Raw genomic sequence first — 56583 nt, forward strand, 5'->3', positions numbered from 1 at the left:
AAGAACTCAGGGCCACCACGTTTATCCAGAATGAGCGCGGTGCCTGGGGGTTTTTCGCGAGCAAGCTCGCTCCTACATCAGGGCAAGCCGCTGCACCTCAGCTAGGCGCGCAATCAAGGCTTTGGCGCTTTACGCAGCGGAAACGGAAAGTAGAAAAACCGCAGGAATGCCACCCGCTTGATCACTTCCCCGATCAGCAACGGCACCACCACCGCCACCACGAAACCCACGCACGCGGCCATGAACGGATGCAAACCCAAGCGCTCCATCAGGTCGAAGGTCTTGTGCTGGATCTCGCCGTGGAAGATCAACAGGATCAAGGTGGATTGGCCGATGTAGGTCATCGCCCGCGTCAGCAGGGGCGACACCATCAACACCCGCGCCAGCGCCCAGCACAGGTACACACCGATCACCGCCAGCAGGCTGGTCCACAACCAGTGGTCGTAGCGACGTTGCGCCAGGTCCATGGTGTCGTGGCTGTAGAGGAACACGGCGGCGAACAGCACCAGCGAAATCAGCAGGGTCAGCAGCGAGCCTTCATGCCGGCGCAGCCAATCACGCAGCAGGTAGCCGTAGATGAAGTAGGTGCTGCTGATCAGGGTCACATCGAGGCTGAAGGGCAGGCCGGGCAACGTCCATGTTTGTTCGCCGAGGGTGACCGGCACTTGCCAGAACCACTTCAACATCCAGATGCCGAGCAACAGTTGCGCGCCGATCAGCAGGCAAGCGGCCAGCAATGGCAGCTTCAGGCGCTGAATCAGCCGCAGCATCAACCAACTGAACAGGATCGCCACCCAGAAGTGCGGCAAGAACCACAACGCCTGCCACGGGATGGTGTCCACGGAGGCATACAGCACGCCGCCGATATCCCCCAGCAACGGTTGCCCGCGCAGCACATCGCGCACGATCACATACACCAGCATGGTGAAGAAGAACGGCTTGAGCAGGCCGTCGGCCTTGCGCACCGCCATCTCCACGAAGGGCTGCTCGGGCTTGAAGAACACCCCGGACAAAAAGAAGAACAACGGCAGCACGAACGACGCCAGGATCGGGTACAGCAAATCCAGCGAGTTGGCGACAAACCAACTGTGGCCGTACACGATAATCAGAATACCGACGCCTTTGGCGATATCCATTTGAATCCAACGATGCTTCATGTGAGTCTTCCCGAACGATCATTCACGCCTTGCGCCACGGCGTCAGCCACAGCCCCATACCCAGCAACACCACGGCGCCTGCCAGGGTGCTCAGCCCCACTTGCAGCCACACGTCTTCGATTCGAAACAACACCAGCGCCGCCAGCCCCATCAGCACCGTACTGAGCAGCCATTGCCGCGCCCAGGGCAGGGCGCCGAGCAACGCCTGGCGCTGCATCAGCAGCAGCGCGGTGCAGATCACGCCCGCCAGCGCCGCCAGTGGAATGCCGGCCAGGCCAAACGCAAACGGCAATACGCCCAGCAGCAGCATATTGACCAGGCTGCCGAGCAGTTCGCAGCGCAGCGGCTGGCGCGTGTCGCCGGCGGCGTAGGCGTAGCGCGCGAGCAGGGCGTTCCAGGCACCGAATACCAGGGGCACGGCAAACCAGGCGAGCAACAGCGGCAGCGGCGAGTCTGCCGATTGTGCGGGCAGCAGCAGCGCGACCAGGCTCGGCGCCGCCGCCACCAGGCCGACGCCGGCCGGCAAGGTCAGCACGCTAGCGGTTTCCAGGCCGCGCTTGAGCAGGGCCAGGCGTTCATCGCCCTGGCGTCGGCTCATCATGCCCAGCAGCACTTGATTGAGGCTCATCAGCGCAATCAAGGGCAGGTTCATCAGCTTGCGTGCCAGGTTGACCCAGGTCACCGCGCCTTCCCCCAGCAGCGACGCCACCAGGCGCTCGATCAACGCCAGGCCCTGGCTGGCGCCATTGCTGAGTAACAAGGGGCCGATACGTTGGCCCAACTCCCGCAAAGGCGCGAAGGACAGTTGCACGCGCCAGGGTCGCCAGCCCAGGCGCCAGAGCGACGGCAGCAGCGCCAACGGCATCAAGCCACTGCCGACCAAGCACGCCAGCGCGAGACTGTGCGGCTGGCTGGCGGTGCCTGCCAAGGCGAGGTACGCCACCGGCGGCAGGTTGAACAGCAGCGAGCCCAACCCCGCCAGCACAAAGCGCTCGCTGGCCTGCAAGGGCACACTGAACAGCGCATGCAGCAGCAGGCCCGGCACGCACCACGCCACGATCTGCAGATTGCCGCCGGCCAGGGCCGTGGCGCTGGCCGCCAACCCCGGGCCGAGCAGTTGCACCAGCCACGGCGCCAACAGCATCAGCAGCAGGCTGGTGACCAGCGCAATCAACAGCAACGCCGGGAACAATACGGCCAGCCAGTCCAGGCGTTCGCTGTCCTTTCTTTGCAGATACAGCGGCAACGCGGCGGCGCTCAACACGCCGCCGGCCAGCGACATGCGCAGCGCCTCGGGCAGGAACAGCGCGATCAGGAACGCATCACTGCGCTCCCCCGCGCCCCAGGCCGCCACCAGCAACCATTCGCGCGCAAACCCCAGGCACAGGCCCAGCAGGGTCGCCACGGTCAGCCATACGGCAGAACCCAGCATCAGGGCCGCGCGCCATCAAGCATCGGCTTGCGAAACGCCAACGCCTTGACCTGGGGCAGGCGCGCCGGGAACAAGCGCCGCGCCTCCAGCACGTTAATCCCCACCATCAGCCAGAACAGCGCGACCATCACCACGGCAAAGCTGAAGTAGTGGTCAAACAAACCGCTGACCAGCGCCGACAGAATCCCGGCGGTGCTGCCCAGCCACAGCGCATTGTCCTTGGTCAGGCGGATCGGGCCCTTTTCCGGCCGGGCTTCACGCCACCAGCGCACGGTGACTGCAATAAACAACAGCATGCCGACAACGCCGGTCTTGTAGATGAAGTTCAGCCACAGGTTGGAGATCCCCAGCAAGTGCGTGCCCGGTACCGGCGGGTCGACCTTGAAACCGATGCCGAACGGGTACGCTGCCACAGCCTGCGGGAACATGCGGTACTCGTCGAAACGCACTTCGGTACTGGCGTTGCTCGTGGAGAAGATGGTCGCCAGGCGTTCCTGCAGCGGCGGATAAGCCATCACCAACGCCACGGTCAACGCCGCGCCGATCATCAATAAACGTCCGGTGTAAGGCACACGTCGCGTGGCCAGCCACATCAGCACCAGCGCCAGGCTGACCATCGCCCCGCGGCTGCTGGCCAGCAGCAACGCCGCCGCGCCCAGGCAGGCTACGCTCAGGCCCAACGCGCGTTTCCAACCTTGTTCGGTCATGCCGTAGCAGAACGCCAAAGGCAGCAGCAGCGCCATGATTCCGCCAATGGCATTCGGGTGCATCCACGGCGAGCCCATGCGTGACGACATGGCTTCCAGGCCGAATTTCAATGTGTCGAAGTTGCCGTAGTTGAGCAGCGCCAGGATCGGCGCAATCCCCGCCCCGGAGCGTGTGCGCACGAACACCGCAATCGACATCACCAGCATCGCCAGGGTGCCCAGCAGCAGGGCGATCACCAGGCTTTCGCGGTGTTTGTAGTCCACCAGCAGCTTGGCCGTGAGAAATACTCCCGAGAGGTTCAGCAACCAGCGCAGCCAGTTGGCCACGCCGCTGCTTTCGGCGTGGATGCTGACCTGGCCGACGATAAACGGGAACACGCTGAACAGCATCAGCCACAGCAGCATCTGGTCGGTGGGGCGAAGCGCCAGGCGCGGCGCGTCCGGCAGGCGCGACAGAAAGCCGTGCCACAGCACCGCGCCCCAGGTCAGCGCAAGAATGGCTTCGCTCACCGTACTGCGGATGCCCAGATTAAGCGTGGAGTAGGGCATGAAGGTCGCGACCAGGGCGAACAGCAGCAAGCCCCAGAACGGAAAGCGCAGGATGGTCACGGCCGCCGCCAGGCCGATCACGGCGAGAAACGCCTTGGCCGGTGACAGCGCCAGCGCGACCACACCAAACAGCACGCCGAAGAGGATCGCGACGAGGCTTGCCAGGGAGAGTCTCATTTCAGTTCCTCGATCAGTTCGGCCAGGCGCCGGCGATAGGCGTGTTGGTTAAAGCGTTCGGCCCATCGGCGGTGGTGTTCGGGCGTGGCTTCATCGGCGCGCTCACCCAGGTTCAGCATCAACTGGACCAACGCGGGGCCATCGGTGGGTGAAAAGCGCGGCGCCGACGGCGGGGTGATTTCGTCCAGCGAGGTGCCGCTGGCCACGGCGACCGGGGTGCCGACGCTCAGCGCTTCAATCACCGGCAAACCAAAACCTTCCGCGTAGGACGGTTGCCACACGCGTGACGCCTGGCGGTACAGCGCCTGCAACTCGGCGTCGGAGACGCCACTCAACGCATGAATCCCCGGCAGTTGGCGCTGGGCTTCGGGCAAATGCTCGAGGCTGCCCACCAGGACCAGTTCCGGCACGCTGGGGGAGTCGCGCCGCGCCCGTTGCCAGGCATCCACCAGGAACGGCACGTTCTTGCGCAGTTCGCGGGTACCGACCAGCAGCCAGAAACCCGTGGGCAATTGGCGCGCGGACAAATCCGCTGGCGGTTCGTTGAAACCTTCCACTTGGTTGGGCAGGACGCGAACCTTGCCCGCCGCCTGGGGAAACAGGCGTACTGTTTCGTCGGCGCTGTATTGGGAAGGCGTCCACACCCGGTCGGCGCTGCGCACCGCGTAGGCAATCGACAGGCGATCGGTGGTTCTGTACACCAGCGCCTTCAGGCGGCTGGCGTGGTAGTTGTCCAGGGTGATCTGAAACAGGTCGTGCAGCAGCACCACGGTGCGCAACCCTTCAGGCTTGGGCGGTAGCGGCAGGCCCATATTGAAGGTGCTGATGTACAGATCGATGTGCTGTTCGCGCAGGGCGCGGGGTAAAAAACCGGCTTCGAAGCGCAGGCGATTCTGTGGCTGGTGCATCGCCGTTTTCGCGCAGCCCCAGGCCGGGCAGTGCGCCTGCAACCGGGTTTGATCGCCCAGGGGCGCGACGGTAAATCGCTCCAGTTCGATGTCCGGCAGGCTGCGCAGGGCGCTTTCCAGCGCATACACCTGGCGGCTGATGCCCGATTGCGGTGAGGTGCCGACGGTGCGGTAATCCAGGCCTACACGCATGCGGGCTCCTTTTGATTGAGCGGCGAAAGGGTGGCGTACACCTGCTCCAGTTGGCTGGCGGCAACGCTCCAGTCATGGGCTCGCCGCGCATAGGCGCGGCCGGCTTCACCCATGGGCGCGGCGGCTTCGGGAGCGTGCAGCAGGCGCACCACGGCGTCGGCCAGGCCGACGGCAGTTTGCCCGCCCAGATAATCCAGGCCCTCGACCAGGTCCAGGCCCGACACGCCCTGTTCGGTACTGGCCAGCGGCAGGCCGGCGGCCAACGCTTCGAGCACTTTGAGCTTGGAACCGCCGCCATGGCGCAACGGCGCCAGAAACACCGAACAGCTCGATTGCAGACTCAACAGGTTTGGCACAAAGCCCTGCCACTCGATGCGCGGGTCCGGCCAGCGTTCGCGCCAACCGTCGGGCATGCCGAAGCCGCACACGCTCATGCGCGCCTCGGGGCAGCGCTCCCAGACTTTCGGCAGGATTTCATCCAGGGCCCATTCGATGGCATCCACATTGGGGGCGTATTCATAGTTGCCGAGGAACAGCACGCGACGGGTCGAGGGGTCAGGACGGGCGCCGGCGAAGTGATCGCAGTCAACGCCGTTGACCACCACCGGCACCGGTTTACCGGCGATTTTTTCCAGCACCCGCGCATCGCTGTCGGTGACGGCCACCACTTGGCTGGCCTGGCGCATCACGCGACGCTCCCAGCGCGTGTAGCGCCATTGGTCATAGCGAATGAACGGCAGCGCCCAACGCGGCAAACGGTCGTACGTCGCCGCGCCGAGCGCCGACTCAACGTTATGTTCAGTCAACACGAAGGGTTGGGATTTGCGCGCCAGGGCATCTTCGTAAGGTTGGAAGGTATAGGTGTGCTCAATCTGCACCACGTCCCAATGTTCGTTGAGCAGTTGGTTGAACCGGTCCTCCAATTGCCCCGACAGGCCATTCACGCTGGCCAGCAACGGGTAAGGTGCAAACAGCCCGGCCAGCAGGGTTTTCAGGCTGCGCAGTGGCCGACGCGGCAGGATGATCAGCTGCTCGAGAAAGCCTTCCAGCACTTGGCGATCGCTCAGCGACACCGGGTGCTTGTCATGCAAAAGCAACGTGATCCGGTGCCCACGCGCCGCCAGGCTGCGCAGCAGGTGGAACTGGCGCGTCTTGCCGCCGCTGGTGGCGGGCCAGGGCGAATAGGGCAGGATCCATAAAATGCGCATGGCGGGCTTCAATCCCATAACAGAATTTGCAGGTTCGACTTGACCGGGACAGTCAACCCGTTAGTGCCGCTCAGCGGTGTCTGTGTGCCGCGCAACGGGTCATACAGCGTCGCGCTGGCAAGGCCCGGCAAGTGCGCGTTACCGCCACGGGCCGACCAGAAAAACCACAGTTTGCGCCCGTCGGCGCGGGTCCAGCCGATGCTGAACAGGCCATCGGGCAACTGGTCGGCGGTGGGCGGGTCGGCGGGGGTCAGCTGCGGCCCACTGACGTCGAGGAAGTTCTTCAACGCGGTGTAGACCGGCTTGGGCTTGGCGTCGATATCGAGCAGGCCGTAGGCACGGTCGCGCACGCTGGCGCGCTGGTCGAGGTCGCTCAGGGTAAACAGGAAAATCTTGTCGAAATCCAGCGCGCTCATCAGCGCCAGGCGGCGTATCACATAATCGGCCTGGCCCTGCTGGGTGATGATGTCCTGGGCTTCTTTGGGGCCGGCGTAGTTCGACCAGCCCCACTCGGTGCTCCATAGGGTTTTCACGCCACTGGCGCGCAGCTTCTGGTTGAGCGCGGTGGTCTTGGCCACGAAGTCGAGGTTGGCCGGGTCGTTGCCCTCGGGCAGTTGCGTGTAAGGGTGGTAGGACATCACGGTGTTCAGCTTGGGCACACCGAGGGCGTCGAGGGCGTCGAGCATGGTCTGACCGTTGGGCATTTCGCTGAAAAACGCCATGCCGGCGGCCACCACCGGTTTGTTCGGGGCGACGGCGCGCAGTGCGGCGGCGGTGGTGCGCAGCAACCTGGCATAACCGGCCGGGTCCGCCGCCGGGCGCCAGAAGCCCAGCAGGTTAGGTTCGTTCCATACCTGCCAGGCGTCGACGCTGGGGTAGCGTTGGGCCAACAGGGCCATGCGGATCGCAAATACATTCGGGTCCTGTGGCGGGTACTGGTCCTGATAGGGCGCGCCCACCGGCGCGGTGGTAATAAAGGGCGCCGAGCCGACCAGGTAAAACACCGACTTGAGCTGGTTGTCCTTGAGCTTGGTCACCAGCTCATCCAGGGTCGCCACCTGGTACTGGTCGGCGGCTGGCTCCAGCCGGTCCCAATGCAAATCCAGGCGCACCCATTCCAGGCCCAGGTCCTTGAGGCGGTCGATCTGCAGCTGGTAGCGCTCGGGGCTGAACCACAGGAACTGCGCGTTCACCCCGAGGAAATCCTTCCACACCACCACCTTGTTGCCCTTGAGCACATGGTTCTCGGCGTCGGCCGGGCGCCCCCAGATAAAGGCGACCAGGCCCAGGGCCGCGACCAGCGCAAGGGTGGCGAAGTAGGTCCGTTTACGCGCCATACGGGGCCTCTGTGATTGCCTGTTCGAAGAGCTGCTTGAAGCGCTGCGCCGTCAGCGGCCACAAGCGTTCGCGGCCGATTGCGCCGGCGCGTTCGGCCCAGTCCCGGGCCAATGTGGGTGTACGGGCCAGGCGCAACAATTGCTCGCCCAGCGCGGCCACATCGCCTTCGGGGTAGATCGCGCCGTTACCGCTGGCGACTTCCTCGGCAAACGCCCGGGCATCCGAGGTAATCGCCCCACGCCCGCACGCGGCGGCCCAGGACAGCGCGCCACTGGTGCCGCGCTGACGGCCGAGCAGGCCGAGTTTTTTCGATTCGCGATACGGCAGCACCATCACATGGTGGGCTTGGATCGTTTGCGCAATCTCGTCGGCCGGCAGGTTCAGCCGCCAGTCGATGACGCTCGCCAGGCCGAGGTCGGCAATCTGGCGGTTCAACTGCTCCAGGTAATTACCGCCCGCGCCAAACGCCATTTCGGCGGCAGTGCCACCGGCCAGGGTCAGGCGCACACGGTCACGCAATTCGGGGGCTTGCTTGAAAACGGCGGCCAGGGCGTGCAACAGGTCTTCAATGCCTTTGCCACGGTAGATAAAACCGAAATACAGCAGGTGCAGCGTGTCCAGCGGCGGCAGCGCCACCGCTGCAATCGCTAGGTTGGCGTGGTGGATCACCGCCACTTTGCCGGCGGGCAATTGCATCCGCTGGCTGAGGCAATCAGCGCCCAGGCGGGTCAGGGTGATCAGCCTTGTCAGGCCACGGGCGACATGGCGTTCTTCGCGCAGGGTCAACGGGTCTGCCAGCACCACCGCCGCCTGCGGCAATGGGCTGGGCAGGCGCTGCAGCAGGTTGAGCGGGAAGGGCAGGTGCTCGCGCCGCCATACGATGCGCTCGGGGTCATGCACGGTGGCCGTCAGCGGCAGGTTCGGGTAGGCGCTGCGCAACGTGCGCAACGCCAGAAACTCCCCCAGGCGCCCGCCGCCCAGCTCGGCGTGGACCAGGTCCACGCTGCGCCAGTCGAACGCGGCGACGGCCTGCTTGATCGCCGCGCTCGTGCCTTCCACGCCGCTCAACGGTGTCAGCACCGTCACGCCCAGCTGCTCCAATGCCGTCTTGAAATGGTTCGCGTAGTCGGCGATCCCATTCTTTTCCGGTGGCAAAGGCGCGAGCAGGGCAATGCGCATCAGAACGCCCCCCGGTATTTGGCGATGCTGTGCAGCACCTTGGCCGGCACTTCGAATTTACGCCGGTTGATGATGATGCCATCGACTTTGCCGAACGCGGTATTGAGGATCGACAGCGCGTGTTCCACCACCGGCACCGTGCTTTTCTGCGCTTCCACCACCAGCGCGATCAGGTCGGCGCGCCGCAGGTTGACGAACGCATCGCGGTTGTCCAGCAGCGCCGAGGCATCCAGCAACACCACTTCGCCCGGTGCTGCAGGCGCCGCCCCGCCGACGCGCACGGTAATGCCATTTTCCTGGAGCAGTTGGCGCAGTTGCTCCACCACGAAGGTCACGCCTTCACCGTGGCGCGCCGATGTCAGCCCGAGGGTCAGCCCGCGTTCGGCGACGCGGTCCAACTGCAGCAGACCGTACAGCCGGTAGATGCTCGCATTGAACGCATTGGTGCCTTGCGCGGTGCTGGTGTCCAGCTCCGGCAGGGTGGTCCACAGCGGCAGGCCGAACTTGCGTTCCACCAGGCCGCCATCGTGAATGCGCTGGTCGAGCAGGTAGCACAGGTAGATCACCAGCAGGCCGACGACGATGGCAAACGGGATCGCCAGCAACAGCATCAGCAGGGTTTTGGGGAAGATGCGACCTGGGTTCAGGGTCGCTTCCTCGATCACTGCGATGTTGCTGATCTGGCTGTTGTCCAGTTCACGGTCGATGCGTGATTTTTCCAGGTTGTCCACGTACAGCGCGTAGTTACGCTCGGTGGCACTCAGCTCGCGGGACAGGCGCGCCAGCTCCGGTTCAATCTCCAGGGCTTCCTTGCGTTGCGCTTCGAGGTTGACCAGTTGCTTTTGCTGCTGCACCAGTTGGGTGCGCAACGCCAGGTTGTTGCTGGACTCATCGAGCAGCACGCGCTGCAAGTGGATTTCCAGGGTATTCGGCGCGCGGTTTTCCGAGCTTTGTACAGTGTTGCTTTCACCGGCGACCTGGGCCTGCATTGCCCGAATCGACGCATCCAGGGCTTTGACCGGCGGCGCGTTATCGGTGTAGGTGCGCATCATGTCGGCTTTTTCCAGCAGCTTCTGGTTAAGCAAGCGACGCAAGTCCTGCTGCTGCGGGTTCAGCGCAATCTGGCGAACCGTGGTCACCTCCTTGGGCTGAGTCTTGAGCTGGGTGCGTGTGCTCTCGAGGGCGCTGTCTGAAGACGCGATCAAGCGCGTGGTGTTGAAGGTTTCGCCGCGCAGCACGTTGATGCGCTCGGACAAATCTTCCAGGCGATCGGTGATGCTCGCCGCGCCAATCTGGTTCAAGTGGGTCAGGATCTGCTGCTTGTAGCTCTTGATCTCGGTGGCGCTGTTGGACACCTGGCCTTCATAGAAGGCATATAGGCTCTTGCGCCCCAGGGCCTGGGTGCGTTCGTTGATGTAGGTTTCGACCCAACTCTTGACCACCGCTTGGGCGATCTCGGGGTCGCTCCACTTGAAGCTGATGTCCATCACCGTGGACCCGGCCGCATGGCTGACTTCGAAGTTCTTTTCCAGGCTCGCGGCGAGGCGTTCCACCGGCGTGGTCTGTTCAATCACGCCCACGGTTTCCAGCACCACGCGCACGCCGTCGAACACCGCGCCGATAGCGTTTTTGACGTAGTACTTGGTGCGCTTCCAGACACCTTCCGGCGGCGGCATTTTGTCGATGACTTCCAGGTAATGCTCGGCCACCGCACGCACGATCGGGCGGCCGGTCAGCAGGCGCTCCTCATCGACAATCGGGTCGCGCTGGGTGCTGGGCATGACCAGCGCCTGGCGGTTGCTGATCTCGATCGGCAGTGTCGAATCACGCCCCGGCTTGACCAGCAGGCGCGCGGTGGATTCGAACTTGGCGGGCAGCAGGAAGGCGCCCAGCAAAATGATCACCAGCGCCGCGATGGCCGCCAGCTTGAACTCATGCCGGAAGATGAAGAACAGGCGCAGAAGATCGCGAAAAGAACGGATCTCGATCATGGGATGTCGCTCCTTTAGTTACTGCCGCCGCTGGTTCGGGTGTAGTTGTAGCCAACCCCGATCGACTTGGTGAATGGGATCAGCTGGTTCAGGTAGGTATCCACGCCCTGGATGCGCTCGCCCACATTGGATTTGGGCACGAACACCACATCACCGCGTTGCAGGGGCACTTGTTTGCGCCCGTTGGGCCCGGTCTTGAGGTATTGGCTGAAGTCCAGGAAGTAGGCGCGATAGACGCCTTGGGTATCTTCGCGCAGCAGCGCAACCATGCTGGCATTGCCTGCCGGGTTGACCCCGCCGGCGCCGACAATGGCTTGCTCCAGGGTGTTGGCCGAGGCGATCGGCACCGTGGTCGGGTTGTTGACCGCGCCGCCGACGATGATCGAATTGCCCGGCGCCTGGTTGATGTTCACCGTCACCCGTGGCTCGCGATACACCGGCGCAAGCTTGCTGCTCAGCTCATTCGCCACCTCGGACGGGGTGCGCCGGGCCACCTGGATCGGGCCCAGGAACGGGTAGTTGATCTTGCCGTCGGTTTGCACCGTGTACAGCGTCAGCTCATAGATGGTGCTGACGTTGAACGCCGACAGGGTCGGCATTTCCCCGGCATCGCGCACGATGCGCAACTGATCGCCGATGCGGATGCGTTCCACCGCCGGCGGCAGTTGGGCCAGTTGGTCGAGGGCACGCTTGCCGTCCTCGACGGTCTTGCCGTCAGGCGCGACGATGCGCGCGGGGGTATTGCAGGCGGCCAGGACCATCATGGCCAGGACGAGCAGGGTTCGTTTCATCAAATAGGACTTCCTGTAGGTCATGATGCTCACCTCCAATAACCGGGGAACATGCTGATGCGCCGCTTGAGGGCGAGGGGTAGCCGGCGTTCCTGCTGGCCCAGCCGATAGCCGAGCAACTTGAACGCGCTGCGCACCAGTACTTCGGGTACGCGGTGCCATGCACCGGCTGCGCGCAATGCCGCGAGTTCAGCCAGTACATAGCGTTTACCTTCACCGCCGGCATCGCCAAAGGCCTGGCGTATCCAGGGTTCGCGACCGTAGAACACGCCAATGTCGAAGTAGCGGTGAAACTCATCCATGAGTCGGTAATCGTGGGAGTGGTACACCTGCGCGGAGGCGGCGTAGCGCACGGTGTAGCCTTCGATCAGCATGCGCGCTGCGACGTAGGCGTCTTCGCTACCGATGACATCGGCGGGGAAACCACCTACGGCTTGCAGGGCGCTGCGTCGGTAAACGGAAAACGAGTCGGAGCTGAAACAGGTCTTGATCCCCAGCTCCGGCGCATCGGCCAGGCGCTTGCTGCGGCTGTGGGCCGGGTAATTGAAGTGGCGCGACTGCGCGCCCAGCACACCGGCGTCGGGGTGCGGCAGTTGGCGACCATAGGCCACGCCGTTGAGCGGGTCTTGCTGCAATTCAGCGAGCAGGTTGGCGAAGGTCTCGGGCGCGGCGGGAATGGCGTCCTGGGTCATGACGATCAGGGCATCGCCGCTTACCTGTTCGCTGGCCCAACGCCGCGTGCCGCCGTGGTTGAAGGCGCGGGCGTCGATCACCTCGACCCGCGCGCCGTATTCGCGAAAGCGCGCCACGGTGTCATCGCTGGACGCACTGTCGACCACCAGCATCTCGTCCGGTTGCAGGGTTTGCATCTTCAGCGCAGGCAGCAGCCGCGCCAGGTGGCTTGCGGCGTTACGGGTCGGGATGATCAGCGAGGTGCGCATGTCATGGCTTCACTTCGGCAGGCGCACGCCCATAGATGTCATCGAAGCGCACGATGTCGTCTTCGCCCAGGTACTCGCCGCTCTGCACCTCGATCATCACCAGGTCGATGATGCCGGGATTGGTCAGGCGGTGTTTGTGCCCGGCCGGGATGTAGGTGGATTCGTTGGCGTTGATCAGAAATTCGCGCTCGCCATTGGTGATCTGCGCCGCGCCGCTGACCACCACCCAATGTTCGCTGCGGTGATGGTGCATTTGCAGCGACAACGACGCCTGGGGCTTGACCACAATGCGCTTGATCTTGAAGCGGCTGCTTTCCTCCAGCACGGTGTAGGTGCCCCACGGCCGGGTGACGGTGCGGTGCAGGCTGAAGGCCGGGTGGTTCTGGCGCTTGAGCTCGGCCACGATGTAGCGCACGTCCTGGCTGCGGTGGGCGTCGGCGATCAGCAGGGCATCGGGGGTGTCGACGATGATCAGGTCACGCACGCCGACCGCGCCGAGCACGCGCTTGGGCGAGTCGATGTAGCAGTTGTGCACGTCATGCAAAATCGCTTCGCCATTGACCTGGTTGCCCTGGGCATCGCTGGGGGTGAGCTGGCGTAGGGCTTCCCAGGAACCGATATCGCTCCAGCCGATGTCGCACGGCACCACGGCCACTTGCGTGGACTTTTCCATCAGCGCCACGTCAATGGAAATGTCCGGTGCGCTGCCGAAGGCGTCACTGTCCAGTTCGCGCTGGCGCGAGGTTTTGTTTTGCAGGTGCTGGCTGTGCTCAAGGGCGGCACGCGCAGCGATCAGCACGTCGGGCGCGTGGGTGTTCAGTTCATCCACCAGGGTGCTGGCCTTGAAGCAGAACATGCCGGCATTCCACAGGTGTTTGCCGCCGTCGAGGTAGGCTTGGGCAGTGGCCAGGTCGGGTTTTTCGACAAAGCGTTTGACCAGGTTGCCCTGGCTCAGCGCTTCGCCTTTTTCGATATAGCCGAAACCGGTCTCCGGGTGGTCGGGTTGAATGCCGAAGGTCACCAGGTAGCCGGCGTCGGCCAACTCGCGGGCCTGGGCCACGGCGTCGGCGAATGCGGTCTCGTTGAGCACCAGATGGTCGGCGGGCATTACCAGAAGTTGCGCGTCGCCACCGAAATGTTCCTGCACATGCAGCGCCGCCACGGCGATCGCTGCTGCGGTGTTGCGCCCGAAGGGTTCGAGCAACAGGTCCAGGGGCAGGTGGGCCTTGTTGACCCCACGGTAGTCATCCAGGGTGCGAAACAACAGGTCACGGTTGGTCACCGTGAGCACGCTTTCCACGCCGGGCAGGCGGGCGGCGCGCTGGAAGGTTTTCTGCAGCAGGCTCTGGCCGTCGCGCATGCGCATGAACGGCTTGGGCATGTTCTGCCGGGACACCGGCCACAAGCGCGTGCCCGAACCACCGGAAATGATGCAGGGAATTAATCCGTTGAGGGTATTCATCAATAGACTTCCTTGGTGGAAAGGACGGCCGGGACCGTCATGAAAACGATGTACAAGTCAAACCACACCGACCATTTGGAGATGTACTCCAGGTCGTACTCGACGCGTTTCTGGATTTTGAACAGGGTGTCGGTTTCGCCCCGGTAGCCGTTGATTTGCGCCCACCCGGTGATGCCTGGCTTGACCCGGTGCCGTGAGCTGTATTCGCTGACCGCCACTTCGAAAGGAATGCCCGCCGCCTTGGTGGCGGTGGCGTGGGGCCGGGGGCCGACCATGGACATGTTGCCCTGCAGGACGTTGAACAACTGCGGCAGCTCGTCGATGCTGGTTTTGCGGATGATGCGCCCGACTCGGGTGATGCGCGGATCCTGGCGGGTGGTCTGGCGTTCGGCGGTGAAATCGCTCTGGTCGGTGAACATCGAACGGAACTTGAACACGCGGATTTCATTATCGTTATAGCCATAGCGGTTCTGGCGAAACAGCACCGGGCCCTTGGAATCGAGCTTGATCGCGATCGCCGTCAACAGCATCACCGGCGACAGCACCACCAGGGTGATGCTCGCCAGCAGCAGGTCTTCGCAGCGCTTGATAAAGGGCGACCAGCCACGCAGCGGTAACTGCGAGGTGTTGAACATCAGGATGCCGCCCACATCGGTGATGCGGCTGTGGCCGTAGCGCAGGGCGGCCATGTCCGGCACCAGCATCACGTTCACCGACATCTGCCGCAGGCGATTGACCAGCCCGTGGATACGCTGCTCGGCGGCCCACGGCAGGCAGATCATCACTTGGTTGACCTGCTCGGCGCGGATCAGCTTTTCCAGGTCGCGGGTATTGCCCAGCAGCGGCAGGTTGCTCAGTTCCTTGGGAATGCGTTCGGTGCGGTCGTCGATAAAACCGATCAGGCCGGAGCGGATATCGCCGTTGCGCTGCAGGTGGTCGGCGACATGCACGGCGGTGTCGGTAAAGCCCAGGATCACCGTGCGTTGCAGGAACTTGCCCTTGCGCATCAGGTTGCGGTACAGGCGCAGCATCACCAGGCGCTCCAGGCAGAACAGCCCGAGGCTGGCGAAGTACCACACCACCAGGTTGCGCGGGTTCAATTGCGGAAACACCTGCAGGATCTGGTACATGAACAGCAGGATGCAGAACGCCGACGACCAGGCCACGATATTGGCGCGCAGGCGCAAGCGGTTGCTGAACAGCTCTTCGGAATAAATGCCCAGGGCCTGGAACAAAATAACCGTCAACACTGCAAAAAACAGCAGCAGCCCCAGGAAATGCGAGCGCATCTCGGCGTCCATCGGGTCGAGGAAAATCGCCAGGACCAGCGGCGGCAAAATGGCGGTCAGGCCATGCACCAACTTGACAAAAACAACAAAAAACTCAACGAAGCCGGCCCGGGTCAGAAACAAACTGACCACTGATGATTTCTCGCGCATACAACCATCCCTCATTGCACACCAAGTTTGCGCCGCAGCTGTTCAACGGAGCAGTCAACGGGCCACATCTGGTTAAAACGCAACCATTCATCCAAGTGAAACCATCCAAATGAAGGAAGTTTTGCGGAGCTAGTGGCTAAAGGAGTTCCTTTTTACGGATAGTCAATAAGTTGACCATTCTGCGAAGTTCGCATTATAGGCATGTTAAGTGAAGTTTTGTGTGCCATTTTTATGACGGTCGTAGTGCTGGCACTTGGGCATCTGGGTGTGATTTTGAGTGTAGGAACAAATGTCAGAATTTTCCTGTTTGGCGGGAAAAGGTTTTTTTGGCGGGGAGTCAGGAAGAGGGCAGTTGGCGGGACGCGGAGCGTCCCCGGAGGCGTTCCCACGCAGAGCGTGGGAACCATCCATTTAACCCAGGCGTGCCGCCGCCCGCGTAACAATCTCTGCGCGCACCCTGCGCGATTCTGCCGTGCGCTTGTTGGCTTCCTCCAGCACGTGCCTGGGGGCCGTATCCGGCCGGCCCGCATCAAATGGCGGGGCCGGCGCATATTCGATTTGCAGCTGCACCAATTGCGCCGCCGCTTCGCTGTACAGCTCCGCCGCCAGGGTCAGCGCAAAGTCGATCCCCGCCGTAATTCCACCGCCGGTAAACAGGTTGCCGTCACGTACCACGCGCGCCTGTACCGGGATGGCCCCCAATGGCGCGAGCAAGTCGTGATAGGCCCAGTGCGTGGTGGCCTTGCGACCGCGCAGCAAACCCGCCGCGCCCAGCACCAGCGAACCGGTACACACTGAGGTCATGTAGCGCACGGTTTGCGCCTGGGCCTTGAGGAAGTTCAGCGTGGAGGGATCCTCCATCAGTGCGCCGACACCGGCACCGCCGGGCACGCACAGCACGTCCAGCTTCGGGCAGTCGGCATAGGTGATGGTCGGCGTGAACACCAGGCCGGTGCTGGAGGTGATCGGCGCCAGGTCTTGCCAGACCAGGTGCAGTTTCACGTCCGGCAGCGAACCGAGCACGTCATAGGGGCCGGTAAGGTCCAGTTGCTGGATGCCGGGGAATAGCAGGAAGCCGATGTGCAAGGTCATGAATGAAACTCCAATCAAGGGGGTGGACGGCTTCACTGTAGATGCCTAGGCTTTGGCGCATACGCCATTGAGCCCACAGATCACGCCAATCATGCCCCGACTCATTCATGTGCTCGCTTTTGATAATGCCCAGGTGCTCGACGTCACCGGGCCTCTGCAGGTGTTCGCCTCGGCCAACGACCTGGCTCGCCAGCGCGGTTTGCCTGCGCCCTATGCGGTGAATGTGATCGCTGACCAGGCCAAACCGGTGATGACCTCGGCAGGCCTGGCGCTGATGGCCGAGCCGCTGCCCGCCGTCGATCAGCCATGTGACACCTTGGTGATCGCCGGTGGCTGGGGCGTCTACGGTGCCGCCGAAGACCCGGCGCTGGTGCACTGGGTACGCGAGAAATCCCGGCACACCCGGCGCATGGCCTCGGTCTGCACTGGTGCTTTTCTGCTGGCCGCCAGTGGCCTGCTCGACGGATGCCGCGTGGCTACACACTGGACGCGCTGTGAGGAACTGGCGCGCAAGTTTCCGGCGCTGACGGTGGAGGCCAATCCGATTTTTATCCAGCAAGGCGCGCTGTGGACCTCGGCCGGCGTGACTGCCGGTATCGACCTGTGCCTGGCCTTGGTGGAGGAGGACCTGGGCCGCGCCGTCGCCCTGGACGTAGCGCGCCAATTGGTGGTGTTTCTCAAGCGTCCCGGCGGGCAATCGCAATTCAGCGTGACCTTGTCCCTGCAAAAAAGCGACAGCCGCTTTGCCGAGTTACACGCCTGGATCGCCGACAACCTGACGTTGGACCTGAGTATTTCCACCCTGGCCGCCCAGGCTGGGATGAGCGAGCGCAGCTTTGTGCGCCACTACCGAGCCGAAACCGGCCAGACCCCGGCGCGGGCCGTGGAGCTGATTCGGGTCGAAAGCGCACGCCGGCAATTGGCGGACAGCAGCATTGCGATCAAACGCATCGCCGTGCACTGCGGGTTTGGCTGTGAAGAGACCTTGCGACGCAGTTTCCTGCGGGCCTTGTCGGTAACGCCGCAGGCCTATCGCGAGCGGTTTTCACCGGTGTAGCAATTCCAGCAGCGCCGCCAGGGTGGCCTGGGGCGCTTCTTGCGGAATATTGTGGCCTACGCCGGGCAACACCTGTCGCCGATAAAAACCGCTGAAATGCCCGACATCGTCGTCCTCTTCCGGTGGCGGCCCCACGCCGTCATCGGCACCGCACAGGGAAATGCTCGGCACCGAAATCGGCGGTTGCAGCGCCAATGCCTGCTCGATGAATTCCAGCCCAGGGTCCCCCGGCGCATACCCGAAGCGGTGGCGGTAGGAGTGGATCACCACCGCGACGAAATCCGGGTTATCGAACGATGGCGCGGTGTGCCCATACAGGCTCGGCCCGCGCGCCCACGACGGTGACCATAACGCCCACAACAGCTGGCACAGTTCGCGGCGGTTGGCGGTCAAGCCATCCACGCCGCGCTGGGTGTGAAAGTAATACTGGTACCACAACCGATGTTCTGTCGCGGGCGCCCGTGGCTTGGACGACTTGGCGATGTCCTGGATGTTGTAGCCCTCTGCGGTCACCAGACCCCGCACCCGTTCCGGCCACAGCGCCGCGACGATACACGCGGCGCGCCCACCCCAGTCATAACCGGCCAGCGTGGCGCAGGGAATGGCCAGCGCATCCATGAAGTCCAGCAAGTCCTTTGCCAGCGCTGCCTGCTGACCGGAACGCATGACCTGATCGTTGATAAAACGCGTAGGCCCATAGCCGCGCAGGTACGGCACCAGCACCCGGTAGCCACGCTGCGCCAGTACTGGCGCAATTTCGTCATAGCTGCGCGGGTCGTAGGGAAATCCATGCAGCAGGATGACGGGCTCGCCATCCACAGGGCCGTGGGTTTCGTAAGCCACATCGAGCATGGACGTGCGCACGTACAGCAGTGGGGCAGGTGGTCTCAGGGTTGCCATACGGTTTTCTCTCCACTGAGCTTACGGTCCAGAAACGTCGCCGCACTGATCAGCGCCAAATGGCTCAAGGCCTGGGGCGTATTGCCCAGGTGCCGGGCCTGGCTGTCGAACTCTTCGGCGTACAACCCCAGCGGGTTGGCGTAGCGCAGCAACTGTTCGAACTCCAGGTGAGCCTTTTCCACTTGCCCGGCGCGGGCCAGGCATTCGACGTACCAGAACGAACATGCGGTAAACGCGCCTTCGGTGCCTTGCAGCCCATCGATCTGGCTGTCGTCGTTGCGGTAACGGTAGACCATGCCGTCGCGTACCAGGCTTCTCTCGATCGCCTCCAGTGTCGACAGCCAGCGTGGATCAGTCGCGGCAACGAAGCGCACCAGCGGCATCAACAGCATCGAGCCGTCAAGGGCAGTGCTGTCGATGTGCTGCACGAAATGCCCACGTTCTTCGTTCCAGAAGTTGCTCCAGATGTCTGCATAGATGGCCTGGCGCGTCTGGTCCCAACGCGCGAACGGCGCCGGTAGTGAACGCTTGGAGGCCAGGCGGATCGCACGGTCCAGGGCCACCCAGCACATCAGGCGCGAGTGCAGGAAGTGGTGCTGCTCGCCGCGCATCTCCCAGATGCCGACGTCTTTCTGGTTCCAGATTTCGCAGACCTGGTCGACCACTTCCACGGTGTGTTTCCAACCTTGGTGGGAAATCGCTTCGCCGTATTTATTGACCAGGTAAACCGCGTCCATCAGTTCGCCGTAGATATCCAGCTGGATCTGGTCGAACGCTTCATTGCCCACGCGCACCGGCTGGGCGCCACCATGGCCACGCAAGTGGTCCAGTGCGGTTTCCGGCAGTTCCTGGCGGCCATCAATGCCGTACAGGATGTTGATCTTGGTGGTTTGGCCGCAGCAGTCGCTGACCCGGCCTCTGAGCCAGCGCATATAGGCATTGGCTTCCTCTATGAACCCCAGGCGCATGAAGGCGTAGACGGTAAAGGAGGCGTCGCGGATCCAGGTGTAGCGGTAGTCCCAGTTGCGCTCGCCGCCAGGGCTTTCCGGCAGGCCGAAGGTAGCGGCGGCGATGATTGCGCCCTGTTTGCGCGAGGTCAGCAGCTTCAGCGCCAAGGCCGAACGGTTGACCATTTCGCGCCAGCGCCCACGGTAGTTCGATTGGCTGATCCAGCCGCGCCAGAACTTCAAGGTGCGTTGCAGGTAGAGGTCGGTGCAGGCGTTCGTCACGCGTGGATCGTCCTGGCCGCCGAGGACGAATTCGGCGCTTTCGTCCTGGGCCAGGCTGAAGCGGGCCACCGCCACATTCTCGTCCAGCGTCAGCGCGTGGCTGCCGACCAGGCGCAGGCCAGGCTGGCCGTCAGCGCTGAACACTATGCCAGTGTCGCAGGCTTGGGCGTGGGTCCGCGCGCGGGCATAGTCATGGCGCACGGCGCAGCGCAGGTGGAATGTGGCGGTGCCGCTGACCACCCGCACGCGGCGGATCAATAGCGGCAGGTCGTCGACCTCTTCGCTGACGGCCAGCAAATCGGTGACTTCCACCACCGCCGCATCGCTCAGCCAACGGGTCTGCAGCACATTGGTGTCGGGCAGGTAGATCTGCTCGCGGCGCGCATTGGGCAGGTCCGGGGTGAGCTGGAAGGTGCCGGCGTCGGGTGTGTCGAGCAACGCGCAGAAAATCGACGGGCTGTCGAATTCCGGCCAGCAGAAAAAATCGATGCTGCCCTGGTCATTCACCAACGCCGCGCTGCGCATGTCGCCGATGATGCCGTGCGCATCGATGGGGCTTTGTGGCTCGTTCTTCAAATCAACCATTGCCACGAAACTCCGGATAAAGGCTCATGCCGCCATCGATGAACAACGTGCTGCCGACCACATAATCGGACGCGTCGCTGGCCAGCCACACCACCGCGTTCGCTACGTCCTCCACATCGCCGACCCGGCCGTAGGGAATCAACTTGAGCAGCTCTTTTTCCGCCGCGCCTTCGGTGGCCGCACGGTTGATTGCCGTGCGAATCGCGCCTGGCGCAATCCCGTTGATTCGAATGCGCTGCTCGCTGACTTCCTGGGCGAGGGTGCGCATCAGCATCTCCACACCGCCCTTGGACGCTGCGTAATTCGCATGCCCGGCCCAGGGAATCAATTGGTGCACCGAGCTCATATGAATGATCTTGCCGGCCGCGCGGGACACCCCAGCGCGCACGCCTTGCCGGTTAAAAATACGCACGGCGGCGCGTGCGCAGAGAAATTGGCCGGTGAGGTTGACGCCGATCACGGTGTTCCAGTCGTCGAGGCTCATGTCGACCAGGTTGGCGTCTTTTTGCAGGCCGGAGTTGGCCACGAGGATATCCAGGTGGCCGAAGGCATCGAGGGTGTGGGCGAACAGGCGTTCGACGTCGGCTTCTTTCGACACATCGCCACCGATGGCAATCGCCCGGCCGCCGTTGGAGTTGATCTGCGCGGCGAGGGCTTCGGCCGGTGCCGCCTGGGAGTTGTAGTTAAGTACGACGGCCGCGCCGGCTTCGGCCAACGCCTTGGCCGCACCGGCGCCGATGCCGGAGCTGGCACCGGTGACCAGGGCCACTTGTTGCTGCAAGGAAATCTGCATCGCCCACCCGCTGTTTAATGAGAGTCTTTTGTGCTGACTGATGCGCGGTGATGGAAGTTCAGCACGCCGCTGTGCATTTGAAAGGGTCGCGGACCAATGCAACTGTAATTTCTGACAGTAGACGCGTCTTTATCCTCAAGTGAACCTACGAGCGTTGACGTGCCCGGGGATGGATGTCGTGGACATAAGGCGATTTGCGTTGCCGTGGGCAGGGAAATTTCCCGGTTCGCTCTTCGTTACGCAAGACCTCCTTCCTACCCCTAGTTGGATGTTTTCAGCACGTCGAGGAACCTATTGCCATCGCTCTGCCACACAGCAAAGGCCTGCTGGTGCAGACCTGCGCCACGATTCATCCATCGTTGGCAAGGCTGCGGCAGCAAGGTATCGCCCTAACTCAGCACTGGAGTACCCCATGTCGGTATCCGCATCCAATCAAGCGTTCGCCTCATCAACTGACAACCTGGCGCAGACTCGCGCAGACGCACAACCCAGCGCGGTGGCCAAGGCTGCGGGCGCGGCGGGCCCGAGTTTCGAGCAGTCGGCGAGTCAGTCCGGCCCGGTTTTCGACAGCGCAGCGCAGTCGCGCAAACCAGGCTTCAATCCAGGCCCGCCCCCACGTCCCAACCCCACACTGCCGGATCCTCTTTACGGAAAACAGAGCAACGAGCTGTTGGCCCAGGGGCTATTGAATAAATACGACAAGTTCAAACCCTGGTACGCACCGACCGTCACGCCTGAGCATATAAATAATATGGCAGGTCGACCCTTGACCGGGTTTTCGAAGGTGGACGAGAACATCAGGCTTGCCAGGGAATTGCTCAAGCGCCCGGGCCTGATGCAGGCCCTCGATCGAAATGATGGGACGGGGGCCCTGGACAAATCCCTGTCTAAACAAGACATCAGCAAATTCATTCTTTCGTCGAACCCACTCAAGCTTCAGGACGACAGGCAACTTGCCCAGAATGTCTTGAATAACTTCAACGCGTTGAAAGGGCCGTGGTGGAGCGCCGATAGAAACGCCATCGACGTCAACACCTTCGCAAAGTTTGCGTCGCGTCCGCTTTATGGTCATGGACCCACCGACAGCATTACCCAGCTATCGCGAGAAGTCATGGCGCGTTCGGAGTTGAAGGGCTCGATGGATAACGTCTTCGGGTTCCTGCGCGATGGCAAGATCACCCGAGACGACCTGTATCGGCTCTTGCGCTAATACCTGGCCCAATGCGTCGCATCGGTTGGTAAACACTTGGCCAGGAAATCGCTCCGTAGTGATGCTGGAACCATTTGCAAGTATTTACCACGAAGAAAGCATCCATTGGTGTGACCCATGGATGCCTTCGTTTACTGGAACAGGTAATGGCCTATGAATTCGACATCATTTGAACCTCGCCAATCTCACTCCCAGTACGCTGTTGCAAACCTGCCCGCTCCGGCAACTACGCTACACGGCCTGGGCTCATCTCAAGCAAAGGGGCTCAATCTCACGTCGTCACCCAAGTTCAGTTTCAAGGCGCCTACGACTGAAGACTTCGATAGGGGCTCGCGAGCCGTAGAGGACGGGCCGGCGCCTCGGTCAGCAGTGTCATTGCTCGAAGCGCTGTGGAGCAAATTGTCACGCCGTCAATGACAGTCAACCCACTGACGTCGCTGGCTGGTCACAAATGTTCAAGGTTTACCGGGAGCAGGCTGGCGGCTTGCCGGAACCATTATTTTTAGGTTGCCACATATTCGATACTTGCCTCGCGCTGACCGTCACAGCGCTTTTGAAGACGGAGCACTCGAGGTCCAAGTAATGCAATCTAAATAAGGTGGGAATCAACATGACTAACGGGATAAATACTTCAGGCTCTGGATTACCGCATCTGCAGAATTGGACTGCCGGTGCGAATCAGGCGCCTGCTCCAGCCGGTGGTGGTTACGCGCGGCTCAGCGTCGTGGACAAGGCGTTGGGAACCCAGCAACCGCTCGGAACGACCTCGAGTTTTGCCCCCGACAGCTTGATGGTCAATGGCGCCAGCCGGCATTTTGACGGCCAAGGGTTGTATGGCGGAATGTCAAATGTGGGAAATCCCTATATCAGTTCGGACGACCGCCTGCTGGCGACAGATCTGAATAACAACTTTTCCATGCTGGATAAGTTCAAGAAAGATGGCCACCTGACCCAGAGCGGACTGCAACAAATTGCCGCTGAAGACGTGCACAAAAGCAGCGTCTCTGAACGCACCATCATGTTGGCCAGGGAGATACTCAATCGCCCCAGGCTCAACGAGGCGATTCTAGTCGATGGCGGTAAAATCACGCCTGAAAGCCTGGCCAATGCATCTGACCTGGTCGTTGGCAACACCAACCCCAATACCCAAAGTGTGGATCCATTCCATTCGAAAACCAATGCACAAGTCGTGCAAGCGTTCAGGGGCATGTTTGATCAACTGCGGGATAAATCCGAAGACTACACCTTCTTTTTCGAGAAGCACCGATACGTCAAGACAGACACACTGATCGAAATGAGCAAAGATCCTGACGAGACCGACAAGAACGGTAATGTCGTACGGGATCCGGCGACTGGGTTCCCCAAGAAAAAATACAGCGAGCAGCAGGTATACGTCGCCAAGAACATTGTTGAGCGACCAGGATTACTCGACTCTCTGGACAGCAACAAAGCGAACGGCACCAACATTTTTGGGAGCCACAACATTGATGGCTGGCTGAAGAACTACAGCATCGATCGATGGTTGGAAAACGATAAGAAAGAAAAGGGTAACTGAAGGCGTCGCCGGTAGATGAGCGGGGTGGATAATCATGCCGCTCATACCGGCGAGCGTTTATACACGCACTATCTTGCCGCTGATCGCCACCGCTGCCAGCAACCCACCGATCAGCAGGAACGCGGTTGCCACGCTGCTGGCATGGGCAATGAAACCGATCACTGCCGGCCCGGCCAATATGCCCGCATAGCCCAGCGTGGTGATGGCGGGCACGGCAATATGTTCCGGCATCACCTTCTGTTTGCCTACGGCGGTATACAGCACCGGGACGATATTGGAGCAGCCGGCGCCCACCAGCGCGTACCCAAGCAGCGCCATTTCCCAGGCGGGGGACAGCGTGGCCAGGAATACACCGGCCGCTGCCAACGCGCCACCGGCCACGATCACCCAGGTAGCGCCCAGGCGCCGCACAATCACGTCACCGGTCAAGCGCCCGACGGTCATGGTCAGGGCGAATGCCGCGTAGCCGAGGCCTGCATAAGCTTCGTCCAGGCCGCGTTCGGCACTGAGGAACACCGCGCTCCAGTCCAGTACTGCGCCTTCGGCCAGGAAAACGATGAAACACAAGCAGCCGATAAACAGCACCACGCCATGAGGAATGGCAAACGCCGGCCCTGAGCTTTCACTGCCATAGGGGAGCAGATGCGGCCTGGCCTTGAGCAGTGCCACTGCCATGATGACGATCACCACCAGGGTTGCCTGCAGCGGCGACAAGCCCAGCCCCAGCAAGCCGGAGACCCCCGCCGCACCGACGATCCCACCCAGGCTGAACAACCCGTGGAAGCCCGACATCATGGTTTTTCCGCTGGCGCGTTCAACGATCACCGCTTGCAGGTTGACCGTCGAATCCACCGTGCCCAGCCCTGCGCCAAACAGGAACAACCCCGCCATCAGCAGCGGAATCGAACTGACGGTGGCCAGCATCGGCAACGCCAGGCAAATCAAGACCGTGCCGGCGGTCAACACGCGCCGGCAGCCAAAGCGTGACGCCAACACCCCGGCCACGGGCATGGCGAGGATCGATCCTACCCCCAGGCACAATAGCAACAGGCCCAGTGTGCCTTCGTTGAGTTGCGCGCGCGCCTTGGCATACGGCACCAGCGGTGCCCAGGACGCGATGCCGAAGCCGGCGATGAAAAAAGCGATACGGGTCGACATTTGCTCCAGCCGCCCGGGAACCACGGGGGCGGAAGTGGGGATCGCAGTCATGAATAATCCTTGGTGTTGCGTTCAACGAAAGGTGTCCGGCGTGACATCCTTGCACATCAGGCCTCGTCGGGCGAGCCGGGTTCCCTTGGGATTCAGTCACCTGGCCGCGTTGGCGGCGATAGACCCGCAATGGGAACGCGCATTCACTGGCGTAAGCAATTGCCATGGTGATGTGGGTCAGCTATTTCCTTAATGGATAGCTCTATTTGGAAGTGTCGAAGTAAGAATTTTCTTATTGTTGATAATTTGTTTATTAAACGAATTTCTTATTTTGTAAAAGACACTTCCAACCTCGTCGTACGAAACTTCTTTTTTATTTTCCAAGGGCCGAATTTTCCCTGAGATCGCTAAGCTTCAGGGCGTTCAGGCGCTTTTTCTCGGCCAGTATTCGGCAGTCACGAGGAGAGCTTTTAATCAGCGAATATTGATTGGCGGGTAACAACGGATGGTTGACGCGTTTGTTTCGTCACGTTTCAAATTAAGGATTCAAGGCGTCACTGCCCACTTGCAGGTACTCGCCTTCACAGGCAGTGAGTGTCTTGATCAACCGTATTTCATCCAGGTGCAATTCGTCAGCGAAAGCCCTGACCTGGATCTGGAGGCGTTGCTTCATCAGCCGGTCTATCTGTACCTGGGCGAAACGGAGCGAGGCCTGCACGGGTTGGTCTATACCATCGGCCGCGATGCTCCGGGTGCCCGGCTCACCCGTTACCACCTTACCCTCGCGCCTCGCCTGGCCTGCCTTGCCCATCGCCGCGACCAGCGGGTTTTTCAGCAGCGTAGCGTGCCGCAGATGATTGCCAGCGTTCTTGAGCAGCACGGCATCCTGGCAGATGCCTACGCCTTCGAGCTCGGCCCGGTGGTTTATCCGCCTCGGCTCTTTTGCGTGCAGTATGCGGAAACGGATCTGCACTTCATCCAGCGCCTGTGCGAGGAGGAGGGTATCCATTACCACTTCCGCCATAGTGTCGACGCTCATCTGCTGGTGTTTGGGGATGATCAAACCGTATTTCAGCGCCTGCCGATGCAGCGATACTGCTCGACGATCGATCCGCTGGCCGCAACCAAGGGTATTCACCGCTTCGATGTTCGCCTGCAAACCCGCAGCCGGCGAACGGTGCGCCGTGACCACGACTTCGAACACCCATCGCTGCGGTTGCAGGATACCGCCGGCGGTGTACCGGACGCGGCGCTTGAAGACTACCGTTACCCAGCCGGTTTCACCGGCCATGCACGGGGGGCGCAACTGGCGCGTCGCAGCCTGGAGCGACATCAATCCGACCGCCATTACGCGTCAGGCAAGAGCGACCAGCCCCTGTTGCGCAGTGGCCATTTTCTTGAGTTGCAAGGCCATCCGGATACGGTCTGCAACGACCTGTGGTTGATCACCTCGGTGCGTCACGAAGGCTATCAGCCACAGGTGCTGGAGGAAGCGGTAGCCGATACGGACACCTTCGTCGGATATCGCAACCGCTTCATTGCGACCCCCTGGCGTGCGGTGCATCGACCCGCGCTCAAACATCCCAAGCCGTCCATCAACGGCAGCCAAACGGCGACTGTTACAGGGCCTGCGGATGAAGAGGTGCACTGCGATGCCTATGGTCGAGTGAAGGTGCGGTTTCATTGGGATCGCCTGGACCAGACGGATGACAAGAGCAGCTGTTGGGTAAGGGTTGCCTCCGGATGGGCCGGTGCCGGGTTTGGCGCCATGATGATTCCACGGGTGGGCATGGAGGTGTTGGTGACCTTTCTGGAGGGCGACCCGGACCAGCCTTTGATCAACGGTTGCCTGCCCAATGCATCGCACATGCCGGCCTATTCCCTGCCGCAGCACCAGACCCGCAGCGTGTTGCGCAGTCGCAGTGTCCCCGGGGGCGCGGGCAGCAATGAGCTGCATCTTGAAGACCGCCGTGGCGAAGAGCTGATCTACCTGCGAGCCCAGCGTGACCTGGAGCAGCAGGTGGGCCATGACAGCCGTTTGGAAGTGTTCGGCGAGCGCAGTGAAATCATCCGAGGCTTGAGCACGGTGCGTCTTGAGAGCGGAGAGCAGCGCCACATCACGGGAGACCGCAGTGTTGCGCTGACGGCAAACGACTATCTGGCCGTGCAAGGCGACAGCCACACCCAGGTAACACAGGTGATGGTGATCGAAGCCGGTCAACAGATTCACCTGAAGGCGGGTGCCAGCCTTGTCATCGATGCAGGCGCGCAGTTGAGTTTCAAGGCCGGCGGCGAGCATTTGCAGATTCAGGCCGGCGGGATTTTCAGCAGCCGGCCCATCACCGTCGGTGGCGCGCCATCCGCTGCACGGTCGGCCAGCCCTTCCTCTATTGCGGGCGCTCCCGAGGCTTCCGTTGTGCAAGGCCTCATCATGGACATGGCCCGCCAATTGGACGCGGATTTTTGCCCCGTATGCGAGCGTTGTCGCGAGGGTCAATGCGATATCACCGGGAGGGCCGCGTGATGCACGACGTGGCTTATCAATGGATGGCGCAACAGCAACAGGCGGGGCGTCGTTTATGCCTCATGCTCGAAGCAAATAATGACAACTGCCAGTCGCTGATGGCGGCTCGCGACCCCTCGCAGTATTGCCCGCTCTATGGAGAAACAGCAGTAGCGGAACTGGCGAGCAAGGGCCCCGTGATCCTGATGTTGGAACAGGTAAGGGAGCCTGCGCTGGCCAATCATCTGCAAAACCCGGAGGCAAACCGGGGGTGGCTGGGCAGTTTACCCAGCGATGATCTGTCCGTTGTGATCCGACATTGGCGTGAGCGACTGCTGGTCGGGCCAGAAGGCAAAAAGGCCCTGTACCGTTTCCACGACAACCGCACCCTGGCCCGTGCCCTTGCATATCTGCCGGCAGAGCAATGGCCCATCTACCTGGGCCCGCTGACCAGCGTGTGTTACTGGCATGAAGGCCGCTGGTGCAGCCGCGACAATCCCGCGCCGGGTGAGTATGCGGTCCCCGATCCCGCGCCCTGGTTGCAGGCGCCCAACCCTCAGGCCGCGACCATTCTGCAGGCCAATATCCTGCGCTACCTGCTGGCCGAGCACAGTGAAGACCTGGCTGCTCTGGTGGAGTTTCACGACCCCAGGATCTGGCTGGCCCAAGTATTGGAGCAGGCCCGAAGCTGGCAATGGCGTTCGCCTGAGCAACTTGAGTTTCTGGTGGTGGGCCGGTTGGAAGAGGCGACTCGGGGCAGTGTCATTCGGTGGCAGCCGTTGGAGGGGGAGGCACCGGGACAGCATTTTGAGCGAGTGCTGGAGCAATGGCGCAAGGAGGGGCTCAAGGATGAGTAGGTGGATGGGACGTGCATTGCTGGCTGTTGGAATGATGTGGCTTACGGGGTGTGCGGGGAAGGCGGCGGATAGCTTTACGCTGGAGGTGGATTTGCCGGCGGGGTTTGCCGTGGTAGGGGACGCTTCATATGCACCCGCATCAGGCGAAGTCTGCAAACTGCCTAGAAGAAATGGCAGGCGACCTGAGCTCAAAATATTCAAGGCTGCCAGCAAACCCGTCGCCAACAGGGTCAGTTTTGAAGTGCCATTCACGGAGCAAGTAAATGGCTGCCCTTTAGTATTGCGCCGCCTCGTTTTCGCAATTAATGCCAGTTGGGGGCAGCGTTGGTCGGACATCGGAAGGGATTATGCCGTCATCTATTTCCACGATAGCTGGGAACCTGGAATGCCTTTGATGCCTGAGACCGGAGTCCAGGAGCTTCCTGGGCGATGCCAGTGGTTGTTTCGTACCGCTGGCCCTAAGCACGCCATTCTTAAAATCCTTTGGTGCAAATCACTGGATGCTGCTGGAAAACTCAAGAGGGCCCGGCCTGGCGGGCATGTGCACCGTGACGGATTGTCCGGGAAGACGTTAAGAATGGTATTGGCATTTACAGAGGAAGAAGAACCGGCTGTGGCTGATAACTGGGTAAAGGTTGCCGGTGGCTGGAGGCGTTGCAGGGGCGAAAGCGAGGAGGATCTATTCGCGTTTTGTCGCGGGAATGTAGTCGACTTCAAGCGTTTCAAAATGCCAGATGGCCGCCTATGCGACGTTTATCCAGCGTGTAATTAATAATGGAGAAACCTCATGAAACAGAATGCATGGAAGCGACAGTTTTTTAACGACAGGATGCCTGCCTGCCCGTTGCACGGCGATTGGTTGTCCTTTTGCCTGGTAGATGAAACGGGGAACGGCAAGGCCTATGGCGGCCTGCCTTACACTCTCCTGGACAGTGCAGGGCAGCAATATAAAGGGCGTTTGGATGGGAGCGGGTTTGCCAAGCTAGAGGGTATTTATTGTGGCCCGGTAATCCTTTTGATGGACGAGCCTTATACGGGAGGAGAAGCGCCTTACCGCCGGCTTATGTCGCGGCCTAATTACGCGTTACCCATTACGGAGCTTCAAGTACGCGCAGAGCAAACATGTTTTCAGAACAAGGATGGTCAGCGTGTCGAAAATAACCCGGCACGGCAAAAAGCAGATCGTTTTCATCAGGTGGAGGTAAGCGATCTGGTTCGGTACAAAGCCCACTTACCTCCGCCGTCGTCTGAAGCTCGCCGTCCCACGCACAGTACGCTCAGGCTGATGGCGGACCTGGGGTTCGGTCCTCCGGAATCCTTATTCAAGGGGTTGGCGCTATTGCCGAACCAATTTACGGCATTGGAGATACGTCCTCTACGAGCGCTACGGCCGATCATTTCCACGGATGATCAGTTTTGTGCATTGAACCTTTACCAGCTGGCGCTTATGGCCACATTGAGTTACTGCGAATTTGGCCAGGATCCTCCAACGGGAGGTGAGGATACGGTCAGTTTTCCGCTGAACCCAAGTATAGGAAACGTGTTTGTAGAGCAGTTGTCGTGTTACCGGGAGGCTTGGAAGTTCGACTCAGAACAAGTGCAGCGGTTTTATCCATTGTATGAAGACGTCGCCTACTCTCGTCGCTTTGAGATTTTGCCTTTTGATCCTGACTTGTATGAGCGCAATCACTTGCAGGGCGAGCATCCGGAGCGCATACATTTTTTTAACGACGTTGAATTCGGCACTGACACTCAAGCTTTCATCTGTCATCACGACGAGGTTGTACTTATAGCTGTGCGTGGTACGGCCAGTGGCGCAGATGCTTTGCGGGATGCAGATGCTCATCAAGTCCCTTTCGTCGAAGGTGCAGGCAAAGCTCATCGAGGTTTTTACCAAGGATTTAAGGCCCTGTATCATTTTGTTCTGGAGTACCTTTCGCGATATCACATTGATCAACGCGTGGTTATCTGCGGCCACAGCCTCGGCGGCGCGATTGCCTTGCTACTCGCTGAAGGGCTGCGCCGCATCCCGGACGCCAACTACAACATCCTGCTCTACACCTACGGTGCGCCCCGCGCCGCCGATTCCGAATTCACCGCAGGCGCCCGCGCCCTGGTCCATCACCGAATCGTCAACCACAATGATCCCGTCCCCAGTGTGCCGGCGCCGTGGATGAACACCACTGCCAAACTCTGGGTGCCAGGCGCCGTCACCTTATTCAGTGCCCCCACTGCCGGCGGCTTGTTGTTTGCCGCTGGCCTGGTACGCGTCGGTGGGAGTGCCTACCAGCACCACGGTGAACAGCAGCACTTCATGCCGATTAGACTTGCCGATGGCACGCACACTTCGGTGTTGTGGAAACCTGGCTGTGAGTCGATCCAGGAAGCTAGTTGTAATCGAGCGCTGCAGTTACACGGCGACATGCCCGACCGCGACAACCTGTTGCGGCAACTGTTCCAGGCCAACCAGCACTTCATGACTGCCAGCTACATTCCCGCAGCCTGGGCGACATTGCGGCGCTGGCAGCAAACCCTGGAGAGCCAGGGGCCTCTGGTGACCGCGAGGGAATTCGAGCTGCTGGATCGCGCCCTCGAAGACATGCGCGAGCAGTTGAGGACCAAACGCCGCGAGCTTGCCCGATTGCGCCCGGCCAATGACCGTAGCCATGAGCACAACGACGCTTTGAACGCCGAGATCGACCGCTTGCACACCAGCCGCGAGCGCCTCGCCAGCCTGCGCTGGCGCCGCCTCGATGCGCGCGATGTGTACGGTAACCATGCCCACGGCGCCAACCTGCAACTGGGTCTCAAACGCTGGTTCACTCACCGGGAAAACTGCGCCTTGTCCCAGGTAGCCAGTGTTCCGTCAGCCCTCCACAGCGACCGGGGAAAAGCGCAAATACTGGACATCGACGCGATCGTCTAGCTCAGTGCATTACACAAACTCCACCTGCGCCGGCTGACGTTTCATCAGCACCTTGCCGTTGCGGATCGAATACAACGGCAGGCCCTGGCTGCGAATCACCTCATAGTCACTGTCTGCCGAGAGCACCAACAGGTTGGCCGGTCGACCGGGTTCCAGGCCGTACCGGTCGCCGAGGGCCATGGCCTTGGCGCTGTTGTCGGTGACCAGGTCCAGGGCGCTCTGCAGGTTGCGGTAGCCGAGCATATGGCAGATGTGCAAACCGGCTTCCAATACGCGCAGGATGTTGCCGTTGCCCAAGGGGTACCAGGGGTCGACGATGGAGTCCTGGCCGAAACACACGTTCATGCCGGCCTCGAGCAGTTCGTTGACGCGTGTGACGCCCCGGCGTTTGGGGAAACTGTCAAAGCGGCCTTGCAAGTGGATACTTTCGGTGGGGCAGGAGATGAAGCTGATGCCGGAGTGACCCAGCAGGCGAAACAGTTTGGCGCAGTAGGCGTTGTCGTAGGAGCCCATGGCGGTGGTGTGGCTGGCGGTGACGCGAGCCCCCATGTCGCGGCTGCGTGCTTCCTCGGCCAGCACTTCAAGAAAGCGTGAGTGCGGGTCATCGGTTTCGTCGCAGTGGACATCCACCAGGCAGCCGGTGCGTTCGGCCAGGTCCATGAGGAACTTCACCGAGCTCACCCCTTGATCGCGGGTGTACTCGAAGTGGGGGATGCCGCCGATGACGTCGGCGCCCAGGCGAATGGCTTCTTCCATCAGTTCACGGCCATTGCGGAAAGACTCGATGCCTTCCTGGGGAAAGGCAACGATTTGCAGGTCGATCAGGTGCGAGCTTTCTTCGCGCACTCGCAGCATGGCTTTGAGCGCGGTGAGGTCCGGGTCGGTCACGTCGACGTGGGTGCGCACATGCTGGATACCGTGGGCGGCGAGGGCCTGGATGGTTTTTTTGGCGCGGGTTTTGGTGTCTTCCTCCGTGATGGTGGCTTTGCGTTCCCCCCAGCATTCGATGCCTTCGAACAGGGTGCCGCTCATGTTCCAGCGTGGTTCGCCGGCGGTAAGGGTGGCGTCCAGGTGAATATGCGGTTCGACGAAGGGCGGGATCACCAGATTGCCGGCGGCATCCAGGTCGCCGGTCATTAAGGTCGGAATGCTTGTTTGTGCAGTGATGCTGGCGATCCGGCCATGTTCCAGGTGCAGATCATGCAGGCCTTCACGGTGGCGCAGGCGGGCATTGATGATGTGCATGGGCAAGTTCCTCTTGGCTAAATTCAATCAGGCGGCCATCAGGTTACCATTGGCAGTGCTCAGGCTCATGCAGGGGCGTCTGCCAGAGGTTCGCGCACGCGCAGTAAAGCAATGAGCAGCATGTAGGTGAGTGACGCGGCAGCGATCCCCACCAGCGGTGCAACCCAGGGTGAGTTGAACGCCAACAGCGTGCCCACCGCGTACGCCGCCAGCCCGGGCCAATTGAACGCGGGCAGGCGGGCATCCGCCAGGCGTGGGTATTGGCCGCGATAACGGTAGAAGAAGTCCGCCATGATCACGCCGCCAATCGGCGGGATCACCGTGCCCAACAGGATCAGGTACGGCACGAGCATGTCGTACATGCCCAGCAAGGCGAGCAGGGTGCCGATCACTGCACCGGCCAGGGTCACGGTTTTGCGCCGCCGGGTGCGCAGCAGGTTGCAGCCGGCGACGGCGAAGTTGTAGATGGTGTTGTCCTGAGTGCTCCAGATATTGAGCAGCAGCATGGCCATCGCCGCCATGGCGAAACCCTGCAGCAGCAAGACTTCCACTACGTCCGGCTGCTGATAAACGATTGCGCCGTAGGCTCCGATCAACACCATCAAGCCGTTGCCGATAAAAAAGCCGATCAGGCTGGCCAGTACCGCGACCTTGGCCGAGCGAGAAAACCGCGTCCAGTTGGTGGCCTGGGTCGCGCCGCTGACGAAGGTGCCGAACACCAGGGTGATCGCGGTGGACAGGTCCAGCTCGGCGGTCGGCACCACCGCCAGCAGGCCGTCCAGCCCGCCAACCTTTACAGTCGCGACCCACATCGACAGCACCAGCAAAATGCCCATGGCGGGCACCGCGATGTAAGACAGGATTTCCAGCCCGCGATACCCCACGTATGCCGTGGCACAGAACACCAGGCCAAACACCACCATCAATGCCAGCACGCTGCCCTGGCTCAGCTCGAAATACTTGCCCAGTACCACGGCGGCCGTGGCGGTGCCCCAGGCATACCAGCCAATCTGGGTGAAACCGAGGATCAGGTCACTGAGCTTGCTGCCGATTTCACCAAAGCAGAAACGCCCCATCAATACCGAGTTCAAACCACTTCTAAAGGCGATGTAGCCCAGGCCCGCGGCGTAGATACCCAGCAGCAGGTTACCCAGGGCCACAACGCCGAGCATGCCGGTAAAGCTGAAGGCCACCCCCAACTTGCCGCCGGCAAACATGGTCGCCGTAAAAAACGTGAACCCCAGCAGCACCATGGCCGTGGAGGCCAGGCCCTTGCGCGCATGCAGGGGCACTTCGCTGAGCGGGTAATCGTTACCGGATTCTTGCTGGGTCATGTGCCTTGCTCCCTGAATAATGACGCAGGCCTGTTGCACCGTGCGTGCCAAAACGGCGGCGCGGGTGCATGCGCCCTGGGGCGCCCGGTAGTTATAGCCAAACGCAGGGAAGTCGTCGGCGCAAGGGGAACTGCTGGCCCATCAAGCGCGAAAGCGGTGCGGCCGTGATACAAATTGGATCAGTGGACGGCAGGCGTAAAAAAACCACCCGCAGGTGGTTTTTTCAACAGCCCAGGACTTACTCGCCGCGATAGATACATCCGCTGGTGCACGTCTCATGGATGCGAATCGCGCTGAGTTCCGGCAGCAAGGGTTTCAATTCAGTCCAGATCCACTTGGCCAGCACTTCGCTGGTGGGGTTTTCCAGGCCGGGGATGTCGTTGAGGTAGTTGTGGTCGAGACGCTCGTAGAGCGGCTTGAAAATCGCCTTGATTTCCGAGAAGTCGCGAATCCAGCCGGTATGGGGATCCAGGTCGCCGCTCAAGTGGATCGCCACCTTGAACGAATGCCCGTGCAGGCGTCCGCATTTATGGCCGTCGGGGACGTGGGGCAGGCGGTGGGCGGATTCGAACGTAAACTCTTTGAAGATTTCCACGGTATTTTCAGCTCGGTCAGGTATCTGGCAGGCGGCGAGTTTAACAGCTTGACCCGTCGCCGCGCATACCGCTGGGTCAAAGTGCTTGCAAACGCTCGCCCAGTCCACCGTTGTCCGCCAGCTGCAGAAACTCGTCGCCCAACCGCCGACTCTCGCTCATTGCCGTCTGCCAGTATTTGTTGCGACTTTTGTCGTCGCCCATGAAGCGCTTGAAGTCGCTACGGTCCGGCAATTTGCCGTGAGGCAGACGGGCCAGGTAGTCCCTGGACGGTGCCAGCAGCAAGACATCCTGCAAACCCTGTGGATTGCTGCGCCGCCATGGCAGGCCTTTGTCGAACCAGCCGGGAATGACCCGGTCGGTAAAGTGCGGGTACAACACGATATCGTCGCCGCAGTAGGGCAGGTCGAGGTGGTAGTCCAACAAGCCGCCGTCGCGGTAGGTTCCGGCGCCCGCACCGGGCAAGTCGCGTACGCCCTGCATCACCATGGGAATCGAACCGGACGCCAGCAGCGCCTGGCGCAGGTTGCCCATTTCCAGTGCAAGGAAGCGCGACGGAAAATCCTTCAGCGGGTGTACCGGGGGCGCTTGGCGGGGGTCGTGGACGATCAGGCGTTCGAAATGCCGCGACAAGCGCGCGCGGCCGCGCAGGTTATCGGCGATCACCGAGGACAGGCCCAGGCCCAGCCGGCCTCGGTGGTCATCGGCGAGCAAGCCGTGGCTTTTCACCACCATTATGTTCAGGCGGTAGTCGGGGTTGTCCAGCACCTGTGCATCGCGGCCGGCCAGCAGGTCGTCGAGCATACGCTCGCAGCTCTGGCTGACTTCGGTCATGGTCACGCCTTTGGCAAAACGCTGTTCGTTATACAGGCGGCCCAGGTCGAGCAAGCCTTGCACCGGGTCGGGCAGGCAAGCGCTGGCAAATCGCCAGGAACCGATGGACGCACCGATCAGCGCGCGCTCCCGAGGCGCACGCACCAGCCAGTCGCCGAACAGCGCCAGGTCAAGGCCTTGAATGCCGAGGGCCTTGGGGCCGCCGGCCGCGCCGGGAAGGATGCCCACGTCAGCGGGCGCAAGGCCTTGCTCGCGAATACGGGCGAAGGCGCGCGTGCCGGCCTTGAGCGTCAGGGCGGGGAATTTGATGTGAATGGCGGTCATACACGTCTCGGGCAGGGGCGAGGGTGCTCGCGAAAAACGTTAACGATAATGGTTGTATCCAGAGTAAACAGTATGGCGTGGGAGATCGAAGCGAAATTGCCATGGTGGCAATTCAGTTTCAGTTAAGTTGCCGCGCGTACCGTGATCAGGTGTAGGAAAAACATCCTGAAACGGAGACTCATCATGAAGCGCCTTACAGCGCTGGTCGCCGCCGGTATCATTGCATCCTCGGTCACGCAGGGCTGGGCAATGGACCCCGACAAACCGCTGAAATTGCCTGGCACTGTTACCATTGTCGCCTTCGATCAGCTTGAAGCCACGGCCCTGGCCTTGCATCCGGGTTCCACCTTGCTGGGCACTGACCTGGACGAGGAGTACGGCAAGTACGTCTACCAGGTCGAACTGGAAGATGCCCATGGCCTTGAGTGGGACGTTGAATTGGATGCGCTCACCGGGCACGTTCTCAAGAATCATCAGGACACGTAATGACGCTATATCAACGCGCCGGTAGTCTGGTGCTGCTGGCGCTCCTGGCCTTTTGCTCAAGCCTGGCTGCTCGCGATCTCAATCAGGATGAAGCCTTGGCGCTGCGCCAGCAGGGGGTGATCCTGCCTCTGGAGGACCTGTTGCATACGGCCATGTCACGCTACCCTGGAGCCCGGCTGCTGGAGGCGGAGCTGGAGAAAAAGCATGGCGAATATGCCTATGAAGTGGAACTGGTGACCACCGAAGGCGTGGTGCGCGAAATCAAGCTCGACGCAACCAACGGTACATTGATCAAAGATAAGGAAGACTGATGCGCCTGCTCCTGGTGGAAGACAACGTCCCGCTGGCCGATGAGCTGCTGGCCGGCCTACAGCGCCAAGGCTATGCGGTCGACTGGCTGGCCGACGGGCGCGACGCGGCGTACCAGGGCCGCAGCGAACCCTATGACCTGATTATCCTCGACCTTGGCCTGCCGGGTTTGCCGGGGCTGGAGGTGCTGGCGCAATGGCGCGCGGCAGCCCTGGCCACGCCGGTGCTGGTGCTGACGGCACGTGATTCCTGGGCAGAACGTATCGAAGGGCTCAAGGCCGGCGCCGATGATTACCTGAGCAAGCCGTTTCACCCCGAAGAACTGCACCTGCGCATTCAGGCGCTGTTACGAAGGTCTCACGGGCATGCCAACCAACCGACCCTGCAAGCCGCCGGCCTGCACCTGGACGAAGGCCGCCAGTGCGTGCTGCGCGACGGTGACGAGATCCAGCTCACGGCCGCCGAGTTCCGCCTGTTGCGTTATTTCATGCTGCACCCCGAACAGATCCTGTCGAAAAGCCATCTGGCAGAGCATCTTTATGACGGCGAGACCGAGCGCGACTCCAACGTGCTGGAAGTCCACGTCAATCATCTGCGCCGCAAGCTGGGGCGCAGCGTGATCGAAACCCGGCGCGGCCAGGGCTACCGGTTTGGCGCCAGCCCTGCATGAAATCGATCCAGCGGCGCTTGAGCCTGGGGTTGATCAGCGTGCTGGTGATCGTCGGCGTGGTGCTGGCGCAAACCAGCCTGTGGCTGTTCGAAGCCGGTTTGCAGCGTTATCTGGAGGCCGGCCTGCGCAACGACAGCGAAAACCTGCTGGTGGCGCTGGTGCGTGGGCCCAACGGCGTACAGTTGGATGAGCATCGCCTGTCGCCCGCCTATCAACGCCCCTTCTCGGGGCATTACTTCCGCATCGATTTTGCCGACACTCACTGGCGCTCCCGCTCCTTGTGGGACCAGGAACTGCCGACGCTCCCCGAGGCCGGGCTCAAGGGCAACCTGCAACTGGGGCCTGAAGGCCAGAAACTGCTGGTATTGCGCTCCGACTACAAACGCTTCGGCCTGCCGATCTCCATCAGCGTGGCGCAGGACTACACGCCGGTACGGGAAAGCTTTCGCCTGATGCGCCAGATCGGCCTGGTACTGGGGCTGGCGGCATTGCTGGTGGTGCTGGTATTGCAACGGATCACCGTGCGCCGCGCCTTGCGCCCGTTGGAAACTGCGCGCAATCAGATTGCTCAGTTGCAGCAGGGCCAGCGTTCGCAACTGGACACCCAGGTGCCGCTGGAGCTGGAGCCGCTGGTGGCGCAGATCAACCATTTGCTGGCACACACCGAAGACAGCCTCAAGCGCTCGCGCAATGCCCTGGGCAACTTGGGGCACGCGCTGAAAACCCCATTGGCGGTGATGTTGAGTGCGGCGTCGAGCGAGGCACTCAGGGATCAGCCGCAGTTGAGCAAGTTGTTGCGCGATCAGCTTGAGCAGGTGCAGCAGCGCCTCAACCGCGAGCTCAATCGCGCGCGCCTGGCTGGCGAAACCCTGCCGGGGGCGTTGTTCGACTGTGAAAAAGAACTGCCGGGGCTGTTGGCCACCCTGAACATGATCCACGGCGAACACCTGGACCTGCGCTACCACGTCGCCCCCGGCCTGCAACTGCCCTGGGACCGTGAAGATTTGCTCGAGTTGCTCGGCAACCTGCTGGACAACGCCTGTAAATGGGCGGATGCCGAAGTACGACTGAGCGTGAGTGAGACGCCGCACAGCTACCTGCTGGCCGTCGAAGACGATGGCCCCGGCATTCCCGAGACCCAGCGTGACCAAGTGTTCAGCCGTGGCGCACGCCTGGATGAGCAGGTCGACGGCCACGGTCTGGGGCTGGGCATCGTGCGCGATATCGTCGAGGTGTGGGGCGGGACGTTGCAGTTGCAGGAAAGCGAGTTGGGCGGGCTCAAAGCGTTGATCGAATTGCCCAGGCGGTAGTGCCGATTTAAAAATGTGGGAGGGGGCTTGCCCTAATGCCAGTCAGTTAAGGCGACACCGAACCTGTGGCGAGGGAGCTTGCTCCCGCTGGACTGCGCAGCAGTCCCATTGTTTGGGGCCGCTTCGCGCCCCAGCGGGAGCAAGCTCCCTCGCCACAAGTTAGTTCTCGCTCCTGCTACTTCTTAACTGACTGGCATTAGGGCTTGCCCCCGATGAGCATGGGTATCTACACAACTTTGTAGCAGTCTAAGTAACCACGATGCGAAGCGAGCCGCTCTTGCTTGTGATCTTGCTTTTGATCTAGGCGCCCCGTTAAACCACGCTGGCCGGAATTCGACAGTGATTTGGGGGGTAAACCGGCAGGGATGCCGGTTTAGCCGCCCCGCGCCATGGATGGCGCGTGGCGGCGGCCCCCTAAATCACTATCGGATTACGGGCACACCGAGCCTAGGCGAGGTGCCGAGTGGTGGGGCAAGAGCGTTTTGCTTACTTTTGCGCTTTTCAAAAGTGAGACGCCGTAAGGGCGGAACCCATAGCAGCCGTTACCGCAGCAACGGATATGTACTCGCTCTGATCCAACATCCTGGTCGGCTGTCAGGCCGCCATCGGGAGCAAGTCGAATCGTCGCACCGCCCCTCCCACATTTGGAACGCGGGGCGTCAGCTAGAGAGGTTTCGGCTCCTGAGCCGCCACAGGTTCAGGGCCGTGCCAAAGTTGTGTAGATACCTATGCCCCGATGAGGGAGTGTCGTCAGCACATCAATGACTGACCCACCGCCATCGGAGGCAAGTCGAATCGTCGCACCGCCCCTCCCACATTGGATCTGCGCCAGGATCAGAGTCGTTACACCCTGAACTGGCCCATCAGCCCCTGCTGCTGATTCGCCAGTTTGTGTGCTGCTGGCCAGGGCACCATTCAATTTAACCCTCAAAACGGCGTCGCTTTTTGACATGGCCGCCCGGCTGCTGCAAAGTGCGCGGCCTCTAATAAGACCTCTTTGAGTCCGTACGCCGGCAGCACCTTCAATGGCCGCTGAGGCGCGGGCATGCCTGTCTTTTATGTTTCTGTCTTGAGGTAACCATGATTAACGCTGTTATCGCCGCGGTCGGCACCATGCTGGTGCTCAGCCTGTCCCGCGTGCATGTGGTCATCGCCATCATCGTGGGCGCCCTGGTGGGCGGCTTGACCGGTGGCTTGGGCATCGACGCCACGCTCAAAGCGTTTAACAGCGGTTTGGGCGGCGGTGCGACGGTGGCGTTGTCCTACGCCTTACTTGGCGCTTTCGCGGTGGCGATTGCCAAATCCGGCCTGGCCCATGCCCTGGCGGACAAAGCGCTGTTGCTGGTCGATCGCCAGGAAGCCAGCGGCGGCAATCACGTCAAATGGCTGTTGATCGGCCTGTTGTGGGGGGTGGCGATTGCTTCGCAGAACATCCTGCCGATCCACATCGCGTTCATCCCGCTGCTGGTGCCGCCGCTGTTATATGTTTTGACCAAGCTGCAACTGGATCGCCGCCTGATCGCTTGCGTCATGACGTTCGGCTTGATCACGCCCTACATGTTCCTGCCGGTGGGCTTCGGCAATATCTTCCTCAACCAGATCCTGCTGGCCAACGTCGCCAAGAGCGGCGTGGACATCAGCCAGGTCAACGTGACCCACGCCATGAGCCTGCCCGCGCTGGGCATGGTGGTCGGGCTGCTGGTGGCGGTGTTTATCAGCTACCGCAAAAAGCGCGTGTACGACCTGGAGAAAATCGAGCGTGTCGAGCAGGTGGCGGTGCAGTACAACCCGTTGACCCTGCTGGTCGCCGGCCTGGCGATTGCCTCGGCGTTCATCATTCAGCTGTGGCTGGACTCGATGATCATCGGTGCGCTGGCCGGGTTCCTGATTTTCTCGGTGTCGGGCATCGTGCGTTGGCGCGACACCGATGACCTGTTCACCGAAGGCATGAAGATGATGGCGATGATCGGCTTCATCATGATCGCCTCGTCGGGCTTTGCCGAAGTGCTCAAGGCCACCGGTGATGTGCGCTCGCTGGTGGAGGCCTCGGCGGCGTTCATCGGCCATAGCCGTGGGGTAGGGGCGCTGTTGATGCTGCTGGTGGGGCTGTTGGTGACCATGGGCATCGGTTCGTCGTTTTCCACAGTGCCGATCCTGGCCGCGATTTTTGTGCCGTTGTGCGTGCAACTGGGTTTCAGCCCGCTGGCGATCGTATGTATCGTCGGCACCGCCGGGGCCTTGGGCGACGCCGGTTCACCGGCGTCGGACTCCACCCTCGGGCCGACCTCCGGCCTGAATATCGACGGCCAGCACCATCATATCTGGGACACCGTGGTGCCGACCTTCCTGCACTACAACCTGCCGCTGCTGGCGTTTGGCTGGCTGGCGGCGATGACGCTCTGAGGCGTCCATCGTGGCGAGGGAGCTTGCTCCCGCTGGGCTGCGAAGCGGCCCCAAAAGCTGGCGGGCGCTGCGCACCCGAGCGGGAGCAAGCTCCCTCGCCACAAGAGAGTGCTCTAGAAAATTGACGTTTGGCCGCTAACCTCTCAAGCCGCCCCTAATAAGAGAGAAAAGCCATGCGTCTGAGCCTCAAGGCCAAAGTCCTGACCCTTGCCATAGTGCCGGTGTTGCTGTTCGCCCTGGTGATCAGCCTGACCACCGTGTGGATACTTCAGGGCCAGGCGCGCAACGAAGTGGATGAAACCCGCCAACGTCTGCTCAATGACGCCAAGGCCACGCTGCACAGTTATGTCGAGGTGGCCCTGACCACCATCAAGCCGTTCTACGACGCGGCCGCCCCCGGTGATACGGCAGCGCGGGCGCAGGTGGTCAAGTTGCTGTCCAACACCAGCTACGGCAAGGACGGTTATTTCTTCGGCTACGATTCCGAGACCATTCGCCTGTTCAAGGGCAACAGCCCGGACGGCGTGGGCAAGAGTTTCAAGGACAACCGCGACCCCAACGGCGTCTACGTCAACCGCGACCTGGTCAAAGTCGGCAAGGACGGTACCCACTACCTGCAATACAGCTCGACCCAGCCCGGCCAGACCGAGCTGGTGCCCAAGCTCGGCTATACCGAATACCTGCCCAAGTGGGACATGGTCATCGGTACCTCGGTCAACCTGGATGGCATCGATGCTCAGGTTGCGGTGGTCGAGGCCAAGGTAGAGAAACGCATGGAAGGCGTACTGTTGAGCATTCTCGGTCTGGCGGTCGTGGTATTGCTGGTGATTGCCGCCGTCGGCCTGCTGGTGGCCAACACGATCCTGCGCCCACTGAGCCTGATGAAGGCCAACCTGGACGATATCGCCGCCGGTGAAGGTGACTTGACACGCCGCCTGGCCATTACCAGCCAGGATGAACTCGGCGACCTGGCCGGCGCGTTCAATCGGTTTGTCGACAAGATCCACGGCCTGGTCCGCCAGATCACCGAAATGACCGCGCAACTCACCGGCCTGGTGAGCCAGGTGTCCGAGCAAGCCCAGCGCTCGGAAACCGCCATGGAACGCCAGCGTCACGAAACCGATCAGGTCGCCACCGCGATCAACCAGATGTCGTCCGCCGCCCATGAAGTGGCGCGCAGTGCCCAGGGGGCCGCCGTCGCCGCGCAGCAGACCGATGCCGAGGGCCAGGCCGCCAAGCGTGTGGTAGACGGCAGCATCGCGCAGATTCACGCGCTGGTGAACGATATCCGCAGCAGCGGTGTGTCCCTCGACAGCCTGCAACAGGACGTGTCGTCGATTGTCAGTGTGCTGGGCGTAATTCGCTCGATTGCCGAACAAACCAACCTGCTGGCGCTCAACGCGGCAATTGAAGCTGCGCGGGCAGGGGAGGCCGGACGTGGGTTTGCGGTGGTCGCCGATGAAGTGCGCGCCCTGGCCAGCCGCACCCAGACCAGCACTCAGGAAATCCAGGGCATGATCGACCGCCTGCAAAAAGGCACCGAAGCCGCCGTGGATGCCATGCGCCGCTCCAGCGATGCCGGGGACGGCACATCGGCCCAGGCCAATCAGGCCGGCGCGTCGCTCGACACCATGGCCCAGTTGATCGGCACCATCAACTCGATGAACGCACAGATCGCCAGCGCCGCCGAGGAACAAACCGCCGTGGCGGAAGAGATCAACCGCAGCGTGCACCAGATTGCCGTGGCGGTGGACAGCGTGGCCGATGAAACCCAGCTCGGCGCCCAGACTTCCCGCAGCCTGGCGGACTTGGGCCAGCGCCTCGGGCAGTTGGTGGGCCAGTTCAGGATCTGACCTACACGTCGCGCATCAGCAAACCAAACGCCAGGTCCAGCTCGGCCGGCAGGGGCACATATACCGTGTGCCCATCCCCCGGCGCTATCTCGATGGCGTCGCCCTTGGCGTTATGCAAGGTGGCCAGGGCAAAGTGAAAGTTGCCGGCCGGCGTCATCAGTTCCAGCTGATTGCCCACGTCAAAGCGGTTCTTCACCTTGACCTCGGCCAGCTCGCCCCGGCGTTCGCCGGTCAACTCACCCACAAACTGCTGGCGCTCGGAGACGGAGCTGCCGTTCTGGTAGTTCTGGTATTCGTCGTGCACATGGCGGCGCAGGAAACCTTCGGTGTAACCGCGCTGGGCCAGGGATTCGAGGTCGGTCATCAAGCGGCGGTCAAAGGCGCGACCGGCCATCGCATCATCAATTGCGCGGCGATACACCTGGGTGGTGCGCGCGCAATAGAAGTGCGATTTGGTACGGCCTTCGATCTTCAGTGAATGCACGCCCATGCGGGTCAGGCGCTCCACGTGCTGCACGGCGCGCAGATCCTTGGCGTTCATGATGTAGGTGCCGTGTTCGTCTTCGAACGCCGGCATCTGCTCAGTGGGGCGATTGGCTTCCTGCAACAGGAATACCTGGTCGGTCGGCGTGCCGATGCCCAGCGTCGGTTCGAATGCCTGGACGATGTCACCCGTGGCGTTTTCCACCGCCGGGGTGGCCTGGTATTTCCATCGACATGCATTGGTGCAGGTGCCCTGGTTAGCGTCGCGCTTGTTCATGTATCCCGATAGCAGGCAACGCCCGGAATAGGCCATGCACAGGGCGCCATGGACGAACACCTCCAGCTCCATGGCCGGCACGTGTTGGCGAATCTCGCCGATCTCTTCCAGGGACAACTCTCGTGACAGGATCACCCGGCAGATGCCTTGTTGTTGCCAGAACGCCACACTGGCCCAGTTGACGGTATTGGCTTGAACCGACAAGTGAACCGGCATCTGCGCAAAATGCTGGCGCACCAGCATGATCAGCCCTGGGTCAGACATGATCAGCGCGTCCGGGCCCATGGCGACCACCGGGGCCAGATCCTTGAGAAAGGTTTTCAGCTTGGCATTGTGCGGCGCGATGTTCACCACCACGTAGAAACGCTTGCCCTGTGCATGGGCTTCCTGGATCCCGAGGGCCAGGTTGGCGTGGTCAAATTCATTGTTGCGCACGCGCAGGCTGTAGCGCGGCTGGCCGGCGTACACCGCATCGGCGCCATAGGCAAAGGCGTAACGCATGTTCTTCAACGTGCCGGCGGGCGCGAGCAGTTCGGGGGCGATCAGTGGGAGCATGGAGGTGTGAGCCGCAAAAGGCGCGAGGGTAGTGCAGGCCTTGGCGTGGTGCATTGACCCACGTCTAGATAAGCCGATCTATGCTTGTTCGATCAACCAGGGCACTCCCAGGTTTCGCTGCGGACTAAGCAACAGGGCCGACACCGGCCCTGTGCTTTTTTGACATGGATCGGACATGAATCAAACCAACCTGCAATTCAAGACCCTGCTGTTACTGCTGGCCCTGGTGACCGTCGCCTTCATCTGGATATTGCTGCCGTTCTACGGCGCGGTGTTCTGGGCGGTGATCCTCGGCATCATCTTCGCGCCCATGCAGCGCCGCCTGCAGCAGCGCTTTGGCTGGAACCGCAACCTGACCTCCCTGACCACCTTGACGGTGTGCCTGGTGATCGCGATTTTGCCGGTGATCATTACCAGCGCCTTGCTGGTGCAAGAGGGCGCCACCCTTTACAAGAACGTCGAAAGCGGCCAGTTGGATGTGGCCGGTTATATCGAGCAGTTCAAGCATTTCCTGCCGCCGTATTTCCAGCACCTGCTGGACCGCTTCGGCATGGGCAACCTGGAAGGGCTGCGGGAAAAGGTGGTGAAAGGTGCGATGCAGGGCAGCCAGTTCTTCGCCACACAGGCGTTCAGCTTCGGCCAGGGTACGTTCGATTTCCTGGTGAGCTTTTTCATCATGCTCTACCTGCTGTTCTTCCTGCTGCGCGACGGCCCGGAACTGGTACGCAAGGTGCGCACGGCGGTGCCATTGGCCGAGCCGCAAAAGCGCCGCCTGCAACTCAAGTTCAACCGGGTGGTGCGAGCCACGGTCAAGGGCAACGTGCTGGTGGCCGTCACTCAAGGTGCGCTGGGGGGCTTTATTTTCTGGTTCCTGGATATTCCCAGCGCGTTGCTCTGGGCGGTATTGATGGCGTTTCTATCCCTGCTGCCTGCGGTGGGCGCCGGGATTGTATGGGGGCCGGTGGCCGCCTACTTCCTGTTGAGCGGGTCGATCTGGCAGGGCGTGGTGCTGGCGCTGTTCGGCGTGTTCGTGATCGGCCTGGTGGACAACGTACTGCGCCCGATTCTGGTGGGCAAGGACACCAAGATGCCGGACTACCTGATCCTGATCTCGACGCTGGGCGGCCTGTCGGTGTTCGGCCTGAACGGCTTCGTGATCGGGCCGCTGGTCGCGGCGCTGTTCATTTCCTGCTGGGCGTTGTTCGTGGAAACCAAGCCGCGCGTCAAATTGCCGTTGCCCTAGGCTTCAAGCCTGTAGTTGGCAGCCAGTTGCAGTTGGGCGTCGGATAACGAAGTGAGCGGGCCGCTGATAGGCTCGCCATCGCGTACTACGTACCAGCAGGCGAGCAAGCCCAGCTTGCGAAGAGGGGCGGGAACGGCGCTGCCGATGACGGACATGATCTGAACAGTGGGCATAAGTACCTCCAAACGTTATGGAGGTCACCTTACGGTGCGATCGCGCCCGGGAAAAATCACCTGGCTCGATAGTCAACATCAACGCCAGGCGTCAGTCCACCACCTGGTCGAGCATGTGCACAACTTCCTGTTCACTGAGCAGGCCCTTGCGCACCAGGTTCTCTGCCAGTAATGCCAGGAACTTCGCGCTGCGGTGGCCTTCCAGGTGCTTGAGTTCGGTCAGGGCACTATAAACCTTGCTGGATGTGCAGAGGCCAGCGGTGCGATGCGGATTTTGTGTAGGCATGGTCAATCGTCCGTAATTGTTATTGGGTGGACAAGGTCGATAGTGAAACGGGCTCGTGACACAAACATGACAGCGTTCGTACCAGTCGAGCAAGAGGAGATCCCAACCGGATCATGTGGGATTGCCGCCCGAGCGTTGTCCTCACAACGACCTTGGCAAGATAAATCCAGACGTTTCAGGCAAAAAAAGGCCCCGCGTGTGGGCGAGGCCTGTTGCATGTACAGCCATGTGTTACCAGCCGTGGCGGTAGTAGCCGTGGGGCGGGCCATAGTAGCCATAACCCCGTGGCGGGCCGTAATAGACCGGCGCCGGACGGTAATAAACCTGTTGCTGCACGTACACCGGTGGTGGCGGTGCGTAGTAGACCGGCGGCGGAGCGGCATACACCGGCTGCGGCTGGACGTACACCGGTTGCTGCACATAGACCTCACGCGGCTGGCTGGCAACCACGGAGCCGACAACGGCTGCACCGACAAGAGCACCCAATACGGCCGGGCCGCCCCAACCACCACCGTGGGCGGAGGCTTGGCCTGCCATCGCGAGTGCGCCAATAAGCAAGGCGATCCTGGGGACTTTACGCATCATGGTCATTCCTCGGTTAGCCCCTGCGCTTGTGGTCTGCAATCAATAGACTCAAGGATTGTCGCGGGGATACTTTTAAGACAACGTATTTCTGAAAAACAGCACAGCTGGTAGGTAAAGGTTGTGTAAGGTCTGTACCGATTTGCTTACTTCAAGGAGCTACCCATGCAGATGCACCCCAACAAGGACACCCAACTGTGCATGTCACTGTCGGCGCGTCCCGGGAATTTCGGCCTGCGCTTCCATAACCATCTGTATGAGCAGCTGGGCCTGAATTTTTACTATAAAGCCTTCAGCAGCCAGGATCTGCCCGGCGCGATCGGTGGCATACGGGCGCTGGGCATCCGGGGTTGCGGCGTGTCGATGCCGTTCAAGGAGGCTGCCATCGCTTTAGTGGACGAACTGGACGATTCGGTTCAAGCCATCGATTCCCTGAACACCATCGTCAACACCGGCGGCCGTCTCAAGGCGTACAACACCGACTACATTGCCGTCGAGCAACTGCTGAAAAAACACCAGGTACCGAAGGACTCAAGCTTCGCCCTGCGCGGCAGCGGCGGCATGGCCAAGGCCGTGGCCAGCGCCTTGCGTGACGGCGGTTACGCCAATGGCGTGATCGTGGCGCGCAATGAGGTGGCGGGCAGGGCGCTCGCACGTAACCTGGGGTATGAGTGGCAGGCTGAACTGGGCGGGTTGCGCCCACGCATGCTGGTTAACGTGACACCGATTGGCATGACCGGCGGGGCAGAGGCGGATCAGTTGGCGTTTGAAGCCGATGCCGTTGATCAAGCCGAGACGGTGTTCGATGTCGTGGCGATCCCCGCTGAAACCCCGTTGATCGTGCGCGGGCGTGCCCAGGGCAAGCGGGTGATTACCGGCCTTGAAGTGATTGCGATCCAGGCGTTGGAGCAGTTTGTGTTGTATACCGGCGTGCGTCCTACACCGGAGCAATTTCAGGCGGCCGTGGCGTTCGCCCGAAGCTGATACGCTGCGCAGCGCCAACCGGCAGAGCGGGCAACCCCGCTCTCCGGTGGGACCCTCGTCAGGCCTGTTCCAACTGCGCCAGGCGTTCTTCCAGCGCCGCAATTCGCGCTTCCAGCTCCTCGATACGCTCGACGGAGACGCCCCCGCCGCCGCGCTCCACCGGGTTACCGCGCGCGGCAATAATCGTTTCGATATCCGTCGGGTCCCCAGCGCATGGGTATACCGGTCCTCGCGCTGCCCCGCCTGGCGCGGCACCAATAGCGCCAGGCCCCGTGCAATCAGGCGTTCGAGTTGGTGCACCACCTGCTCGGCATCCTCAAAATCATGCATGCGCCCGCTGCGCGTCAGCAACTCATTGACCGTCTGCGGGCCGCGCAGGAACAGCAGCCCGATCAGGATCATTTGCGCGGGCACCAGTTCCAGCGCCTTGTCCACGCGGTGTTCCCAGCGGTCGGCGCGGCTGCCCATGACCAGCCGGGTATAACCCTGGCCTTCCAGCACGCGCAAGCTCTGGCCGACCTGGCCCTGGCTGAGATTGGTCACCGGTTCCCGGCTGGTCTTCTGGTTGCACGCCAGCACCAGGGCGTTGAGGGTAAGGGGGTAGGTTTCCGGGTTGGTCGCCTGTTTTTCGATCAGGCAGCCCAGGATGCGGATTTCCGTGCTATTCAGGCGCGGCTCAGGCGTGTCGGTATCGTGCTCGGCGGTCATCGCGCTTTCCCTATGCAGTGAATCCACTAGCCTAAGCCGGAAAAAATAAAAGACAAGCGGCAGGCATGGCTATAATCGTCGCTGGTTCCAACCCTGCCATTACCACGAGACTGACATGACTATTTCCCTGTATGCCGCTTCTATCCCAGTCTTCAAGCAAATGCTCAACGCCCTCAGCGATGTGCTGAACAAAGCCGAAGCCCACGCCACCGCCAAGAACATCGAGCCGAACGCTCTGCTGCAAGCGCGCCTGTTCCCGGATATGTTCGCGCTGGTGCGCCAGGTGCAGATCGCCGTCGACTTCGCCAAGGGCGTTTCCGCGCGCCTGGCCGAGATCGAAGTGCCGAAGTACGAAGACAGCGAAGTCACCTTCGCCGACCTGCAAGCGCTGATCGCCAAGGTGCTGGCCTTCGTCGATACCATCAAGCCCGAGCAGATCGACGGCAAGGAAGGCATCGAAATCGTCACCCGCCCAGGCACCCCGAAAGAGAAGCGCTTCAGCGGCCAGTCCTACCTGCTGACCTACGGCCTGCCGCAGTTCTTCTTCCACGTCACTACCGCTTACGCCTTGCTGCGCCACAACGGCGTTGAAGTGGGCAAGCGTGATTACATGGGCGCTTTCTAAGCACCCACTAAAAAGCCCGGGTGCGTTCTTCAATGAACGGCCCGGGCTTTTTTACAGCTGGCGTTCAAGCCAACCGTTCATCCTTGTCCAGGCACGCCGCCGCAGTGAACAGCACATCGGTGGACGAGTTGAGCGCGGTTTCCGCCGAATCCTGCAGCACGCCGATGATGAAACCTACTGCCACCACCTGCATGGCGATCTCGCTCGGAATGCCGAACAGGCTGCACGCCAGCGGAATCAACAGCAGCGAACCACCGGCCACGCCCGAAGCCCCGCAGGCGCAAATGGCCGCGACCACACTGAGCAGCACGGCGGTGGGCAGGTCTACGGCAATGCCCAGCGTATGCACGGCCGCCAGGGTCAGCACCGTAATGGTGATCGCGGCACCGGCCATATTGATCGTGGCCCCAAGCGGGATCGATACCGAGTAGGTGTCTTCATGCAGGCCCAGGCGTTTGCTCAGCGCCAGGTTCACCGGAATATTCGCCGCCGAACTGCGGGTGAAGAACGCGGTAATACCGCTTTCGCGCAGGCACAGCAGCACCAGCGGATACGGGTTACGGCGCAGTTTCCAGAATACGATGGCCGGGTTGACCACCAGCGCCACGAACAGCATGCAGCCGATCAGCACCACCAGCAGGTGGGCATAGCCGAGCAGGGCGCCGAAGCCGGAGGTGGCCAGGGTCGAGGCGACCAGGCCGAAGATCCCCAGCGGGGCAAAACGGATCACCAAGCGCACGATCAGCGTCACACCGTTGGACAGGTCATCGAGCACCGTGCGGGTGGTTTCGCCGGCATGGCGAATGGCAATGCCCATGCCGATGGCCCAGGCCAGGATGCCGATGAAATTGGCATTCATCAGTGCGCTGACCGGGTTATCGACCACGCTCAGCAGCAGGCTTTGCAGCACCTCGCCGATACCGCCGGGAGCGCTCACGGTGGCGTCATGGGTGGCCAGGACCAGGGACGACGGAAACAGCATGCTGGCAACCACCGCAACCACGGCAGCGGCAAAGGTACCCAGCAGATACAGGAACAGGATCGGCCGGATATGGGTTTCCTGGCCGTGTTTATGATTGGCGATAGACGCCATCACCAGCACGAACACCAGGATCGGCGCGACGGCCTTCAGCGCCGTGACGAACACTTTGCCGATAAACCCGGTGGCCTTGGCGGCCTCAGGCAACAACAGGGCCAGCAGAATCCCGGCGATCAGGCCGATGATAATTTGGGTGACCAGGCTGGCGCGCGTTAAACGTTGCAGCAGGGAAGGGGCAGCAGTCATAAACAGTTGTCTCTGATTTTTTTAGTAGGGCACAGCATTGCAAGGAGAAAGTACTGTAGGCAGCAGGCGCGAAGTCTAACATGCTGTAGGACGAGTCCCGTTCGCTGCGTCATTCCGTCACCCGCACTGTCGGATTTGGATTCATCGGCGCGGGCGTGTCATCAGGGCAGGGTGGTAAACAGCTCGCGTCGGGCGCCCTCGGTAATCGCCACGATGCCAGGGTGCTTGACCTTGCGCTCCACCGAGATGGCATAAAACGACTCGGTCACCGCGTCGGTCTGGCCGATCAGCGCCACGCCGTATTGGCGCACCACTTCATCGGCGATCACGCTGGGAGCGATAAAGATGCCGCTGCCCGATTGCCCGAAGGCCTGCATCAACGCGCTGTCGTCGAACTCGCCGATGATCCTGGGTTGAATCTGCTGATCGGCAAACCAGCGTTGCAAACGGCTGCGCACCACGGTCTCCGCGCCGGGGATCAACAACGGCGCGCCGTGCAAACACCCTGGGAAATCGCCGCTATGTTGATCAGCCAATGCCTGGGTGGCGAAAAAACTGATGCCACATTCCCCCAGCTTCTGGCTGTAGCCCTTGATGTCCAGGTGCGTGGGCATCGGGCTGTCGGAGATCACCAGGTCCAGGCGCTGGATGGCCAGGTCGGCCAATAACCGTTCGAGTTTGTCTTCACGGCAGGTGATGCGGATCGGTTCGCTCAGCTCCATGGTGGGGGCAATCAGCCGGTACACGATGGATTTGGGCACCACGTCCGCCACGCCGACGCGAAATACAATCTGCTGCTCGTTGGGTTGTGCGCGCAGCATCGCCTCCAATTCATTGCCGGTCTGGAACATTTGCTCGGCATAGGGCAGCGCCTGGCGTCCGGCTTCGGTCAGCTCCAGCTGGCGGCCGACGCGCTGAAACAGTGCGATACCAAAAGTGTGTTCCAACAGGCTGATCTGCCCGCTGATGGTCTGGGGCGTGAGGTTCAGTTGCTCGCAGGCGCGCACGATGCTGCCGGTCTTTGCCACCACCCAGAAGTAATGCAACTGTCGATAATTGAGCATTGCTTTCTACACTTCGTAAAAATCGAAGTATACGCGAGAAAAATACGAATTTTCCTGAACTGTTTGCCTGCATAGAATGCGTCGCTATCGCGGGGCTACTATTTGGACCCAAGCGTTCTAACGAGGAATACATCATGAAACTCAATTCCCTGGGCGCGGCTGCACTGCTTGCGCTTTCATTGGTGATGATCGGCGGGTGTGATCAAGTCGAGAAAAGCGCGCAGCAGGTACTGGGCAAAGCCACCGAAACGGCCAAGCAAGCAATCGATGACACCCAGAAAGCCGCCGAGCAGGCATTGAGTGAAGCGACCCAGGGCCTGATCAATCCGCAGAAAAAGGATGATCAGCCAGAAAAAGATGCAGAATCCGATACCCAAGAAACCTAATTTCCCAGCACAACGTCAGGACTGACCTATGGATTATCTTTTACAACTGGCCGCCAGCCCCACCGCCTGGATCGCACTGGCGACCTTGATCGTCATGGAAATCGTGCTGGGCATCGATAACCTGATCTTCATCTCGATCCTCACCAACAAATTACCCGAGCAGCACCGGGCCAAGGCGCGACGCATTGGCATCAGCATGGCGTTGGTGTTGCGCCTGGGCCTGTTGAGCACCATCGCGTTTATCGTGCAATTGACGACGCCGGTATTCGAAGTGTTCGGCCAGGCGTTCTCGTGGAAGGACATGATCCTGATTGCCGGTGGCTTGTTCCTGGTGTGGAAGGCGACCACCGAGATCCATCACAGCATGGACCCGGAGCCCGAAGACAAAGCCAGCGTTGGCAATACGGTTGCCATCGGCTTTGCGGCCGCCATCGGACAGATCCTGCTGCTCGACCTGGTGTTCTCCATCGACAGCATCATCACGGCAGTCGGCATGACCGAACACTTGCCGATCATGATCATCGCCGTGGTGACCTCGGTGATCGTGATGCTGGTGGCGGCAGAACCGTTGGCCAAGTTCATCAACGACAACCCGACCGTAGTGATGCTGGCCCTGGGCTTTTTGATCATGATCGGCATGACGCTGATCGCCGAAGGCTTCGGCGCCCATGTGCCCAAAGGCTACGTGTATGCGGCCATGGCGTTCTCGGCGGCTATCGAGTGCCTGAATATCGCACGGCGTAACCGCCACAAGCGTTTGCTCGCTGCTCGCCAGTAAGCGCTGCACCAAAAGGCCGGCTGGGTTCATATGAGCCCAGCCGGCCTTTTGCTGTCTGCTAGAATCGGCGCACTTGATAGCTTGAGGTCCACCATGAACGAGCCGATTCGCCTTACCCAGTACAGCCACGGTGCGGGTTGCGGCTGCAAGATCTCGCCCCAGGTGCTGGAAGTGATCCTTGCCGGCAGTGGCGCACAGAACCTCGACCCCAACCTGTGGGTAGGCAACGCCTCCCGTGACGATGCGGCGGTGTACGCCATCGACGACGAGCGCGGCGTGGTCTCCACCACCGATTTTTTCATGCCGATCGTCGACGACCCCTTTGACTTCGGCCGCATCGCCGCCACCAATGCCATCAGCGACATCTACGCCATGGGCGGCGACCCGTTGATGGCCATTGCCATTCTCGGTTGGCCGGTGAATGTGCTGGCACCGGAGATTGCCCGCGAAGTCATTCGTGGCGGCCGCGCGGTCTGCGACGCTGCCGGTATCCCGCTGGCCGGTGGGCACTCCATCGACGCCCCGGAGCCGATCTTCGGCCTGGCCGTGACCGGCATCGTGCACAAGCGCCATATGAAGCGCAACGACACCGCCACCGCCGGGTGCAAGCTGTACCTGACCAAACCTTTGGGCATCGGCATCCTCACGACCGCCGAAAAGAAAGGCAAGTTGCGCGAGGAGGATATCGGCCTGGCCCGCGACTGGATGTGCACCCTCAACAAACCCGGTAGCCGTTTCGGCAAATTGGCCGGGGTGACGGCGATGACCGATGTCACCGGTTTCGGCCTGCTTGGTCACCTGGTAGAGATGGCCGACGGCAGCGGCCTCACGGCCCGCATCGAGTATGCAAAAGTGCCCCGTCTGCCGGGCGTCGAGTACTACCTGGAGCAGGGTTGCGTACCGGGTGGGACCTTGCGCAACTTCGACAGCTACGCCAGCAAGCTCGGGCGTGTGCAGGAACTGCACAAGCGCGTGCTGTGCGATCCGCAAACCAGCGGCGGCCTGCTGATCGCCGTCACGCCCGAAGGCGACGCCGAGTTCCACGCGGTGGCCGCTGAACTGGGCCTTACCCTCGAGCCGATCGGCGAACTGCTTGAGCGACAGAGCAACGCGGTAGAGGTGGTTTGATGGCGACTGACATCACCGATTACCGCGACATTTTCCTCAACGACCGGCCGATGATGGATACTCGCGCGCCGGTCGAATTCATCAAAGGCGCGTTTCCCGGGGTGGTCAACCTGCCGTTGATGACCGACCAGGAGCGCCAACGTGTAGGCACCTGCTACAAGCAGCAAGGCCAGCAAGCTGCAATCGTGCTGGGCCATGAGTTGGTGTCGGGGCCGATCAAGGCCGAACGCATCGCGCAGTGGGCCCAGTTCGCCCAGGCCAATCCAGACGGCTACCTGTATTGCTTTCGCGGCGGGCTGCGTTCACAGATCGTGCAGCAATGGTTGAAAACCGAGGCGGGTATCGAATACCCCCGCGTCGGCGGCGGCTACAAGGCCATGCGCACCTTCCTGCTGGACACGCTCGAGCAGGCCACCGTCCAATGTGATTTCGTCTTACTCGGCGGCATGACCGGCACCGGCAAGACCGAAGTGCTCGGCCAACTCCGCAACGCCCTGGACCTGGAAGGCCACGCCAACCATCGCGGCTCCAGCTTCGGCAAGCGTGCCACGGCGCAACCGTCCACTATCGACTTCGAAAACCGCCTTGCGGTAGACCTGCTGAAAAAGCGCGCGGCAGGCATCGAGCAGTTCGTGGTCGAGGATGAGAGCCGCATGATCGGCAGTTGCGCGCTGCCGCTGCCGTTGCACAAAGGTATGCAGGCGTTTCCAATGGTGTGGCTGGAAGACAGCGTTGAAGGCCGCGTGGAACGCATCCTGCGCGATTACGTGGTCGACCTGTGCGCCGAGTTCATCGACGTATGGGGCGAGAATGGCCAGGCGATGTTTGCCGAACGGCTTACCCAGAGCCTGGCCAATATCCATAAGCGCCTGGGTGGCGAACGCTTCCAGCGGCTGCAGGCGATTTTGCAGGATGCCCTGGCGGAGCAGGCGCGCAGTGGCGCCGTGGATGAGCACCGGGTGTGGATTGAAGGGCTGTTGCGTGAGTATTACGACCCGATGTATGCGTTTCAGCGTGAGAGCAAAGGCGCACGAATCGAATTTGCCGGGGAGCAGGGCGCGGTGGTGGAGTATTTGCGCGAGCGGGCTGCTCGGGTGGGGTGAGTTTCGGATGCCATTGAGCTCACAACAGGTTGAGCCGGTTTCTTCAGTTAATGCCGGGAAACAGGAGTTTTGGCTCTCGAGCGCCGGATGATCCAGTCCAAACGCCGCAGGCCCAATGTGGGAGGGGGCTTGCCCCCGATTGCGGTGTAGCAGTCACCCATTTTTTAACTGACAGACCGCCATCGGGAGCAAGCCCCCTCCCACACTTAGGTCGCGGGGGTGCACTGAAGCCTTCACGCAAAAGCTAAAGAATCACCGCCCCGATCAACCCGCACACCACTCCCATCAGCATGGTCAGCCCGGCCACCGTCACCAGTACTCGCGCATCGAAATCCTTACGCAGCATCAGCAACGACGGCAGGCTCACGCTCGGCAGGGTCATCAGCAAGGCGACGGCCGGGCCGGTGCCCATGCCCAGGGTCATCATGGTTTGTACGATGGGAATCTCCGCCGCCGTAGGAATCACGAACAACGTGCCGACAATCGCCAGCGGTACCAGCCACACCAGGCTGTCGGCCATCGCCCCGTCCACATGGGGGAACAGCCAGACCCGCGCCGCGCCAAGGATCAGCACCGCGAGGATATACACCGGGATGGTGCTCCAGAACAGCTGCCACAAGGTCCGTAACCAGCGCGCCAGGAAAGCTTCGGACTCAACGGTGCTGACTTCGGCCACAGCCTGCAGCGCCGCTTCGGGCACTTGCTCCGGACGTGCAATGCGCTGCGCCACCAACGACACACCCACCACCAGCACAATCCCCGCCACCAGCCGCAGCGCGGTAAAGCCCCAGCCCAGCACAAACCCCATGAACACCAAGGTGGCCGGATTCAAGACCGGGTTGGCGATCCAGAACGCCAGCGCCGCACCGACCGATACTTTCTGGCGCCGCATACCCGCTGCGACAGGCGCCGCGCAGCAGCTGCACATCATGCCCGGCAAGGCGAACAGCCCGCCACGCAGGGTCGAGCCCAGGCCCGCGCGGCCAAACAGGCGCAACAGCCAGTCGCGAGGGATCAACACCTGCAGCAGCGAACCGAGGAATACCGCCAGTACGGCGGCCTTCCAGATCGCCAGGAAATACACCTGGGCATAGGCCAGCGCCGCCGCGAGGGGCGAGCCTTGCTGGTCATTGAGAATCGACGCGCCGATGCTGTGGTTATCGGCCGCTACAAAAGCCTTGAGGTAGTAGGGCGACCATTTCACATAGTAGAGGCCGATGCAGGCCACCAGCAGAAACAGCGCAGGTTTGCACCAGAACGACCAGCCCCGGTTGGGCTGGGCAGAAGCGAGGTTGGGCATGGAGATGATCCGCAGATGAGTCAATAGCGGCCATCATACGCGCCTGACGCTCAACCTTCAGGTATCTGCACTGACCTGGGTCGGATCCGGGCAGGTTTCCTCACCATTATTGAGCCCCTGCTTGTAGTTGCGGCTGAGCAGCGAGGCCTTGCCGTTGTGCCAGGTCAGTGTCAGCACGTACAGCGAGTCATAGTCGTTACCGGACCAGTCTTCAGTGATGGTGTGCTTCTCGCCGGCCGCTTCACTGGCGACTTTGTTGATCAACTCCGGCAGGTAACCGTGGGACCAGGCGGTGTAGATCGTCGCGTTGTGGTACTTGTCCTCGACCAGCTCATCGGCCAGGGCACTGGTGTCGTTCGCGGAAAACTTGATGTTGACCGGCAAACCCAGCTTGATTGCGCTGGGACTGATGGTCATCAGTGGGCGGATATAGCTGTAGGAGTTATCCAGCTCGCCTTCCTCGACATTGCGCGTGGGGTTGGCGGCGAATACGTAATCGGCTTTGCCGAATTTTTCCGGTAATACACTGGCCAGGTTCATGGCGCGGTTCAGGCCTTGGCAATTGAGTTGGCCCAGGCCGCCGGCAGGTTTTTCGCCGTGGCGCAGGAAGACCAGGGTTTGCACGCCGTCCACCGGTTGTGCGCGGCTTTCGCGGGCATCCAATGCCGTGACAATGCCAGCGGTGACCAGCAGCAGCGGTAACATCATGTATGAATGGCGTTTGAATTGTTGCACAAGGCGCAGAGGCTTGATCTTCATTATGGGTTCGAGTCTTCATGCGTCGGGTTAAGGCGGACAGGCCCGGCCCAATGGCGCAGTGTGCGTCCTGGGGGTGTTCCTTGTCGGTATAGCCAGGTGCCTCCATTCACCCTGCGAGCGCATTTAAGAGTGCGCTTGAGCGTTTTGGTTCGCCCGTGTGGGATTCTAGCCAGGCA

Annotated in this window: 49 protein-coding genes and 3 pseudogenes; 21 read left to right on the forward strand and 31 right to left on the reverse strand. The window is 61.4% G+C overall.

Features of this window, described 5'->3' with window-relative positions; all coding sequences use genetic code 11:
* Nucleotides 1-113: 113 nt before the first annotated feature.
* The 13 genes from C4J84_RS09475 to C4J84_RS09535 form a co-directional block, all read right to left on the reverse strand.
* On the reverse strand, nt 114-1157 hold the full coding sequence (locus tag C4J84_RS09475) for an acyltransferase family protein (protein WP_124370242.1): 1044 nt from the start codon (nt 1155-1157) through the stop codon (nt 114-116).
* Between the two features lie 22 nt (nt 1158-1179).
* On the reverse strand, nt 1180-2589 hold the full coding sequence (murJ, locus tag C4J84_RS09480) for a murein biosynthesis integral membrane protein MurJ (protein WP_124370243.1): 1410 nt from the start codon (nt 2587-2589) through the stop codon (nt 1180-1182).
* On the reverse strand, nt 2589-4022 hold the full coding sequence (locus C4J84_RS09485; protein WP_124370244.1) for an O-antigen ligase: 1434 nt from the start codon (nt 4020-4022) through the stop codon (nt 2589-2591). The genes murJ and C4J84_RS09485 overlap by 1 nt, the downstream gene beginning before the upstream one ends.
* Nucleotides 4019-5122 carry a glycosyltransferase family 1 protein gene (locus C4J84_RS09490; RefSeq protein WP_124370245.1) on the reverse strand — a complete coding sequence of 368 codons (1104 nt, stop codon included), beginning with the start codon at nt 5120-5122 and terminating at the stop codon, nt 4019-4021. The genes C4J84_RS09485 and C4J84_RS09490 overlap by 4 nt, the downstream gene beginning before the upstream one ends.
* On the reverse strand, nt 5113-6330 hold the full coding sequence (locus C4J84_RS09495; protein ID WP_124370246.1) for a glycosyltransferase family 4 protein: 1218 nt from the start codon (nt 6328-6330) through the stop codon (nt 5113-5115). The genes C4J84_RS09490 and C4J84_RS09495 overlap by 10 nt, the downstream gene beginning before the upstream one ends.
* Nucleotides 6331-6338: 8 nt before the next feature.
* Nucleotides 6339-7667, reverse strand: coding sequence for a cellulase family glycosylhydrolase (locus C4J84_RS09500; RefSeq protein ID WP_124370247.1), 1329 nt, complete (start codon nt 7665-7667; stop codon nt 6339-6341).
* Nucleotides 7657-8847: a glycosyltransferase gene (locus C4J84_RS09505; RefSeq protein WP_124435218.1), complete on the reverse strand. Its 1191-nt coding sequence runs from the start codon at nt 8845-8847 to the stop codon at nt 7657-7659. Before C4J84_RS09505 ends, C4J84_RS09500 begins: the two co-directional genes overlap by 11 nt.
* On the reverse strand, nt 8847-10838 hold the full coding sequence (locus tag C4J84_RS09510) for an exopolysaccharide transport family protein (RefSeq protein WP_124362083.1): 1992 nt from the start codon (nt 10836-10838) through the stop codon (nt 8847-8849). The genes C4J84_RS09505 and C4J84_RS09510 overlap by 1 nt, the downstream gene beginning before the upstream one ends.
* Nucleotides 10839-10852: 14 nt before the next feature.
* Complete coding sequence (locus C4J84_RS09515) at nt 10853-11629, reverse strand: polysaccharide biosynthesis/export family protein (protein WP_124370249.1); 777 nt, start codon at nt 11627-11629, stop codon at nt 10853-10855.
* Between the two features lie 29 nt (nt 11630-11658).
* Nucleotides 11659-12570, reverse strand: a complete 912-nt coding sequence (locus tag C4J84_RS09520; protein WP_124370250.1) for a glycosyltransferase family 2 protein — start codon at nt 12568-12570, stop codon at nt 11659-11661.
* Nucleotide 12571: 1 nt separating this feature from the next.
* Nucleotides 12572-14032: a mannose-1-phosphate guanylyltransferase/mannose-6-phosphate isomerase gene (locus C4J84_RS09525; RefSeq protein ID WP_124370251.1), complete on the reverse strand. Its 1461-nt coding sequence runs from the start codon at nt 14030-14032 to the stop codon at nt 12572-12574.
* Nucleotides 14032-15471: an undecaprenyl-phosphate glucose phosphotransferase gene (locus C4J84_RS09530; RefSeq protein ID WP_124362087.1), complete on the reverse strand. Its 1440-nt coding sequence runs from the start codon at nt 15469-15471 to the stop codon at nt 14032-14034. The genes C4J84_RS09525 and C4J84_RS09530 overlap by 1 nt, the downstream gene beginning before the upstream one ends.
* A 411-nt stretch (nt 15472-15882) precedes the next feature.
* Nucleotides 15883-16563: a DJ-1/PfpI family protein gene (locus tag C4J84_RS09535; protein ID WP_124370252.1), complete on the reverse strand. Its 681-nt coding sequence runs from the start codon at nt 16561-16563 to the stop codon at nt 15883-15885.
* A gap of 91 nt (nt 16564-16654) precedes the next feature.
* Here C4J84_RS09535 and C4J84_RS09540 point away from each other — a divergent pair, with 91 nt between their 5' ends.
* Nucleotides 16655-17620 carry a GlxA family transcriptional regulator gene (locus tag C4J84_RS09540; RefSeq protein WP_124435219.1) on the forward strand — a complete coding sequence of 322 codons (966 nt, stop codon included), beginning with the start codon at nt 16655-16657 and terminating at the stop codon, nt 17618-17620.
* Here C4J84_RS09540 and C4J84_RS09545 read toward each other — a convergent pair.
* Genes C4J84_RS09545 through C4J84_RS09555 form a run of 3 tightly spaced genes read right to left on the reverse strand, consistent with a single transcriptional unit; the run spans nt 17609 to nt 21127 of the window.
* Entirely contained in the window at nt 17609-18520 is a 912-nt protein-coding gene (locus C4J84_RS09545; protein ID WP_124435220.1) for an alpha/beta fold hydrolase, read from the reverse strand. The genes C4J84_RS09540 and C4J84_RS09545 overlap by 12 nt on opposite strands.
* On the reverse strand, nt 18508-20334 hold the full coding sequence (locus tag C4J84_RS09550; RefSeq protein WP_124435221.1) for a glycoside hydrolase family 15 protein: 1827 nt from the start codon (nt 20332-20334) through the stop codon (nt 18508-18510). Before C4J84_RS09550 ends, C4J84_RS09545 begins: the two co-directional genes overlap by 13 nt.
* Nucleotides 20327-21127 (reverse strand): glucose 1-dehydrogenase, encoded by an 801-nt coding sequence (locus C4J84_RS09555; RefSeq protein WP_124370256.1) that lies wholly within the window; start codon nt 21125-21127, stop codon nt 20327-20329. The genes C4J84_RS09550 and C4J84_RS09555 overlap by 8 nt, the downstream gene beginning before the upstream one ends.
* A gap of 412 nt (nt 21128-21539) precedes the next feature.
* Between C4J84_RS09555 and C4J84_RS26415 the strand changes: the two genes are divergently transcribed.
* Nucleotides 21540-22337, forward strand: a complete 798-nt coding sequence (locus C4J84_RS26415; protein WP_256681401.1) for a hypothetical protein — start codon at nt 21540-21542, stop codon at nt 22335-22337.
* Between the two features lie 610 nt (nt 22338-22947).
* On the forward strand, nt 22948-23892 hold the full coding sequence (locus C4J84_RS09570) for a hypothetical protein (protein ID WP_256657462.1): 945 nt from the start codon (nt 22948-22950) through the stop codon (nt 23890-23892).
* A 57-nt stretch (nt 23893-23949) separates the two neighbouring features.
* On the opposite strand, the gene C4J84_RS09575 is transcribed toward C4J84_RS09570, so the two are convergent.
* On the reverse strand, nt 23950-25101 hold the full coding sequence (locus C4J84_RS09575; RefSeq protein ID WP_124435222.1) for an MFS transporter: 1152 nt from the start codon (nt 25099-25101) through the stop codon (nt 23950-23952).
* 445 nt (nt 25102-25546) lie between these two features.
* On the opposite strand from C4J84_RS09575, the gene tssI reads away from it, so the two are divergent.
* Genes tssI through C4J84_RS09595 form a run of 4 tightly spaced genes read left to right on the forward strand, consistent with a single transcriptional unit; the run spans nt 25547 to nt 31327 of the window.
* Complete coding sequence (tssI, locus tag C4J84_RS09580; RefSeq protein ID WP_124435223.1) at nt 25547-27565, forward strand: type VI secretion system tip protein TssI/VgrG; 2019 nt, start codon at nt 25547-25549, stop codon at nt 27563-27565.
* Nucleotides 27565-28401, forward strand: coding sequence for a DUF4123 domain-containing protein (locus tag C4J84_RS09585; protein ID WP_124435224.1), 837 nt, complete (start codon nt 27565-27567; stop codon nt 28399-28401). Before tssI ends, C4J84_RS09585 begins: the two co-directional genes overlap by 1 nt.
* Nucleotides 28394-29173 carry a hypothetical protein gene (locus tag C4J84_RS09590; RefSeq protein ID WP_124435225.1) on the forward strand — a complete coding sequence of 260 codons (780 nt, stop codon included), beginning with the start codon at nt 28394-28396 and terminating at the stop codon, nt 29171-29173. Before C4J84_RS09585 ends, C4J84_RS09590 begins: the two co-directional genes overlap by 8 nt.
* Nucleotides 29174-29188: 15 nt before the next feature.
* On the forward strand, nt 29189-31327 hold the full coding sequence (locus C4J84_RS09595) for a lipase family protein (RefSeq protein ID WP_124435226.1): 2139 nt from the start codon (nt 29189-29191) through the stop codon (nt 31325-31327).
* Between the two features lie 9 nt (nt 31328-31336).
* Here C4J84_RS09595 and codA read toward each other — a convergent pair whose 3' ends face one another.
* The 4 genes from codA to C4J84_RS09615 form a co-directional block, all read right to left on the reverse strand.
* Nucleotides 31337-32572: a cytosine deaminase gene (codA, locus tag C4J84_RS09600; RefSeq protein ID WP_124435227.1), complete on the reverse strand. Its 1236-nt coding sequence runs from the start codon at nt 32570-32572 to the stop codon at nt 31337-31339.
* 65 nt (nt 32573-32637) lie between these two features.
* Nucleotides 32638-33906, reverse strand: coding sequence for a cytosine permease (gene codB / locus C4J84_RS09605; RefSeq protein WP_124366530.1), 1269 nt, complete (start codon nt 33904-33906; stop codon nt 32638-32640).
* 238 nt (nt 33907-34144) lie between these two features.
* Complete coding sequence (queD, locus tag C4J84_RS09610) at nt 34145-34501, reverse strand: 6-carboxytetrahydropterin synthase QueD (RefSeq protein ID WP_017736453.1); 357 nt, start codon at nt 34499-34501, stop codon at nt 34145-34147.
* A 76-nt stretch (nt 34502-34577) separates the two neighbouring features.
* Nucleotides 34578-35657, reverse strand: coding sequence for a patatin-like phospholipase family protein (locus C4J84_RS09615; RefSeq protein ID WP_124435228.1), 1080 nt, complete (start codon nt 35655-35657; stop codon nt 34578-34580).
* A 183-nt stretch (nt 35658-35840) separates the two neighbouring features.
* Here C4J84_RS09615 and C4J84_RS09620 point away from each other — a divergent pair, with 183 nt between their 5' ends.
* Genes C4J84_RS09620 through C4J84_RS09635 form a run of 4 tightly spaced genes read left to right on the forward strand, consistent with a single transcriptional unit; the run spans nt 35841 to nt 38432 of the window.
* Complete coding sequence (locus C4J84_RS09620; RefSeq protein ID WP_124403649.1) at nt 35841-36143, forward strand: PepSY domain-containing protein; 303 nt, start codon at nt 35841-35843, stop codon at nt 36141-36143.
* Nucleotides 36143-36454 (forward strand): PepSY domain-containing protein, encoded by a 312-nt coding sequence (locus tag C4J84_RS09625; protein ID WP_124429214.1) that lies wholly within the window; start codon nt 36143-36145, stop codon nt 36452-36454. The genes C4J84_RS09620 and C4J84_RS09625 overlap by 1 nt, the downstream gene beginning before the upstream one ends.
* Nucleotides 36454-37122, forward strand: coding sequence for a response regulator transcription factor (locus tag C4J84_RS09630; RefSeq protein WP_124370264.1), 669 nt, complete (start codon nt 36454-36456; stop codon nt 37120-37122). The genes C4J84_RS09625 and C4J84_RS09630 overlap by 1 nt, the downstream gene beginning before the upstream one ends.
* A complete protein-coding gene (locus C4J84_RS09635) occupies nt 37119-38432 on the forward strand; it encodes a sensor histidine kinase (protein WP_124370265.1) in 1314 nt (437 codons plus the stop codon). The genes C4J84_RS09630 and C4J84_RS09635 overlap by 4 nt, the downstream gene beginning before the upstream one ends.
* A 62-nt stretch (nt 38433-38494) precedes the next feature.
* Here the strand turns inward: C4J84_RS09635 and C4J84_RS26700 are convergent.
* Nucleotides 38495-38590 (reverse strand): annotated as a pseudogene (locus C4J84_RS26700) (N-acetyltransferase); the annotation flags it as partial.
* A gap of 925 nt (nt 38591-39515) precedes the next feature.
* Here C4J84_RS26700 and C4J84_RS09640 point away from each other — a divergent pair.
* The 3 genes and pseudogenes from C4J84_RS09640 to C4J84_RS26710 all read left to right on the forward strand — a co-directional run bounded on the left by C4J84_RS09640 (nt 39516) and on the right by C4J84_RS26710 (nt 42688).
* Nucleotides 39516-40835, forward strand: a complete 1320-nt coding sequence (locus C4J84_RS09640; protein WP_164487793.1) for a Na+/H+ antiporter family protein — start codon at nt 39516-39518, stop codon at nt 40833-40835.
* Nucleotides 40836-41008: 173 nt separating this feature from the next.
* A pseudogene (locus tag C4J84_RS26705) lies at nt 41009-41830 on the forward strand (cache domain-containing protein); the annotation flags it as partial.
* A 102-nt stretch (nt 41831-41932) separates the two neighbouring features.
* Nucleotides 41933-42688: a methyl-accepting chemotaxis protein gene (locus C4J84_RS26710; RefSeq protein ID WP_370004746.1), complete on the forward strand. Its 756-nt coding sequence runs from the start codon at nt 41933-41935 to the stop codon at nt 42686-42688.
* Nucleotide 42689: 1 nt separating this feature from the next.
* On the opposite strand, the gene yegQ is transcribed toward C4J84_RS26710, so the two are convergent.
* Nucleotides 42690-44003 (reverse strand): tRNA 5-hydroxyuridine modification protein YegQ, encoded by a 1314-nt coding sequence (gene yegQ, locus C4J84_RS09650; protein ID WP_124435229.1) that lies wholly within the window; start codon nt 44001-44003, stop codon nt 42690-42692.
* A gap of 175 nt (nt 44004-44178) precedes the next feature.
* Here yegQ and C4J84_RS09655 point away from each other — a divergent pair, with 175 nt between their 5' ends.
* Nucleotides 44179-45246: an AI-2E family transporter gene (locus C4J84_RS09655; RefSeq protein ID WP_124362109.1), complete on the forward strand. Its 1068-nt coding sequence runs from the start codon at nt 44179-44181 to the stop codon at nt 45244-45246.
* Here C4J84_RS09655 and C4J84_RS26255 read toward each other — a convergent pair.
* The 3 genes from C4J84_RS26255 to C4J84_RS09665 all read right to left on the reverse strand — a co-directional run bounded on the left by C4J84_RS26255 (nt 45243) and on the right by C4J84_RS09665 (nt 46296).
* On the reverse strand, nt 45243-45419 hold the full coding sequence (locus tag C4J84_RS26255; protein WP_164484521.1) for a hypothetical protein: 177 nt from the start codon (nt 45417-45419) through the stop codon (nt 45243-45245). The genes C4J84_RS09655 and C4J84_RS26255 overlap by 4 nt on opposite strands.
* Nucleotides 45420-45510: 91 nt before the next feature.
* The gene (locus tag C4J84_RS09660) at nt 45511-45705 is read right to left on the reverse strand and encodes a hypothetical protein (RefSeq protein ID WP_033899765.1); all 195 of its coding nucleotides are present in this window, start codon (nt 45703-45705) and stop codon (nt 45511-45513) included.
* 231 nt (nt 45706-45936) lie between these two features.
* The gene (locus C4J84_RS09665) at nt 45937-46296 is read right to left on the reverse strand and encodes a hypothetical protein (RefSeq protein ID WP_124362110.1); all 360 of its coding nucleotides are present in this window, start codon (nt 46294-46296) and stop codon (nt 45937-45939) included.
* Nucleotides 46297-46452: 156 nt separating this feature from the next.
* Between C4J84_RS09665 and C4J84_RS09670 the strand changes: the two genes are divergently transcribed.
* Nucleotides 46453-47271 (forward strand): shikimate 5-dehydrogenase, encoded by an 819-nt coding sequence (locus C4J84_RS09670; protein ID WP_124370269.1) that lies wholly within the window; start codon nt 46453-46455, stop codon nt 47269-47271.
* Nucleotides 47272-47329: 58 nt separating this feature from the next.
* Here C4J84_RS09670 and C4J84_RS09675 read toward each other — a convergent pair.
* Nucleotides 47330-47979 (reverse strand): annotated as a pseudogene (locus C4J84_RS09675) (YceH family protein).
* Nucleotides 47980-48094: 115 nt separating this feature from the next.
* On the opposite strand from C4J84_RS09675, the gene C4J84_RS09680 reads away from it, so the two are divergent.
* Nucleotides 48095-48604, forward strand: coding sequence for a DUF1993 family protein (locus C4J84_RS09680; RefSeq protein WP_124362113.1), 510 nt, complete (start codon nt 48095-48097; stop codon nt 48602-48604).
* A gap of 64 nt (nt 48605-48668) precedes the next feature.
* Here the strand turns inward: C4J84_RS09680 and sstT are convergent, their stop codons facing one another.
* Both sstT and nhaR read right to left on the reverse strand, forming a co-directional pair.
* Nucleotides 48669-49889, reverse strand: coding sequence for a serine/threonine transporter SstT (gene sstT / locus C4J84_RS09685; RefSeq protein ID WP_124435230.1), 1221 nt, complete (start codon nt 49887-49889; stop codon nt 48669-48671).
* A gap of 161 nt (nt 49890-50050) precedes the next feature.
* A complete protein-coding gene (gene nhaR / locus C4J84_RS09690; RefSeq protein WP_124362115.1) occupies nt 50051-50953 on the reverse strand; it encodes a transcriptional activator NhaR in 903 nt (300 codons plus the stop codon).
* A 134-nt stretch (nt 50954-51087) separates the two neighbouring features.
* On the opposite strand from nhaR, the gene C4J84_RS09695 reads away from it, so the two are divergent.
* The 4 genes from C4J84_RS09695 to mnmH all read left to right on the forward strand — a co-directional run bounded on the left by C4J84_RS09695 (nt 51088) and on the right by mnmH (nt 54348).
* A complete protein-coding gene (locus tag C4J84_RS09695) occupies nt 51088-51339 on the forward strand; it encodes a hypothetical protein (protein ID WP_124362116.1) in 252 nt (83 codons plus the stop codon).
* Between the two features lie 28 nt (nt 51340-51367).
* Entirely contained in the window at nt 51368-52117 is a 750-nt protein-coding gene (locus tag C4J84_RS09700) for a TerC family protein (protein WP_124362117.1), read from the forward strand.
* Nucleotides 52118-52210: 93 nt separating this feature from the next.
* Nucleotides 52211-53245, forward strand: coding sequence for a selenide, water dikinase SelD (gene selD / locus C4J84_RS09705; protein WP_124370272.1), 1035 nt, complete (start codon nt 52211-52213; stop codon nt 53243-53245).
* Nucleotides 53245-54348, forward strand: a complete 1104-nt coding sequence (gene mnmH, locus C4J84_RS09710; RefSeq protein WP_124370273.1) for a tRNA 2-selenouridine(34) synthase MnmH — start codon at nt 53245-53247, stop codon at nt 54346-54348. Before selD ends, mnmH begins: the two co-directional genes overlap by 1 nt.
* 244 nt (nt 54349-54592) lie before the next feature.
* Here the strand turns inward: mnmH and C4J84_RS09715 are convergent, their stop codons facing one another.
* Together C4J84_RS09715 and C4J84_RS09720 are read right to left on the reverse strand one after the other, a co-directional pair.
* Nucleotides 54593-55648 (reverse strand): permease, encoded by a 1056-nt coding sequence (locus C4J84_RS09715; RefSeq protein WP_124370274.1) that lies wholly within the window; start codon nt 55646-55648, stop codon nt 54593-54595.
* Between the two features lie 57 nt (nt 55649-55705).
* On the reverse strand, nt 55706-56407 hold the full coding sequence (locus C4J84_RS09720) for a histidine phosphatase family protein (RefSeq protein WP_124370275.1): 702 nt from the start codon (nt 56405-56407) through the stop codon (nt 55706-55708).
* Nucleotides 56408-56583: the final 176 nt, after the last annotated feature.

The sequence above is a fragment of the Pseudomonas sp. R11-23-07 genome (assembly GCF_003852295.1).
Lineage (GTDB): Bacteria > Pseudomonadota > Gammaproteobacteria > Pseudomonadales > Pseudomonadaceae > Aquipseudomonas.

Bases quoted from the DNA above. Each gene is read 5' to 3' on its own strand.
- C4J84_RS09720 (WP_124370275.1), bottom strand. From the start codon at position 56,407: ATGAAGATCAAGCCTCTGCGCCTTGTGCAACAATTCAAACGCCATTCA.
- C4J84_RS09515 (WP_124370249.1), bottom strand. From the start codon at position 11,629: ATGAAACGAACCCTGCTCGTCCTGGCCATGATGGTCCTGGCCGCCTGC.
- nhaR (WP_124362115.1), bottom strand. From the start codon at position 50,953: ATGCTCAATTATCGACAGTTGCATTACTTCTGGGTGGTGGCAAAGACC.
- C4J84_RS09590 (WP_124435225.1), top strand. From the start codon at position 28,394: ATGAGTAGGTGGATGGGACGTGCATTGCTGGCTGTTGGAATGATGTGG.
- C4J84_RS09700 (WP_124362117.1), top strand. From the start codon at position 51,368: ATGGATTATCTTTTACAACTGGCCGCCAGCCCCACCGCCTGGATCGCA.
- C4J84_RS09530 (WP_124362087.1), bottom strand. From the start codon at position 15,471: ATGCGCGAGAAATCATCAGTGGTCAGTTTGTTTCTGACCCGGGCCGGC.
- C4J84_RS09475 (WP_124370242.1), bottom strand. From the start codon at position 1,157: ATGAAGCATCGTTGGATTCAAATGGATATCGCCAAAGGCGTCGGTATT.
- C4J84_RS09625 (WP_124429214.1), top strand. From the start codon at position 36,143: ATGACGCTATATCAACGCGCCGGTAGTCTGGTGCTGCTGGCGCTCCTG.
- C4J84_RS09505 (WP_124435218.1), bottom strand. From the start codon at position 8,847: ATGCGCATTGCCCTGCTCGCGCCTTTGCCACCGGAAAAGAATGGGATC.
- C4J84_RS09670 (WP_124370269.1), top strand. From the start codon at position 46,453: ATGCAGATGCACCCCAACAAGGACACCCAACTGTGCATGTCACTGTCG.
- C4J84_RS09665 (WP_124362110.1), bottom strand. From the start codon at position 46,296: ATGACCATGATGCGTAAAGTCCCCAGGATCGCCTTGCTTATTGGCGCA.
- yegQ (WP_124435229.1), bottom strand. From the start codon at position 44,003: ATGCTCCCACTGATCGCCCCCGAACTGCTCGCGCCCGCCGGCACGTTG.
- codA (WP_124435227.1), bottom strand. From the start codon at position 32,572: ATGCACATCATCAATGCCCGCCTGCGCCACCGTGAAGGCCTGCATGAT.
- C4J84_RS09520 (WP_124370250.1), bottom strand. From the start codon at position 12,570: ATGCGCACCTCGCTGATCATCCCGACCCGTAACGCCGCAAGCCACCTG.
- mnmH (WP_124370273.1), top strand. From the start codon at position 53,245: ATGGCGACTGACATCACCGATTACCGCGACATTTTCCTCAACGACCGG.
- C4J84_RS26255 (WP_164484521.1), bottom strand. From the start codon at position 45,419: ATGCCCACTGTTCAGATCATGTCCGTCATCGGCAGCGCCGTTCCCGCC.
- C4J84_RS09490 (WP_124370245.1), bottom strand. From the start codon at position 5,122: ATGCGTGTAGGCCTGGATTACCGCACCGTCGGCACCTCACCGCAATCG.
- C4J84_RS09695 (WP_124362116.1), top strand. From the start codon at position 51,088: ATGAAACTCAATTCCCTGGGCGCGGCTGCACTGCTTGCGCTTTCATTG.
- C4J84_RS09495 (WP_124370246.1), bottom strand. From the start codon at position 6,330: ATGCGCATTTTATGGATCCTGCCCTATTCGCCCTGGCCCGCCACCAGC.
- C4J84_RS09585 (WP_124435224.1), top strand. From the start codon at position 27,565: ATGCACGACGTGGCTTATCAATGGATGGCGCAACAGCAACAGGCGGGG.
- C4J84_RS09635 (WP_124370265.1), top strand. From the start codon at position 37,119: ATGAAATCGATCCAGCGGCGCTTGAGCCTGGGGTTGATCAGCGTGCTG.
- C4J84_RS09620 (WP_124403649.1), top strand. From the start codon at position 35,841: ATGAAGCGCCTTACAGCGCTGGTCGCCGCCGGTATCATTGCATCCTCG.
- selD (WP_124370272.1), top strand. From the start codon at position 52,211: ATGAACGAGCCGATTCGCCTTACCCAGTACAGCCACGGTGCGGGTTGC.
- C4J84_RS09630 (WP_124370264.1), top strand. From the start codon at position 36,454: ATGCGCCTGCTCCTGGTGGAAGACAACGTCCCGCTGGCCGATGAGCTG.
- C4J84_RS09555 (WP_124370256.1), bottom strand. From the start codon at position 21,127: ATGCAGATTTCCTTGCAGCAACAAGTGGCCCTGGTCACCGGTGCCAGC.
- C4J84_RS09500 (WP_124370247.1), bottom strand. From the start codon at position 7,667: ATGGCGCGTAAACGGACCTACTTCGCCACCCTTGCGCTGGTCGCGGCC.
- C4J84_RS09575 (WP_124435222.1), bottom strand. From the start codon at position 25,101: ATGACTGCGATCCCCACTTCCGCCCCCGTGGTTCCCGGGCGGCTGGAG.
- C4J84_RS09615 (WP_124435228.1), bottom strand. From the start codon at position 35,657: ATGACCGCCATTCACATCAAATTCCCCGCCCTGACGCTCAAGGCCGGC.
- C4J84_RS09660 (WP_033899765.1), bottom strand. From the start codon at position 45,705: ATGCCTACACAAAATCCGCATCGCACCGCTGGCCTCTGCACATCCAGC.
- C4J84_RS09545 (WP_124435220.1), bottom strand. From the start codon at position 18,520: ATGGCAACCCTGAGACCACCTGCCCCACTGCTGTACGTGCGCACGTCC.
- murJ (WP_124370243.1), bottom strand. From the start codon at position 2,589: ATGCTGGGTTCTGCCGTATGGCTGACCGTGGCGACCCTGCTGGGCCTG.
- C4J84_RS26710 (WP_370004746.1), top strand. From the start codon at position 41,933: ATGGAACGCCAGCGTCACGAAACCGATCAGGTCGCCACCGCGATCAAC.
- tssI (WP_124435223.1), top strand. From the start codon at position 25,547: ATGGTTGACGCGTTTGTTTCGTCACGTTTCAAATTAAGGATTCAAGGC.
- C4J84_RS09595 (WP_124435226.1), top strand. From the start codon at position 29,189: ATGAAACAGAATGCATGGAAGCGACAGTTTTTTAACGACAGGATGCCT.
- C4J84_RS09540 (WP_124435219.1), top strand. From the start codon at position 16,655: ATGCCCCGACTCATTCATGTGCTCGCTTTTGATAATGCCCAGGTGCTC.
- C4J84_RS09485 (WP_124370244.1), bottom strand. From the start codon at position 4,022: ATGAGACTCTCCCTGGCAAGCCTCGTCGCGATCCTCTTCGGCGTGCTG.
- C4J84_RS26415 (WP_256681401.1), top strand. From the start codon at position 21,540: ATGTCGGTATCCGCATCCAATCAAGCGTTCGCCTCATCAACTGACAAC.
- C4J84_RS09655 (WP_124362109.1), top strand. From the start codon at position 44,179: ATGAATCAAACCAACCTGCAATTCAAGACCCTGCTGTTACTGCTGGCC.
- sstT (WP_124435230.1), bottom strand. From the start codon at position 49,889: ATGACTGCTGCCCCTTCCCTGCTGCAACGTTTAACGCGCGCCAGCCTG.
- C4J84_RS09535 (WP_124370252.1), bottom strand. From the start codon at position 16,563: ATGACCTTGCACATCGGCTTCCTGCTATTCCCCGGCATCCAGCAACTG.
- C4J84_RS09510 (WP_124362083.1), bottom strand. From the start codon at position 10,838: ATGATCGAGATCCGTTCTTTTCGCGATCTTCTGCGCCTGTTCTTCATC.
- codB (WP_124366530.1), bottom strand. From the start codon at position 33,906: ATGACCCAGCAAGAATCCGGTAACGATTACCCGCTCAGCGAAGTGCCC.
- C4J84_RS09680 (WP_124362113.1), top strand. From the start codon at position 48,095: ATGACTATTTCCCTGTATGCCGCTTCTATCCCAGTCTTCAAGCAAATG.
- C4J84_RS09570 (WP_256657462.1), top strand. From the start codon at position 22,948: ATGACTAACGGGATAAATACTTCAGGCTCTGGATTACCGCATCTGCAG.
- C4J84_RS09715 (WP_124370274.1), bottom strand. From the start codon at position 55,648: ATGCCCAACCTCGCTTCTGCCCAGCCCAACCGGGGCTGGTCGTTCTGG.
- C4J84_RS09550 (WP_124435221.1), bottom strand. From the start codon at position 20,334: ATGGTTGATTTGAAGAACGAGCCACAAAGCCCCATCGATGCGCACGGC.
- C4J84_RS09525 (WP_124370251.1), bottom strand. From the start codon at position 14,032: ATGAATACCCTCAACGGATTAATTCCCTGCATCATTTCCGGTGGTTCG.